This window comes from Veillonella sp. CHU110 (assembly GCF_003992255.1).
Lineage (GTDB): Bacteria > Bacillota > Negativicutes > Veillonellales > Veillonellaceae > F0422.
Window position 1 is genome coordinate 1 of sequence record NZ_RQVA01000013.1, and the last position, 56,675, is coordinate 56,675.

The following is a 56,675-nucleotide window of genomic DNA, read 5'->3' on the forward strand; positions in this document are numbered from 1 at the left end:
AAAGAGGCGCACAAAATCCACAGCCAGGAACAGGAAGTTGCAAATGACAAGGTACTAAGAGAGCCGTTTCCAGCCAATATGACTCAAGTAATATCTATGGAAGAATGCCATAGGCCTGGGACCTCCAGTGAACCACTTTCAAAGGAGCAAAGCACGCGCGTAAGCAGGACTCATGATTTGAAGGAGTGAAAAGACGAGCAAATCATAGAGAATCGCTTAGTTCCTAGCGTAAGATTTTGTAGCTCTATAGGAGCTAACGAAACCCACAGCTAGGAACAAAAAGGACAAGGGATATAAGTCCTTAACGTAAGATTTTCTACGACCGAAGGGAGTAAAGAAAATCCACAGGGCAGAACAGGAAGTTGCAAATGACAAGGTACTAAGAGAGCCGTTTCCAGCCAATATGTCTCAAGTAATATCTATGGAAGAATGCAATAGGCCTGGGATCCCCAGTGAATCACTTTCAAAGGAGCAAAGCACGCGCATAAGCAGGACTCATGATTTGAAGGAGTGAAACGACGCGCAAATCATAGAGCATCGCTTAGTTCCTAGCGTAAGATTTTGAAGCCCTAAAGGGGCGCACAAAATCCACAGCCAGGAACAAATAGGAAGTTGCAAATGATAAGGTTATATCTGCAAGCCGCTTACACACAATATAAGACTTAAAGTGATACATAAAATACCTATCCAACTCTCGAAACTACTTTCCATCGAATATACTTTACACTATAAACATGATACAATAAACACATAATGTTAACATCTTCTAGTATTAACGCTAAAGTCTACTAAGGAGCATATATGTTTGGAATCTATTTACTTCACGCTGCTTATGCGGTGTTAATGATTTCTTTCACATTTCGAATTATGATTATACCACATGCCATTGTAGTTGGGCTGATGGCCCTCTACTTTATTTTTGTAAAAGGCTTAATTATTGCGCCTATTCTTATGTTTTTATACGTGGTGATAGCTTTACTTATGGCCTTTAGTATGGACGAAGTATGGGAAGATGGCACAGGGAATGAGTGTATTTTTGGTTGGGTGATTCTAACTGGAAATTTGTGTTATGTCATCTACAAATGGCTACTATAATTGTAAATGCAAGACTTTAGTGCAACTTAACAAGGTAATATCATGACTAGACATAAACTTAATAATATCTTCAAAAGACCTAAAATAGAATTTTTTAATACCTTTGACCGAGGGGAATTTCTTCTTTTAATTCTTAAAGGTATTCTTATCGGAATTATAGCAGGCACTATAGGTTCTGCTTTTAGATATGTTATTCACTGGGGCAATGAGTATCGTCATGAATTTATGGCTATTGCAACGGTGGAGCAAATTGTGATTTGGACGATGATTATGATGCTTCTCGGGTGGGGTTGTCACCTATTGCTTAAGTGGGCTCCTTTATCCGGGGGATCTGGTATCCCTCAAATAGAAGGGGAGATGAAAGGGATTTTTAATATGAACCCTTTTCCCACATTAGTCTCTAAATTTTTTGGTGGCGCTTTTACTGGTATTGTTGGATTTTCAGTGGGGCGAGAGGGGCCTTCCGTACAATTAGGTGGAGCCACGGGAAAACTATTGTCTAAATGGTTTGGTAGCTCTCTTAGAGAAGCGCGTATTTTAACCTCTGCAGGCGCTGCAGCAGGATTAACCGCGGCTTTTAGTGCACCTGTGTCGGGCGCTATTTTTGTTTTTGAAGAGGTTCATAAAAGCTTTTATCCTAAATTAATTATTCCCACATTTTCGGCAACTATTGCTTCAAACTTAATTACTTCATTAGTATTTGGACTTACGCCTTCTCTTGGCTTTACCGTTATGGAAAGTATACCAATTGAATATTTCTCAACATTACTAATGTTAGGTGTATGTGTTGGATTCTTTGGCATTATATTTAATCGTATGATTGTAGGTGTTAAATCTTTGTACGATAGAATGAAGATCTCTCGAGGATGGAAAATATCTTTGACCTTTTTAGGAGTAACATTACTGGGATTGGATTCACAACTATTACTCGGTGGAGGTAATGATGTTGTGACGATGATGGTAGAACATCAACAAACATTACAGGTATTGCTATATATTGTAATAGGTAAGATTATATTAACATCGATTTGCTATGGTAATGGTGCACAGGGAGGTATATTCTTGCCGATGGTTGTTATTGGATCGGCAGTGGGTGCATTGATACATGGCATTCTTGTGGAAGTACATATGCTCCCCAATGCGTTTGGTAGCAGTTTCATCATTTGCGGTATGGCAGGTATGCTAGCAGCATCTATGCGCACCCCTTTATTATCTATACTATTAGTTCTAGAAATGACAGATAGCTTTCATAGTATATACCAAGTAGGAACGGTAGCTATCATTGCCTACTTGACGGCAGAATTTATGAAAGAGTTGCCAATTTATGATAATCTGTTATATCGTATGAGCCAAGGAATTGTAGGCGTAGAGGAGGAGCAAACATTTTTTCAAACTCGTCTAGCTGTGGTGTGCCCTTATGCAGGAAAAATGTTGAAAGATATTGAAATGCCGAGAGGGTCTATGATTGTCAGCATTGATCGAGGTGGACAAGCTATGGTACCAGTAGCGACAACAGTGCTAGAATGTGGGGATGAATTATATGTTTCTTGCACAAAAGGCAAGTTAAAAGAGGTGAAAGAATTTTTCAGTCAGTAACTTTTGCTATAGTGTAACAGCAGAAGATATGCTACCATACAGATAAGTAAGATACAGAGTGTTGATTACATGTATAATATAGAATCGTGTACAGAAGGGAATATAGATATGGCAATGATGGAATTTACTGATCGACCACTGACGGTGGCGGTCATTACAGTATCTGATACAAGAACGATAGAAACAGATAAAGGTGGTGCTAGTGTTGAAGAGTTAGCGCGTGAAGCTGGATTTGTGGTGGTATCTCGTCAAATTGTAACAGATACTATCGATGAAATTCAGGAAGCCATTCAAAAAGCTTTTACCGGTTCCTATGGAGAAACAGTTCAAGTGTTAGATGATTCTCACAATAAGGATGTACGTGCTTGGATATATGATACGCACGTAGGAGATGCGGATATTATTATTAGTACTGGTGGTACAGGTATTGCTAAACGTGATGTATCTATTGAGGCAGTACAGCCAATGCTGGATAAGGAAATTCCAGGATTTGGTGAACTATTCCGTTTTTTGAGTTATCGTGATGATATTGGAACAAAAGCATTGGCATCTCGTGCCATTGCAGGGGTAAAAGATCATACGATTTTATTTGCAATTCCAGGGTCAGTAGGTGCCGTTACACTGGCTATGAAAGAATTAATTTTGCCAGAAGTTAAGCATTTAAAACGGGAGTTAATTAAATAGTAGCCGAAATATAGCTATCTTTGCGATTAGTATCTATGTATAGTAATGCAACGATAGCTATTTTTAGATTATGGCTAGGGTAGGCTAAGTAATGTATGTATGGTAGTATTACAGATTGGTTTCAGTAATTTTGAGGAATCGATGAGTGGTAATACTAATAATGCTGTGAGTCTGATAGTCGCAGAGGTATTACATAATTACAAAAATGCATATAGTCTTTTGTAATTTTTGTGTAAAAGTATTTCGTAACGTGCTATAATAGAAACTGTATACACAACGTAGTTTGTTATTGGAGGATGTAATGGCTTTCAATTTAAAAGGAAAAGAAGAAAAATTTTTCAGTATGCTCAATGACCATGCTGAACTGTGCCATGAAGCGGCACAATTGATGCAGGAAGTATTTGAGGGAGAAGTGGAAAAACAAGAAGCACTTCATCAAATTGAACAAAAAGAGCAAGAAGCTGATGAATTAGTAGCGGCAACGATGGATCGTTTGCGTAAAACATTTATCACCCCTATGGACCGTGAAGATATTCAACTCCTTATTGACCAACTGGACAATACCATTGATAATATTAAAGAAATTATGGATAAAATGGTGATGTACCAAGTACAAAGCGAACCTACAGCAGGGGCTATCCGCATGGCGGAAATTGTTGCTAAATGCTGTAAACACGTGAAAAAATCTATTTCCTATATGGGTAGTTTAAAGAAAAACTATTTAAAAGTAGAAGGTCGTGCCTTAGAAGTATTGCGTCTAGAAGCAGAAGCTGATGATATTTATCATGTGGAAATGGCAAAACTCTTTACAGAGTGTAGCGATCCTATTGAAATTATTAAATGGAAGGAAATTCTTAGCTCCATGGAAGATGTAATCGATGGCTCTGAGACTTTGGTGGGGACATTCCGCCGGGTAGTATTGAAGTATGCTTGATGGTTGGGTAATATGGGCAGTCGTTTTACTAGCGATTGCCTTCGACTATATTAATGGTTTCCATGATACAGCCAATGCGATTGCTACTTCTGTATCTACGAGAGCCATTGCCCCTAAAACAGCTGTTATGATGGCTGCGACACTCAATTTTTTAGGTGCTATGATTAGTACGGGCGTAGCGAAGACCATAGGTGGAGACATTGTAACTTCTCCAGATATGATTAATGGAGAAATTATAGTTGCTGCTTTAGTAGGAGCCATATTCTGGAACCTGTTAACTTGGTGGTATGGAATACCTAGTTCCTCGTCCCATGCATTGATTGGTGGTATTATTGGGGCTGTTATGATTTCTGTAGGTTCTGATGCGCTTCATGTAGGTGGGATTGGTAAAATCTTTGTTTCTCTTGTGGCATCGCCGATTTTAGCCCTTATATTAGGCTATATAGTGATGAAAGTACTATTATTCCTCTTCGGTAGATTTTCACCAATTGTGTTAAATGATCGATTCCGTAATATGCAGTTGGTATCAGCAGCGTTGATGTCTTTTTCCCATGGGTCTAATGATGCACAAAAAGCCATGGGTATTATTACGTTAACACTTGTTGCTAGTGGTCATTTACCAACTCTAGATGTACCATTATGGGTAAAGCTTGCCTGTGCTACAGCAATGGCATTAGGTACAGCAGCAGGTGGTTGGAAAATCATTGCTACAGTAGGTAGTAAAATTTTCAAATTAGAAAGTATTAATGGCTTTGCGGCAGATTTAAACTCGGCCCTCACAATTTTTACGGCTACTTTATTGCATTTGCCTGTATCCACTACACATGTTGTGAGTGGCTCCATTATGGGGGTAGGTACAGCAATGCGTGTAAAAGCTGTTAACTGGAGTACTGCGCGATCCATGGTATTTGCTTGGTTTATCACGATTCCATTATCAGCAGGTGTATCTGCCTTGGCGTATGTCATTATTGATACATTAGCCCATATATAAAAAGATGAAGAAATTATGAAGAAATTATGAAGAAATCTATTGCATGATTCTCAATAATTTCTTATAATAGAGAGAGATGCTCGATAGCTTATGCACTCGGGCATTTTTTTCTACCTATAAAGTATACTCAATGAGTGTATTTTACGCCCATACATAGTAACAGAATGTAATCATTTGTGATAAGGGAGGTCCCATTGAAGTTTAATCAGGCAACAGACTATGCATTTCGTATTATCTTATTCATGTCTACACAGCCGTTTGGAACTCGCAAAGTTGGTGCAGAGCTTGCACGAACTAGTAAAATTCCAGAACGATTTTTGTTAAAGATTATGAGATACTTAGTGAATGCAAATTTACTAAACTCCTATCGAGGAGTAGACGGTGGATTTTCACTGGCAAAAAAACCAAAAGATATTAGTTTGTATGATGTGGTAACAGCTGTAGAAGGGGAAACCTACCTACAACATTGTCTATATGACTCTGAAAATTGTTCCCGTGGATGTCACGGTCAGTGTGCTGTACAAGAAGCTGTGGCTAAGATTCAGGCTCAATTAATAGAGGAATTAAAAAAGGTTGATTTCGAAACGTTAGCAAATCGTGAGCGTTCGATTCATATATCATTGCACCATGTGGTTTAATTTAGTGTTCAAGTGAGGAGGAATTAGCATGATGGATGCAGTCTTGTTAGCTCGTTTTCAATTTGCGTTGACTACGATCTATCACTGGCTCTTCGTACCGTTTACACTAGGTATGACAGTATTAGTAGCAATACTTGAAATTACTTACGCGCGAACAAAAAACGAAGTGTACAAAAAAATGGCAAAGTTTTGGGGGAAATTATTCCTAATTAACTTTGCAATGGGTGTTGTAACAGGTATCGTTCAAGAGTTCCATTTTGGAATGAACTGGGCAGAATACTCTCGTTTCATGGGAGATATCTTTGGAGCTCCTTTGGCGTTAGAAGCCTTAACAGCATTCTTCTTAGAGTCTACTTTTATGGGGGCTTGGATTTTTGGCTGGGATAAACTATCCCCTAAAGCACATGCGTTTGTCGCTGTATTGGTGGCTATTGGTAGTAACTTATCGGCATTTTGGATTTTAGTAGCGAACTCATTCATGCAACATCCAGTAGGGTATGCGCTTCGTAATGGTCGTGCAGAAATGGATTCTTTTGCAGCAATTTTACAAAATGGATATTTACCAGGCCAATATTTACACATCTTTACAGATGGAATCTTAACAGCAGGTGTGATTATTGCTTCTGTTAGTGCATGGCATTTATTGAAAAATAATCATGTAGAGTTTTATTCTAAATCTATTAAGTTTGGTTTAGGTGCTGCTGTGATCGGTGGTTTATTAGTAGGTGGTGCAGGTCACTTCCAAGGCCAAACAGTGGCAAAATTACAACCAATGAAAGTAGCTGCTTTTGAAGCCTTATGGGAAACTCATGATCCAGCTCCATTTGCTATCGTGGCTGGTATTGACCAAGATGCGAAAGAGAATAGCTTTGAAATCGGTGTGCCAGGGGCATTGTCCTTCGTAGTTCACGACTCTTTCAAAGGTGAAGTAAAAGGTATTAATGACCTTCAAAAAGAAGCTGAATTGAAACATGGTGCTGGTGATTATGTGCCACATGTGACATCTATGTTCTGGTCTTTCCGTATCATGATTCTAGCAGGTATCATCATGTTAGTGACATCTATTGTGGGATACTACTTACATGTGAAAGGAAAATTACTTGACAATAAAGTAGCTCTAAAAGGTATTTATCACTTATTAGCTCTTCCATTTATTGCCAATTCTACAGGATGGTATGTGGCGGAAGCTGGTCGTCAACCATGGCTTGTATATGGCTTGCAAAAAACAGCTGATGGTGCATCCAAAGTGGTAACAGCTCCAGAAATCTGGACAACAATTATTGGTTTTACAGCTGTCTATGTTGTGATGGCGATTGCTGCCATTTATCTAGCAGTGAAACATATTCAAGCGGGCCCTAATGGTAACCCAGCACATGATGTGGTTGAACAAGAGGAGGCTGCATTATGGAAATAATTACAAATAACTTAGAATTAATTTGGTTCATCCTAGTAGGTGTACTATTTACAGGCTTCTTTATTCTAGAAGGCCTTGATTACGGTGTAGGCATGTGGCTTCCATTCTTGGGTAAAACAGACCGTGAACGCCGTCAATTAATCAATACGATTGGACCTGTATGGGACGGTAACCAAGTATGGATGTTGACTGCAGGTGGTGCGATGTTCGCATCGTTCCCACAAGTGTATGCTACGTTATTTAGTGGTTTCTACTTAGCATTGTTCTTAATGTTAGCAGCTTTGATTGCTCGTGGTGTATCTTTTGACTTCCGCAGTAAAGACAAAAGTCCAGCATGGCGAGGAGCATTCGATAAATGTATTTTCTTTGGGTCTGCGATTCCAGCTCTACTATGGGGTGTGACAGTGGGCAATTTAATCCAAGGTACACCTATCGATAAACATATGAACTATGTAGGTGGGTTCTTAGATTTATTAAGCGTATACACAATTTTGTGTGGTATTGCTTTTGTGTGCGTATTCTTGTACCATGGTGCATTATATGCTTCCTTGAAAACAACAGGGGAAATCTCTGAACGAGCTCGTGCAGCAGCTTTAGTAGAAGGTGTAATTACAGCTATTGGTGCCTTGGTATTAGTAGGTGCTACTTATGTATATACTGATCTATTCAATAGCACATTAGCTACGGTGGCCTTTGCATTGGCTATTGTAAGTTTCTTAGTATCTTGGGGCTTTACACGTACTCGTCAAACTGGTAAAGGGTTTGTATTTAGTGCGTTAACAATTCTATTTGTTACCCTTGCATACTTTGCAGGATTGTTCCCTCGTATTATGGTATCCAGTATTGATCCAGCATACAGCTTAACAATCATGAATTCTGCATCATCCACGTATACATTAACATTGATGACAATTGTTGCTTGTATTTTTGTACCTATCGTATTAGTGTACCAAGGATGGGCATACTACTATTTCCGTCATCGTGTATCACAAGATGACTTACACTATTAATCATAGTGTGTTTGAAAGGGACGTGTATTCACGTCCCTTTTCTTACATGGTGTTAGAAGATATACTCTAGAGTTTCAGAAGGAGGCCCTATGTTTCATTCTTTTGCTTGGCAATTAGCCAAATTGCATCCCCGATCCTATGGGGCTGTATTACTACTTACCTTACTAGGAACAATAGCTACCTTAGGTCAGGCCTATGTATTCGCTCGTAGTATTGATGGATTCGTAGTACATGGTGAAAGTATATCTTTTGAGTATATGGTGCTTTTAGGTGTCATGATTGTACTTCGTATGGGTTGCTCTCATGGAGAACAATGGTTGCGAAATCGGATTGCCCATCAAGTTCATGAAGAGTTACGGAATCGTGTATTACATCATATGATATCACAAGGTGTTCGACAATCGGAGAGTGCAAGTTCTGTGACACATCTGATCACAGATGGATTAGATCATATCGATGCGTATATGAGTCAATATATTCCACAGGCTTTGTATGCTGTATTAATACCTCTAGTTATATCTATAGCTATCATTAACTCTGTGTCGTGGATAGGTTGGATTCTACTATTGACGTATCCTTTAATTCCGTTCTTTATGATTTTAATTGGTAAAGAAGCAGATAAGTTAAATAAACAACAGTGGGAGCGCATGCAGTTCTTAGGAGGGCACTTTCTTGATGTATTACAAGGGCTAACAACACTGAAAGTATTCGGACGAGCTAAAGAACAAGTACATGTCATAGGCCGTCTATCTGGAGAATTTCGTGATGCAACATTAAAAGTATTACGGGTCGCTTTTTTATCTGCTTTGGTATTAGAATTAATCGGTACTATTAGTACAGCGATGATCGCAGTCTATTTAGGGGTATCCTTAGTGTATGGGGAAGTAGAGTTTTTGCCAGCCTTTTTTATTTTGTTAATAGCACCCGATTTTTATGCACCATTGCGACAGTTGGGATCTGCTTTCCATACTGGATTATCTGGCAAAGTGAGCCTTACAGCAGTACAGGAGTATTTAGAATCAGGAGAGGAAGTAGCCCATACCGGCCATGAAAAACTAGTTGCACCCATTCAACAGGTTGATTTTCATACTGTATCTTATCAATATGAAGCGGATCATATGGGATTGGAATCTTTCACAGGAACATTACAACGGGGCCATTCGTATATGCTAGTTGGTGAAAGTGGAGCTGGTAAGACGACTATTGCCAATCTACTGATGCAATTGTTGACACCCACTGAGGGTAAGATTACCGTCAATGGTCAAGATTTACAATCCATACAGAGTGAATGGTATCATAGTCAAATAGCCTATCTCAGTCAAACTCCATATATTATGAGTGGTACCTTGCGAGATAACTTGCAGTTTGGTCTAGCGGTGACAGAAACAGAGCTGTGGCACGTATTGGACCAAGTACAATTAGCAGAGTTTGTGAAGACTTTGCCATTGGGATTAGACACTATGATAGGTGAGCAAGGGTATGGCTTATCTGGAGGACAGCGCCAGCGATTAGCTTTGGGGCGTACCTTGCTAAGAGATGCACAAATTTTAATTTTAGACGAAGTGACAGCTCATTTAGATGTGGAAACAGAACGCTTGATTATGCAAGTGTTGCACGAGTATGGGAAAGATAAAATCGTTCTGTATGTGGGGCATCGAGTACAAACGATGAAGTTTGTAGATACTCTCTTTGTCATGCGTCGTGGACAGTTAGTGGAATATGGCAGTTATAGTGATTTAGTGGCACAAAATGGATATTTTACATCCCTAGTGAATACTTATAGCAACCCTGTCATACAGAAACTAGAAGCAGCCACCGTAGATTCTGTAGTTGCAGATCAAGCATTGGAGATAGGGAATGACGCTATTGGTAAATCATCGTATACCTATAGTCAATATGAAGTAGAAGAACCTACTAATTCAGATAGATTAGAGCGGGCAGAATGTACTGACATAGTAAATGCTCAACAAGATAAAGAGATAGGTCCTGCGAGACAGCAGAATATCCGCAGAGGGTTATTGTCACTCTGGACATTGCTATCTCAGCATAGAGGGTTACTAGTGGGCAGTGTACTCTTTGCTATGGGCACGGTGCTCATGAATATAGGATTATTGACTACTTCCACATGGTTGATTACGAAAGCAGCAGAGCATCCTGTGTTAGTAGCGCTTAGTTTGGCAATTGTAGGGGTGCGATTCTTTGGGATTAGCCGTGCTGTCTGCCGCTATGGGGAGCGCTATGTATCGCATTCTATGGCATTTCAAGGATTATATGAATTGCGCGTTGCTTTCTTTAAACGGTTAGAGCCGTTGGTACCAAAGGTCTTTCAATCTATGAAAATGGGAGATTTGTTAGGCCGCATTATGGCGGATATAGAAACATTGCAATTCTTTTATTTGCGAACGTTAGTACCTAGCTTGTCATTTGTTGGTGTCACTATGTTAGGGTGTATCATAGGATATCAATTCCATCCTGTAGTATCCGTAGTGGTTCTGGTGTATAGTATTCTTGTAGGTGTCATTCTTCCTGTTACGCTTACCTATATGTTGCGACGAGTGCCACCTATGCGTTTGAAAACACGTGGACACATGAAAGAAGCGCTGATTGAATCCATTCATGGTGTAGTAGATATTATCATGAGCCATCAAGAACGGCGATTTATTCAGTCTATGAAAGCATCCTTCAGTGCATTTGATGAATGGCAAGGCCTGTGGAATCGGGGAATTCGTTGGAATCAGACGATTATTCTTGGTTTAGCTCAATTTGCTTTGTTGGTGGGCATTATCGTAGGCTTATGGGTGACAGAGACAATGGCCTATGCCCCGTTATGGATAGCTGTGGTTGCTATCGGCTTGCAATCTTACTTTGAAGTGTTACAACCGATGACAGAAGCTGCATTACACGGTTATGAAAGTGCATTGGCGATGGAACGCTTGGAACATATGGAAGAAGAGCCAGTACATAAAGATCTATTACGGTCGAATCATGCAGATACTATTAGTGACCAAGCAATACGCATGAAGAGCGAAGACGGTGAAAGAGGAACGATGCATAGTAAGCCTTTTATTAACGTACAATCTCTTTCCTTTGCTTACGATGTACTGCCTGTGTATGATGGCTTGGATCTATCTATCCAGCGAGGGGAGAAAGTAGCCATCGTAGGGCCCAGTGGCTCAGGTAAAAGTACATTGTTTTCCTTATTACAAGGCTGGTATGAGTATAGTGGGACTATTTGTATTGATGGTATAGATACAAAGACACTTTCAGAGGAACGATTGCAGTCCTACATGTCCTATGCTACACAAGATATCTATGTATTCCATGCTACTATTGGAGATAATATCCGATTGGCAAAACCAAGTGCTACGGATGAGGAACTATGGAAAGCATTGGAAGCGGTGCAACTAGCGGACTGGGTACGAACGTTGCCGAATGGATTACGCACTATGGTAGGACAAGGTGGTATGGGGCTTAGCGGAGGACAACGACAACGACTTGGCATGGCTCGTATATATTTGCGTGATGCAGACATTTTATTATTAGATGAACCACTAGAAGGCTTGGATCAAGTTACACGTCATCGAGTGCAGGGAGAATTGAGCCGCCTGTTTACTGGAAAAACAGTTTTATATATTACGCATCATATTGAACAACTCCATGAGATGGATCGGATTTTGTTTTTAGAACGAGGACGTATTGTAGAGAGTGGTACCTATGAAAGCTTATTAGCTATGCAAGGACGTTTCTATGATTATCATCGATTAAGTATGGAACGTATATAATACAGTGAATTTAGAAAAGCCTTACTGGCATATAGATGCTTAGAGTAGGGCTTTTCTTTTATTTACGGCCTGTCTATGGTATAATTTAAGAATCATAATGAAAGTTATAACTAACATAAAGATAACCTATTAGATAGGAGATATATATGGGACAATTAGTTACAAAGCTGTTAAAATTAGCGAATACTGTAACTACACAAACACATATAGAAATGCCACCTGTATTAGAAGAAGTGGATGAAGGGAATGCGTTGTATGATCATCGCATGTTATCGATAGAAGAAGAAGCGGTTAATCGCAAAATGCGATCTGTCGTGCGTAATCATTGGTTCTTTCATTCCATAATTTTTGAATTTGAACCGAATAATAAGGTGTTTATGAATGTCATCACTAAATTAGGGAATGTCATTAATGTGGAGTTTGATATTGATGATATTTGGTTTGATGACTATACCTCTACGATTCAGCTAAAGCTAGATGTGGCAAATGTGGATATGGGTGGATTATTCTTGAATATAATTACACATATCCTTGGTAATTGGAGTCTGCATGTATTAGGGATGTTTTTTAATCCTTTCAGCATCGGTGGAGATACTTCCTCTATGCGGTTTGAAAAGAAAGGGATTATTCGTTTTGATTTATCCCCAGATAGTCCGATTCGACAATTTATTCCATGGCCTCAGCGACGTAAGGAAAGTGTGGGGCCAGTGCTATTGACAGGGATTAAATCAGGACAATCTGTGTTGCAAGTAGAGTATTATGCATTTCATCAGAAGTTAGAGACCTACATAGCACCAGAGATGCCAGTGAAAACGAATTGGGTTCGATCCATCGATATGGCGGCGGCACTATTAATGCCAATTGGGGTGTGGGTTAGCTTTATCATTCTAAATCATTATTTGCCGCATGAGGAATTGAAAGACTTTTCATTTTCAACATATTTCTTTATTTCCCTGAGTATCTTGTTGTTCAGTTTCGTGGTTATGAATATTCCTCGATACATCTACATGTACTTTGAAACAAGAAAAAAATGGCAGTCTGTGTTTGTGAGTAATAATATTAAAATTCAGATGCGTCGATTACAACGTCGCATTGCGATGCAAAAACAGGCCTTAGAGAATGATAAGGATGTCATAAAACGGCAAGAACATATCGTAGAAATGTTAATGCAAATACGAGATAAACGATTCCTGGCACATCGTCTGAAAGTGGCGGATGAAGATCGAGATCGGAAACAAAAAGTGAAGTTTATTATTGCTTATGTATTGTGTACGTTTCTCGAATGGATGCTCCTTATACACTAAGTACTTATACTTGAAAGGGGGAGGAGGGATATGTGAGATATAAAAACAATTTGCGGCAGCATGTTTTTATATCTCACATATCCCTCCTTTTCAAATGTAGTAAGTGCTGAGGTAGGCGTCACATGGGAGTATGCTGTCGCAAATCGTTTTTTACAGACATATATCCCCTTTTTTGATTCAGCTATGCAATCAGTTCTTAGATATGCGTCGCAAGGAGAGCTATGCTGACGCAGATTATTTTTTACTTCCATATATCCTCCTCTTTTTATACAGTTAGTGCTGGGGTATGCGTCGATAGGTAGATGTCGTATGGAGGCGTGTTGAGTATACTACATACATATTGAGAGTAGAAAAGGACTGCATCTTGTGCTAGGCACGGGATGCAGTCCTTTGTTTATTGTTTCACGTCTGGGACGTTGGTTGGATTTGCTTTAAATGGTGTTTTTACTGGTGTTGCTTTGCTTGGTTCTGGAGCCTCTATATTAGGGTGTTCCCATTCGAGTTGCATGATACGGAACTGGTGTTGGTTGGCAAAGCGCTTGAGTTGCCAGCTGTCACGTTCTAGTTCTTTCAGGCGATCTCCGTGAGAGTTACTGATATTTTCTAGATTGCTTAAGCGATAGTGAAAGGTATCGCTATGTTCCATAGTATGCTCTGTCTCGAGTTGCTCTTTCAGAGTATCGATTTCTGCCTGCTGGGATGCTATCCAATAGGTAGTACCTAAGGCATAGAGAACGATCCAGAATAATGGCTTTCGTAGTAGTGTACCTACTTTCAACAACAGATTAATTATCTTCGTCATGATGTGTATCGCCAGGTACTAATGGAAGGCGAGCCATGACAAAGTCTAACCATAAACGAGAAGCGTGTGATAGGTAATGTCCTTTTTTCCAAATGACATGTAAGGTATGCATAATTTCAGGATCTACTAAAGGACGTACCACTACGCTAGAGCCTACTTTTGTATTTTCATCTTCTGTAGGACATAGACGGCTAGGTAATAAAGCAATTGCTAGATGGGCCGCTACAGTTTGTAACATCAAATCTCGTTGGCTAGTTTCAAAGACGATATGTGGTTGGAACCCTGCAGATTTACAGGATTTCACAATCTCGTCGTGCAGATTAAAGTCATCCTTATGTAGTACAAATGGTTGATCCGCTAATTGTTCCAAGGAAATAGACTCTTCGTTTGCTAGTGGATTGTCTTTTGGCAGAATTACACTAAGAGGATCACTTGTTAAATAGAAGGAGTCGAACTCTTTAGCATTTGGCTTTGTACAGATAATGCCAACGTCAATAAGACCTTCTTGAACAGAAATTTCTATTTTTTTAGAACCATGCTCATATAGCTCTAGCTCAATTTGTGGATAGGTTTGTTTAAACTCTCCTAATAATTGTGCAAAGATAGGAGCATCTGTTACAGGTGGTAAGCCAATTAGAACAGAACCTTGTTCTAGACGGAATTCATTTTCGAAATCAATTTTTAAATGTTCGAACATAAACACGACACGTTTGGCATGTGTTAAGAAGATGGTGCCACCGTCAGTCATTTCTACAGATTTTGCATTACGAATGAATAATACAACACCAAGCTCATCTTCTAGAGCTTTTATGGTACGGCTGATAGCAGATTGTGAAATGTGAAGATTTCTTGCGGCCTTGCTGAAACTTTTTTGATCCGCTACTTCTACGAAGTATTTTAAGTGATGAAAGTCCATAATGCACCTCTTAAATATGGTAATAACAAAAGCCCTCTTTTTAGTATGCTAATTAGGCATTAATATATGTGAAAATGTAAATTGATAATCGCATAATTAGCAATAGATATAGACTATATGGTATTGCGAAGTTCTTGTTCTCAATGTATAATGAAACCATAAGGCTATATCAATTTGTTGATGAAGTAGATAAACTACTTCACAAATTTGCAAAGAAGTACTATATAACTTATATATTATTACATTTTTGCAACATATGCAATCTTTTTAGAAATAAACGATTCATATTTCAAAAACATTTTGATACTAAAAAGGGGAAGGCTCATCCTGCGAGTGCACGGAGTAGAGCCTATATACATCCCCCTATTTTGTATGTAACTACAAGTGTTAATTTTTATTTGCTTTAAGGAGGCTATTTTAACATGCGTAAAATGAAAACTATGGACGGCAACCAAGCTGCAGCTCACGTAGCGTATGGTTTTTCTGAAGTGGCAGCGATTTATCCTATCACTCCATCTTCTCCAATGCCAGAACATGTGGATGAATGGGCAGGACAAGGCCGTAAAAACTTGTTCGGTCACACTGTACAGGTTGTTGAAATGCAATCCGAAGCCGGCGCTGCAGCAGCAGTTCACGGTTCTTTACAAGCGGGCGCATTGACAACTACGTTCACATCTTCTCAAGGTCTATTATTAATGTTACCTAACTTGTACAAAGTGTCTGGTGAGTTACTTCCAGGTGTATTCCATGTAGCAGCTCGTGCGATTGCAGCGCAAGCATTGTCTATCTTTGGTGACCATCAAGACGTTATGGCAGCTCGTGCTGCTGGTTGTGCTATGTTGGCAGAATCCTCTGTACAAGAAGTTATGGATCTTGCTCCAGTTGCGCATTTAACAGCGTTAAAAACTCGCGTTCCTTTCATCAACTTCTTCGACGGTTTCCGTACTTCTCACGAAATCCAAAAAATCGAAGTATTAGAATATGATGAATTAAAACCTTTAGTAGACCAAGACGCTTTAGAAGCATTCCGTCAACGTGCGTTGAACCCAGATGCTCCTGTAACTCGTGGTACTGCTGAAAACCCTGATATCTACTTCCAACATCGTGAAGCTTCTAACCCATTCTATTTACAAGTTCCAGATGTAGTAGAACATTATATGCATGAAATCAACAAAATCACTGGTCGTGATTACCAATTGTTCAATTACTATGGTGCAGCTGATGCAACAGATGTAATCGTAACAATGGGGTCCTCTGCACAAGTAGCTACTGAAACTGTAGATTACTTAAATGCACAAGGCCGTAAAGTTGGTTTCGTACAAGTACACTTATTCCGTCCATTCGCGACAGATCGTTTTGTAGCGGCTCTTCCTAAAACTGTAGAACGCGTAGCAGTATTAGACCGTACAAAAGAGCCAGGTGCATTAGCTGAACCTTTATTCTTAGACGTTCAAGCAGCACTTGTTCAACACAATATCAATGCTAAAGTATTCGGCGGTCGTTATGGTCTTTCTTCCAAAGACGTAATCCCAGCTGACCTTGTAGCAGTATTCGACAACATGTTAGCAGAAGCTGGCAAACGCTTCTTCACATTGGGTATCAATGACGATGTAACTAACTTGTCCTTGAGCCGTGCTGAAGGCGTGTCCGTAAAAACTGAAGGTTTAACTGGATGTAAATTCTGGGGCTTCGGTTCTGACGGAACTGTAGGTGCTAACAAATCTGCAATCAAAATCATTGGTGACCATACAGATATGTATGCGCAAGCATACTTCGACTATGACTCCAAAAAATCTGGTGGTGTGACAATGTCTCACTTACGTTTTGGTACAAACCCAATCAACAAACCATACTTGGTAACTGAACCAGAATTCATTGCTTGTCATCGTCAATCTTATGTTCATGAATATGACCTTCTCCGTGGTATTAAACATGGCGGTACATTCTTGTTGAACTGTACTTGGGGTCCAGAAGAATTAACAGAAAAATTACCTGCGAAACTTCGCCGTACGATTGCTGAAAAAGAATTGAACTTCTACATCATCAATGCAGCGAAAATTGCAGCTGAAATTGGTTTGGGTGGCCGTATCAACATGGTTACACAAGCTGCGTTCTTCAAATTAACTGAAGATACAATCATTCCTATCGACAAAGCAGTAGAGTACTTAAAAGACTCCATTGAAAAAACATATGGTAAAAAAGGTGCAGACGTTGTTGCCATGAACAACCAAGCAGTTGACCAAGGTGTTGGTGCTCTTGTAAAAGTTGAAGTTCCAGCAGCATGGAAAGATGCAAAAGATTCCGAAGATACTTTCGAAAAATCTTCTTGCACAACTTGCCCAAGCTATGTGGCTAACATTGCTAAACCTGTTAACGCACAAGCTGGTTATGATTTACCAGTATCTGCTTTCACAGGTTATGAAGATGGTACATTACCTTCTGGTACTGCTGCATTCGAAAAACGTGGTGCCGCATTATTCGTTCCTCACTGGATCAAAGAAAACTGTATCCAATGTAACCAATGTTCCTTCGTATGTCCACATGCGACTATTCGTCCTATCTTAGCGACAGCAGAAGAAGCAGCAGCAGGTCCAGAAAACTTTGAAACAATTCCAGAAATGATGACTAAAGGCGAATTGCAATTCCGTATTGCAGTATCTCCATTAGACTGCTTAGGTTGCGGTAACTGCGTAAACATCTGTCCAGCTCCTAAAGGAAAAGCAATCGAAATGCGCCCTATCGATGGCGAATTAGAATTTGCTCCAGCTTGGGATTATGGTGTAGCGTTGCCAACTAAATCTCACCCAATGAAACAAGAAACTGTAAAAGGTTCCCAATTCAAAACTCCATTGCTTGAGTTCTCCGGCGCTTGCGCAGGTTGTGGTGAAACTCCATATGCTAAATTGATTACTCAATTATTCGGTGACCGTATGATGATCGCCAATGCAACAGGTTGTTCCTCTATCTGGGGTGCATCTATGCCAGCATCTCCATACACTAAAAACCAACAAGGCCAAGGTCCTGCATGGGCTAACTCCTTATTCGAGGATAACGCTGAGTTCGGTTATGGTATGTTCATCGGTACTGAAAAAATCCGTACACAATTAGCTGAAACTGTAGCTTCCATCGCTGAAACTGCTGATGAAGCAACAAAACAAGTTCTTGACTTATGGTTAGAAAAACGTCTTCAAGGCGAAGGTACTCGTGACCGCGCTAAAGCTGTGATCGATGTTCTTTCCAAAGTAGAACAAACAGAAGCTGTAAAAGAAGTATTGGCTAAAAAACAATACCTTGTAAAACGTTCCCAATGGATCTTCGGTGGTGACGGTTGGGCATACGATATCGGTTTCGGTGGTCTTGACCATGTATTGGCTTCCGGCGAAGACGTTAACGTATTCGTATTCGATACAGAAGTGTACTCCAACACTGGCGGTCAAGCATCTAAATCTACTCGCGTAGGTGCGGTTGCTCAATTCGCGGCTCAAGGTAAACGTACAAACAAAAAAGACCTTGGCATGATCGCTATGACATATGGCAACATCTATGTGGCTCAAGTTGGTATGGGTGCTGACATGAATCAATTGATGAAAGCATTAGCAGAAGCTGAAGCATATCCAGGTCCATCCCTAATCATCGCTTACGCTCCATGTATCAACCATGGTATCAAAGGTGGTATGGGTAATGCACAAGCTGAAACTAAACAAGCTGTTGCATCCGGTTACTGGGATCTATACCGTTACAACCCAGCTTTAAAAGCGCAAGGCAAAAACCCATTCAGCCTTGACTCCAAAGCTCCTGATTACGAATTATTTGACTCCTTCTTAGGAAAAGAAGTTCGTTATACATCTTTGGGTAAAGCGGTTCCTGCAATGAGCAAAGAATTGTTAGAACTCAACAAACAATTAGCTAAAGAACGTCGTCAATCCTATGTTCGTTTACAAAAAGGTTTTGAAGAAGAATTGCAAGGCTAATTCATAGAGAATGTAATATCAAAAAGGCTCTCCTTCGGGAGAGCCTTTTACTATGATGTAGTTGACGTAGCTATACTATTCTTTGTATGATAGTAGTAGTTATTAAAGTAAGAGTGTAAAAGGGGGAGTTGTAATGAACAAAAGTAAACTAACAAAAGTCTTAATTGGGATTGCAGTTATTGTAATAGCTGTGATTGGATGGTATTTTTTGTACTTTACAAAGACGCCAGCGTATTCCTTGAATTTAGCAAAAGAAGCGTATACAAGTCATAATCTACAACAGTTTAAAAAGCATGTTGATGTAGATAGTATTATTGGTTCAGCGTTAGATGATGCCTTTGAGGTACAAATGGAGAAAGAAAAAAATAATCCATTTGCAGCATTAGGAAAAGGATTATTTGAGTCATTTAAGCCGGCCATTGTAAAACAACTTTCAGCTGAGGTATATAAGATAGTAGCCACAGAGGAAACTGATGCAGGAGATAAGAAAAGTGATGGCACGTCGGAAGCATTACAAGAAGCAAGTGGTGTGAAAGGCTTAGAGTTCAAAACGATTGGCAGTTCTGATATTGATGGTGATGTAGCTATTGTTCCATTGGTATTTACAGATCCTAAACAAGATGGGAAAGAAGTTATCATCAAGCTAGAAATGCAACGCTTAGAAGATAAAACGTGGAAAGTGACGAGAATTGCTAATTTGAAAGAAGTAGCTAATTTTGAAAAGTTATTAAACTAGTGAAAGTTAGTTACATCTATTATAAAAATTAATAATTATAATAAAATATTAATATTATTCAAAGTAACACCTTTACAAGAATCGTATAAAAAAGTAAAGGTATTGTCGGATAAATGGCCTTCTTATGAAGTGTTCATGTCTGTAAAACCTGACTTTGCTACAGGCTGGGAAGATTCTTTCAGTAAAGAAGGGATTCCGGCAGATAAAATGATCGCTCAAAATGTAAATATCTGGATTCCAGAATCTGCACTTTCTACACAAGCTGATCTAGAAACAAATTTCCAAGATATGATTAAATTAGGTGAAATCTTTGGCGTAAAAGACAAAGCAGAAGCGTGGGTGGTAAGTCAACGAGCAACTCTTAAAAAGTACAATCCAAACTGAAAGACCTACCGCATAAACGTGTATTTGTTTACGACTCTCAAGATGGACAACCATTTACAGTATTTGAAGGATGTACAACTAATGTATTGCGCTTAATTGGAGCAGATAATGTAATGAGTGGTTTAGGCGTTGATAAAACGTGGGCAAAAGGATCTTGGGAAACTGTAGTTCAACAAAATCCTGATTACATCATCATTCCTGATTATGGTAACTCTATCCGTAACGATGATGATTTCCAAGCAAAAGTAGCTAAAATTAAAGCTGACCCTCAATTGCAAACTATTAAAGCAGTACAAGAAAATCACTTTATTCGTGTAAAATTGTCTGAGATTACACCAGGCGTTCGTACAGTAGATGCGTTGAAACGTTTAGCTGAAGAAATTCATGGTATTAAGGTAGATTAATTGAGTGAACACAATTGTACATGAACACTATATTACAGTGAAAAAGGACCCGCAAGGGTCCTTTTGTATTAGTGATCTATTAGCTTATCTTTAAGCGTTAAAGGTAGACAGTGTAAGAAGCGGTTTGCTATTTTTGGGAATAAATTAGTAGATAGAGATAGAGTATATTGATAGAAAAGATTTGCGTTGACTAAAAGGTATAGCTTGTGTAGTAAAAAAGTATTGATGGTATCTTGATTTTTATATATGATTAATACAAATCATGATAATAAAGAGATTGAAGTTATCATGAACACATTTAAAGTAAGGCACAATAACATCCTAATAGACAAGGATACAAATGAAGACAAGAAAGGGGGAGACAGTATGTCGATTCATTCTTGAAGGAAGTTTGTAGGAGTATATTCATGTAGAGGGAAGATTCCATTAAGTGTGGAGAGGTACTAGTATGATACATCCAGTATATGCCTTAGACAGGTCAGAAATGTACAGAATCTTTTTTGCGGCGTCTTTAGTATTTGTAAAAGAACAACTGTTACCCATCATGGTTCCAGAGCGAGTCGAAGATACTTTGGAGTACTTGTGTATATTGAGCGCATCGATGCACACCGCCATATATGAGAAGCACGTAGAAAAGGAAAGTATTAGCCTAGCTTACATACAAGAATATGTCAGATTGATTGATACGGTTTTTTTGCATCATAGTATCATTACGTATGGTAAGATATTACAAATTAGTAAACTGTATAGTAAAGCTATAGAGTTAGTAAAGATTGTATCAGAGTCGCCTAACTGTGAACAGTTACTTATAAAGTTACATAGCTCGTATTATCATTGGTCAGTAAATCATAAAATGTTTTTTGCTAAAGTAGGTGTAATTCATTAAAGTAAACGATAGATAGGAAAGGGGCTGTAACAAGCTAGCCCACAAATAAAATAGAGGAAAGTAGATCAAAAAGCATCAACTTTTCTCTATTTTTTATATTTTTAAAGAGCAAAAGGACCCCGAAGAGCACATAAAAATGGAAAACTACCAAGATATTTTGTGATAGTACTGTCTCAAGAACCATGGTAGTTTTGCATGTAAAAAGAGCTGTAACGAAAATGTAAAAATATATACTATATTACCGTCTTTTTTGTACATTTATTCTACTTTATGTATTGCTTTGTGCCATCTTGTAAGGCCTTTAAGTATGCTTGTACTGGATTAAGGCTATTTTTACTACATTGTAAAAAATGAGCTAATATACATTCTAAAGTATTTTCTGAATATGACTGTAATTCTCCGGTCATATAGGTTTCCACAGATGTATGGGTCAGAGAGTTATCTTTTGCTTGGATAGGTCGATGGTGTGTGTCATAACCAGGCATTTCTACTTGGATATCTAATTCCCATTTCATATACAGGGCCATGATGGCAGTGACTAAAGACAATTTTGTGTTAGAAATAGATGGTAATTTATCTTTAATGGCCAAGAATTCATCAGGGTGAGTGAAAGCCATCATGTAGCCGTATTTGAAAGTTACCAAGTTGTGCCCTTTCATGCGTGCTACTTCTAAATCGTGCAAATATGATTGCAACACTGGTGTGGAGTACATAGACCAATAGGCATGGCGCGATACGATGAAGTTAGACATTTGATTCTGACAAGGAGATCGATGCCCCACATTTTGTGTGCTAGTGAAAAGAGGCCATTCTTGTTGAATGATAGAAATGATTAAATCGTCTTTCATGGTAAAACTCCTATTCTACCCAAGAATCTTCTCCACGGAGAAGTGGGTCTTGAATGCGTTGAACGACTTCTTTAGCTTGATAGGTTAAGAAATCAATGGGACTTGTACTTAGACCATTGCGTTGTAGTTCTTGGATAATGGCATTGCATAAGCGATCGATGTGGGGTTTTGTATCTCTAATCGGTGCGTCTAGTAATTCGGGAATTCCATGTTTCACAGTATTTCCTAAGATAGGAAGGCTGCAGCTGTGGCGATAGAGCCATTTGTAGAATGGAGCATAGGATTTGTTCAATAGATGCACGAGTAGCATGTAATGATGGACAAATTGATGCAACGCTAAGCTGGCGGCGATGGTGTCACCACGCTGTAACATCCGAGGTAAGTTATACTGACCAGACTGTGCTAGTTGGTTTAATTCATAGGCGATTTTACGGAGCCGAATGTCCTCTGGATAGTAGGCCAATAAGCGCTGACGAATATGTGTGAAAGAACCGAAATTGTCTAGAAATACTTCCCCATTGGTAGCGGTACAAAGTAAATCTTGAGGGATACGGCGAAATTCTTTTTCACATTGTGGTCCTTCAGGGTACAGTGTATATCGCTTGTAAAAATTGGAAATACTTTCAATTTGCACTGTGCCATAGGCATAGTTCTTGAAATAGGTCTGAAGACGATCTTTGTGAGCTGTATAGGTGTCAGCTGGTAAGAATAGCTGACATCGTTTTGTAAAGTCATGGTCTTCAGAGATGGCATCATCAAAGCCTAAGCATTCTGATCCAGTGCCCACAAGAGCCAAGCATATATGGGGTACTAGGTCAGGTAGATTAAGTTCTATATCCTGCGCTACTTGATGAGCTAGTTCTCTGCCTAGTTCTAGTCCTGTTTGGCGATGACAGGGTGTCTCTTGTTGCAGTGTTTTGATGAGGTCTTTTACATAGTCAAGATTGTGCAACACCGATTGATAGGCTTGACTTTCCACGCCGTAATTATGTTTCACAATGGGAAGGGCTTCTCGATATAAATTTAGTGCCACATCGTAATGATGCTGTTCCATTTCGTAATCGGCCCGATTATTTAGGACCGCAGCATACATAGGATGTTCCGTACCGACTTCCCGGCGCAAGATATAAGCGGCTTTATCTAAATAGATTTGTGGTGATAAAGAACGGCCTTCTTTCGTATGCTTGCTGATTTCATAGAGATTATTGTAACTAATCGCAAGGGGTACTTGGTACTCCGTAGGTTCTAATAATTGGACAGCCTCTAGCTGTAGCGCATAGGCGGTCTCATAATCGTTGGTATCTCGATAGAGTAGAGATAAATTATTGAGCAAGCCAATATAAGCATAGGATGTATCCCCAACAGATTGGAAGATCTCTTTGGCTTTTAACAGATGTGTTTCTGCCTCGAAATAGGACTTCTTTTCACGGTAGGTATTTCCTAAATTGATTAAAATCGTAGCATATGTTTGCGGCGTATAGGTATCGCTCTGTTCATAGATGCGTAAGGATTCATCAATGGCAGTAATAGCATCGTCATATCTACCTACATTGCGCAGGGACCCACTATATTCATTTAAGATTTCAATCAATTTTTTATGATTGTTTTGAACACGGCAGAGATGAATGGCCTTTTCTAGATAGTCGATCATGCCTTGCTCATTGCCTTGGCGCCATAATGTATGCGCTTGTTTCAGTAGAGATTGAATTGATTCCATAGAACCTCCTATAACAAGGTGAGTAATTCTGATGAAGGATCTGAAATATGGGCGTAACTGACAATTTCTTTTGGATACAATTGTGAAAGTTCCTCTTCAATGGCTTTTAAATCACTATAGGAAGCAGAGATGGTAAGAATACTTTTACCACATAAACCGATTCCAATTTGAAGACTCAGTAATTGCACCTGATGATGCCAAGCTATGTGATTAGCTAGATGAAAGACAGCTACTGATGTGTTACATTCATAGATGCCTAGGTGAGAGATACTAGGCATTTTTTGTTTGTGCTGAAATGTGGAGAGCACATCGGGGTGGAGTCCCGTAATAGTTTTATACTGAATCTGTTTTTCAGATCCTAAGATGAGTTCGATTTGTTGTATCACATCGGTATCTGCAATTAGTACAAAGAAAGCTTTGCCAGGACATATACGGTAATGTTTGACAAAAGAGATGGGATAGTCTTTTAATAACCGATCTAAAAGAGCAAATCCAGCTGCGATACGATTGGTTTCCCAAAGACATATAGCCGTGTGCGATGTCATGGTAATCACCTCCTGCATATAATTACTTTCAGTATAAAGAGAAATATAGGGGACCGCAATAGAGGAAAGTGAAGAGGTGTTTATAGTACCGTGGTTAAGTTTGAATATTACCAAGTCATGATGAAAACATATAGTAAATATGATAATTTTGAAAGGGTAGATGATAACAGCATGAATTTTACATAAAGCGGCAAAAAACTAGAGGTTTGTATTTTACAAAAATTTGGATTGTAAGTTCTTATCAGTTAGATTCTGAAATGTGGTACTATTTTCTTAACAAGCATGCACAGTATTCCATTTACGCATAACTTGGACAGATGCATGAGATATTTTTATACGTTGTAAGGAGGTTAACACATGCTAGAACGAGGATTTAGTAAACCAACAGAACGAATTGAAAAGTTAAGAAAGGTAATTATTGATGCTGTACCACAGGTCGAATCAGAACGTGCAGTTTTAATTACAGAATCTTACAAGGAAACCGAAGGTCAACCTACGATTATCCGTCGTGCCAAAGCTGTTGAAAAAATCTTTAACGAGTTGCCAGTTACAATCCGTGATAATGAACTTGTAGTTGGTTCTATCACAATCAACCCACGCTCCACAGAAATTTGCCCAGAGTTCTCCTACGATTGGGTAGAAAAAGAATTCCATACTATGCATAAACGTATGGCCGATCCATTCGAAATTTCTGAAAAAGTACAACATGAATTGCATGAAGCTTTCAAATATTGGGAAGGTAAAACAACTCACTCCTTAGCAGATTCCTATATGGAACCAGATACAAAAGATTGTATCGCTAATGGTGTATTCACAGTAGGTAACTACTTCTTCGGTGGTGTAGGCCACGTAAACGTAGACTACGGTAAAATTTTAGAAAAAGGTTTCCGCGGTGTATTAGAAGAAACTATTACAGCATTACATGCACTAGACGAAGATGATCCTAGCAGTATTAAGAAAAAACAATTCTACAATGCAGTTATTATCTCCTACAATGCAGCTATTCGATTCGCACATCGCTATGCTGAAAAAGCTCGTGAATTAGCAAGTCAAACATCTTGCCCAACTCGTAAAGCAGAATTACAACAAATTGCCGCTAACTGTGATCGTGTACCTGAATTCGGCGCTCGTAACTTCTGGGAAGCATGTCAATCTTTCTGGTTCTTACAAATCATGGTTCAAATTGAGTCCAATGGTCACTCCATCTCCCCAGGCCGTTTCGACCAATACATGTATCCATACTTAAAAGATGATCCAATTGATCGCGTAAAAGCTCAAGAATTAGTAGACTGCATCTGGGTTAAATTGAACGACATCAACAAAACTCGTGATGAAATCTCTGCACAAGCATTCGCTGGTTATGCAGTATTCCAAAACCTTTGCGTAGGTGGTCAAGATTCTGAAGGTAAAGATGCAACAAACGAAGTATCTTACATGTGTATGGAAGCAGTAGCGCATGTTCGCTTACCAGCTCCATCCTTCTCTGTACGTGTACATCAAAATGCTCCAATGGAATTCTTATATCGCGCTTGCGAAGTATCCCGTTTAGGCTATGGTGTTCCAGCATTCTACAATGACGAAGTAATCATCTTGGCTCTTGTATCTCGTGGCGTAGCATTAAAAGATGCTCGTGACTACTGTATCATCGGTTGTGTTGAACCACAAGCGGGCCATCGTACTGAAGGTTGGCATGATGCGGCGTTCTTCAATATCGCAAAAGTTCTTGAAATTACTCTTAACAACGGACGTTGTAAAGGCAAACAATTGGGACCTAAAACTGGCGAGTTAGAAGAATTAGATACTATGGATAAATTGTTGGCAGCATACCAACAACAAATGGAATACTTCGTTCGTCACTTAGCAAAAGCTGACAATGCTGTTGACTACGCTCACATGGAACGCGCTCCATTGCCATTCATGTCTGCCATGGTTGATGATTGTATTAAACGCGGTAAATCTTGCCAAGAAGGCGGCGCGATCTACAACTTCACAGGCCCTCAAGCATTCGGTGTTGCTGACGCAGGTGACTCCTTATATGCAATCCAAAAAAATATTTTCGAAGACAAACGCTTTACATTAGCTGAATTGCGTGAAGCATTAGAAGCTAACTTCGGTTATAGTGATGGCGCAGCTCCAATTTGCACTCCATCTATTCCAGAATCTACATTAGATGAAGCTCAAATCTATGAAGCAGTTAAGAAAATTTTATCCTCCACAGGATCTATCGACATTGCTACATTGGAATCTCATTTGAAACAAGGTACTGGCACAGGCACAAGCTGTGGATGTAAATCACAAGCTGATCCAAGCAAATATGCAACTATCCGCAATATCTTGAAAAACACTGATTCCTTCGGTAACGATATTGAAGAAGTAGACCAATTCGCATATCGTTGCGGTAAAATCTACTGTAATGAAGTGGATAAATACATGAACCCTCGTGGCGGTCAATTCCAAGCTGGTATCTATCCAGTATCCGCTAACGTATTGTTCGGTAAAGACGTAGCTGCATTACCAGATGGACGTTTAGCAACTGAACCATTGGCTGACGGTGTATCCCCTCGCCAAGGTAACGACGTAAACGGTCCTACAGCGGCTTCCAACTCCGTAGCAAAATTAGACCATGCGCAAGCATCTAATGGTACATTGTACAACCAAAAATTCACACCAGCTGCGGTAGGTGGCGAACAAGGTTTGAAAAACTTCGTATCTATCATTAAGAGCTTCTTCGATAAAAAAGGTAGCCATGTTCAATTCAACGTTGTAGATAAACAAACATTGTTAGATGCACAAGAACATCCAGAAGATAACCAAGACTTGATCGTTCGTGTAGCAGGTTACAGTGCTCACTTCGTAACATTGGCTAAAGAAGTACAAGACGATATCATTAATCGTACAGAACATGAAATGTAGGTACATAATATAAAGGATAAGTTCGTATGGAATCAGTAGATTATAGTGTACAAGGCACTGTATTTGATATTCAACGCTTTTCCATTCACGATGGACCAGGAATCCGGACAATCGTATTTTTGAAAGGCTGTCCATTACGATGTAAATGGTGTTCTAATCCAGAATCACAGCAGTATTATCCTGAAGTAGTGTATCGAAAACAACTCTGTATTGGTTGTAAAGCTTGTCAGGCAGTTTGCCCTAAACAGGCCATTGCCGATAGCAACCCGTACTGGATCGACCGTACACTCTGCGACAACTGTTCAGAGTGTACCATGGTCTGTCCGACTAGTGCCCTTTCTATGAAAGGTAAGTTGATGACCGTTGAACAAGTGGTGCGGGAATTGAAAAAAGATGCAACGCAGTATTTCCGCTCTAATGGCGGCATCACCTTATCTGGTGGAGAGGCATTGACACAACCAAAGTTTGCTAAAGAAATCTTTAAAGCTTGTAAAGCACAAGGATGGCATACCGCAATAGAAACAGAAGGGTATTATGACACAAAGATTGTAGAAGAGATTATGCCGTACATCGACTTAGTTCTACTAGATATCAAAAGCGTCAATCCAGAGCAACATAAAAAGTTCACTGGTGTGGATAACGCAAGGATTAGAGAGTCGGCTAAAGTCATACAGTCTATCACAAATACAACAGTGCGTGTTCCTACGATTCCTGGGTTTAATGCGAGCGAAGAAGATATTCGTGGCATAGCAGAGTTTGTGAAGGAAAATATGCCTAATGTTCATGATATTCACTTGTTGCCATATCACAATTATGGGCAAGGGAAATATGAATTATTGGGACGTGAATATGAATTAGAAAATACACCAAAGATTCCAGAAGAAGAAATGGAAACGTATAAAAAAATAGTAGAATCATATGGTTTAAACTGTATTATTGGTGGTTAGGAGGTACTATGGATACAGCATTATTAGAAAAAGTGATGGGTCAAGTATCAGAAGAACTTGGCATTAAAAAGCCGCAAGGCACAACAGCAGGATCCATCGGAGTTACTGAATTTGTAGGTACTGCAATGGGCGATACAATTGGTCTTGTGATTGCCAGCGTGGATCCATTATTAACAGAAACAATGGGATTGGGAAAATTCAAATCCATCGGTATTATCGGCGGTCGTGTAGGCGCAGGCCCACAAATTATGGCTGTGGATGATGCTATCAAAGCAACGAATACTGAAATTATTACAGTAGAATTGCCTCGCGATACTAAAGGTGGCGCAGGTCATGGATCCTTGATCTATATCGGTGCTCATGATGTATCCGATGCTCGTCGAGCTGTTGAAATTGCATTAGAAGCTGTTCCAAAATACTTTGGAGATGTATACGCTAATGATGCAGGTCACTTGGAATTCCAATACACAGCACGGGCAAGCTATTGTTTAGAAGCCGTATTCAACACTCCATTAGGTAGATCTTTTGGTATGGTATGTGCAGGTCCAGCAGCAATTGGTGCCGTACTTGCGGATACAGCAGTGAAATCTGCCAATGTAGAAGTTGTTTCCTACGCATCCCCTAAATCTGGTACAAGTTTCTCTAACGAAGTGATCTTAACATTCTCTGGAGATTCTGGTGCGGTTCGTCAAGCTGTGAAAGCGGCTCGAGAAGTGGGTATTAAATTGCTTGGTGCTTTAGGTGACACACCTACATCGAGTACAACACCATACATTTAATAGGTCAGTATAGAAACATAGGAGGATATTATGGTTTCAGATGCATTAGGAATGGTAGAAACAAAAGGTTTAGTAAGTGCGATTGAAGCAGCAGATGCTATGGTAAAAGCTGCTAACGTAAACTTAGTAGGCTATGAAAAAATCGGTTCTGGATTAGTAACAGTTATGGTTCGTGGTGATGTTGGTGCAGTAAAAGCAGCTGTTGAAGCTGGCGCAGTAGCAGCTCGTGCGGTAGGCGAAGTTGTATCCTTACACGTTATCCCTCGTCCTCACATCGATACAGAACGTATTATTCCAACTCTTAAAGCGTAATGTAGCGTGGCATATGAGGCACTGTCCTTATATGCCACTACTTTAGAGGAGGCACTATGAAAGATAGAGACCTATCTAGGCTCCTAGAAGACATGGTGGCACGTATTTTAGCAGAACAATCTCAAGAACAAAATGTAAGAAAATTATATGTGGTTTTTGATGAACAGTGGCATCACGAAAATTATGCACTGGCGAATCAACTGACTACCTGTAATTTTACACAAGTTCATGCCATTGTTCCTAAGAATGGTGATCCAGAAATGGAACGCCGAGTGAAAGAAATTCATCCTTTTCTTATGCGATATCCCTATGGAGAGGAACCAGCTTTCACAGAACACGATTGCATAGTATTACCTTATATAGGAAGAAATGATGTCATTCATATTGCGTTAGGCTATAGTCAATCGGATCTGTCGGAAGTGGTAAAGAAAGCTTTTACAGCAGGTGCTAGTATCTATGTACTACCAACATCCATAGAGCCTTTATCAGGAAAAGAACCAGGTCCCTACCAACAGATGGTGCAAGGGTACTATCAAAAAATATTTGAATTAGGGATACAATACATAGACCATATTCGTCACATGAATTGAGTCCTATGAGATAGGAGTAAGCATGTATTTAGCAAAAGTAATTGGTAATGTTGTAGCAACGAAAAAAAGTGATACCCTATTAGGATATAAGCTGATGATTGTACAGCCTGTCGATGCATCGCTTTCGCCAGCTCATAGAGAACAAGTAGCAGCTGATTTTGTAGGGGCTGGTGTAGGTGAATATGTGCTAGTTGGAACGGGGTCTTCAGTACGTGTGGAAGAAAACCGAAAAGGTGCTACCATAGATTTAGCGATCATTGGTATTGTAGACTCTGTTGTTATTTAGTAAGGAGGCAAAATATGGGAACCCAAGGGGGGATATTTTCCTCAGTAACACAGGTTGTGCATGCATCAAAACAAGCATTTCACATCTATCAAAAGTTGAGTCTACGGGAACGGAAGCAATTAATTCAAGCCATCCGTGAAGGATTACGAGGCTATTGTCTAGAATTTGCCACACTAGCTTGTGAAGAAACAGGTATGGGTAAAGCCGAAGATAAGGCGATTAAGATTAAACTTGCTTTGGAAGAGACGCCAGGCCCAGAAGACTTGATTACAGGAACTACGCAAGGGGAAAATGGAATTGTCTTAACAGAACCCTTTCCATATGGTGTTGTATGTGCGATACATCCAAGTACCAATCCTTGTGAAACGTTGATCAATAATACAATTAGTTTGTTATCAGCAGGAAACGTAGTGATTCATTGTCCACATCCAAGAGCCATGGAAGTATCTAAATATATTACGAAAGTAATGAACAAAATTATTTTAGATAAATTTGGCATATGTAACTTGATTACTACACCAGATACTTGTTCCTTATCATATCTTAATGAAATAATGAATCATCCTGATGTGGAATTAATTTTGTCTACCGGTGGGTCAGATGCAGCTAGAAGTGCATTAGCCTGTGGTAAGAAAGTCATTTCAGCAGGTCCAGCGAACCCTACATTTGTGGTAGATGAAACGGCTGATATCGATCGGGCAGCGTATTGCATTCACAAAGGTGCATCCTTCGATCACAATATTACTTGTACGTCGGAGAAAAATGTCATTATTGTAGGCTCTGTATTGCCAGCATTTCGAGAGGCCTTAGAAAGACTCAATGTGTATTATGTGGATTCAGTGGGAGAAATGTTGCAATTATCGAAAATTCTCTTGACTGAAGATATGGAAGTGAATCGTCAATATGGCGGTAAATCGGCAGATGAGATTTTAAAAGATGCAGGAATCCATACGGCTCGTTCCTATGATTTGATTGCTGTAGAAACTGTTAAAATCCATCCATTTGTGACACAGGAAATATTAGCTCCATTGATTACAGTGGTGAAAGCTAGTAACTTTGAAAGTGCTCTACAAATTGCTGTCGATGCAGAACAAGGGTATCACCATACAGCAGGCATTCATTCTCGGGACACGGAACGGTTGCGACAAGCAGCCAAAGCCTTCCGAACTACGATCTTTGTGAAAAATGGATGTTCCTTAGATGGGATTGGTATCTGTGGAGTAGGTGCTACGTCTTTCACAATTGCCAATGTCACTGGTGAAGGAGCTATCACAGCAAAAGATTTAGTTCGTCGCAGGCGATGCGTGTATGTAGAAACGCTATGTTCTTATACATAATATCTATGAGTAAATTTCATGATAAAAATCATATTTTTAAGCATGATTTTTGCAATTACTGTCGAATACTATAAGTAGAGATATTTTACATATTGTATAAGAAAGGTAATGAAAAGGAATGCCACGAAATACATTTGAAGACAATCGAAATGAAGAATCACGACTGGATATTATGACTGTCATAGGTCATGATTTATTGGAAGGGATCCAAGAAGCGGTTGCCAACGTGACAGGAATAGCTTTTGTGACAGTAGATTATAAAGGTGATGTATTAACAGAAGCAACGCGGTTTTGCAACTATTGTAAGAAAATAAGAGATAACCCTACATCGTCATTATTGTGTAAGTTATCCGATGCATCTGGTGCGATTATTGCAGCCACTAACAAAGAGGTGAGCATTTACATTTGTCCTTGCGGACTTTTAGAAATTGCTATACCAATTATCGTGGATGGTCATTATTTAGGCGGATTTATCGGCGGACAGATTCTATGTGATGATGTACCAGATACAATAGTCCGATTGAGTAAAAATATGGTGCCTGGTGGATCGCAATTGGTGAACCAAGACATCGAAACTACGAATCCGGAAGAGTTAGCAGATATAAAACGGTATAGCTATTGTGAAATGCTGTCCATTGCAAAACTAGTGGAGTTTATTATTAATCAACTCACGAATCATGAAATTGTATCGAATAGAAATAAACAAAAGAATTTAAATCGTATAGAAGCATTAGAAAAAGAAGTATTAGAAGCAGAAGATAAGATTTGCTGTTTACAAAGTGAGCTAGAAAAGTATAAGCGCTATGTAGATATGGTGCGTAACTGTAAATTACTTAGCGTAGTAGATAGCTTATCTGTAGTAGAAGAAGCAGAAAAAACGGAAGCAGCGATTCTCGATTATATTCATGTATTGGCACTTCATCATGATAATTTATTTGAAACAAGTATCAAAGAAGAGTGCTCGCGCATCGAATCTACAGTAGCTCTCTTAAACTATCGTGAAGATTGCCACATAGGCTGGCATATAGATGTTGGTGAGAGTCTATGGCCCTACATGTTACCATCCTATAGTATATGGCAATATGTATATCAAGTGGTTGAACGAGTACAACAAGAGGGGCATGCAAAGATTTCCATGAAATTACATGCAGAGCTTCAAGGTGATCAAGTCTGTATTGTTATAGAAGATGACACATTGCGGATTCATTCTGATGAAGTACTTGTATTACACAAATTACTACAAGATGTGACGAGATTAATACATGGAGATACGATAGAATCAAACTTATCTCCAATGAGTCAAGCTATTTTAAAATTACACCAGACGTTTATAGAATACCATGGCACTTCTGCTAAAGTACATTGTTATCCATTGCCAGAGGGTGGGATGCAGGTGATGTTATCCTATCCAGTAGAATAAGACAAGGAGGTATTTTGTGATGAAGATACTTTTGGTAGATACCGATAAGTTGCATATGAAAGCACTACAAAAGCGAATTGCACTCCATATGCAAGCGGAGGTTATCTGCATTAGTACATATCAAGAAGTACTTTCTTTACCGAAGGAAGAAATAATTTCTGTCGCTTATATAGCAATGGATATTAGTCATCAAAAAGCAGGTGATATAATTCGACATATGTATTATACCTATCCAACATGCCGGATTGTAATGATGTTGAATAAAGAAATGCAAGCTGTTAACCAAATGACTATGAAATATTCCGGAATTGGATATTTATATAAACCTTTTAGCTGGGATGAATTTTATAAATGGATTCCAGAAAAAGGAATACCCAAAGAAAAAGAGATCACAGGGGAATCCCTAGATCTGTTGGACGGAATTGTACAAGGCTTTCAGCAAGGTGATTTTGAGGTAGCCTATGACAGATTATACCAAGTATGTCAGTATACACAGAAACATAGTAATAGCCAGTCAATTGCCAATGAATTGTATGCACTAGTAGATCAGGTACAACAAAAGGTCTTAGACACCCACACATCGATGATACATACGATGGAGGGAAAGATACCGTTGGAACCTATGCATACAAAATATCCAGAAGGGCTAGGTACATGGACATTTAAAATGGTTGATTTCCTATTTATGAAACTATATCAAGGGAAACAAGACATTTTGCATAATGTTCTCTACTATATTCACACACATATACAAGAAGATATTTCCTTAAAAGATATAGTTGTTTCTTGTAATGTAAGCCAAGGCTACATTAGTCGTATATTCAAGCATAAGTTAAATATGACGATTATGCAGTATATACACAAGAAAAAAATTAATTTAGCGAAGGAATATATACTTGGGACGGAAAAGAGCGGATCCTATATTGCCAACATATTGGGATATAGTGATGTGAGCTATTTCTGTAAAATTTTCAAAAAACATGAACATAAAACAATCTCACAATATCGAGATCAAGTCATTAATGGATTGGTGGAAACCTATGAAACAATCTGAGTATTTACATTTAGTAACGGAACGCGTCATAGCAAAGTTACAAGAATTGAATAGATGTAGCGTACCAATTGGTGTTTCAAATCGTCATGTTCATGTATCAAAAGAAGCATATACCGTTTTATTTGGACAAGATGAACTGACAAAAAAAGTAGACTTGAAACAACCAGGACAATATGCTGCAAATGAAACAGTAACTCTAGTAGGACCAAAAGGTAGTATTGAAAAAGTGCGTATTTTGGGACCTTTTAGAAATGATACACAAGTGGAGATCTCTCTAACAGATTCATTTACGTTGGGAGTACCAGGCGTGATACGTGAATCTGGTGATTTACGGGAAACTCCAGGTATAACGTTACTAGGACCGAAAGGGAAATTAACGATTTCTCAAGGTGTCATCGTAGCGCATCGACATATCCATATGCATCCTGACGATGCAAGACGTATGGGCGTGGTCGATAAAGAACGGGTGACAGTGACTGTGCATGGAGAACGAGAACTGACATTTTCCAATGTGATTATTCGAGTATCGCCAAAATTTGCTTTAGAAATGCATATTGATGTAGATGAAGCGAATGCAGGACGCATAAAAAACAGTGATATTGGAATTGTATCGAAGTCATAGAGGAGATACAAATGAACTTAGAAATGATTGAAAGTATAGTAAAACAAGTAGTGAAAGATTTACAACAAGAAGGCGTAGGTATGGAAACAACTCGCTATGAATATGGCGTGTTCGATACTATGGAGGCCGCGATTGATGCTAGTGAAGTGGCACAAAGAGAGTTGTTAGCCTTTTCATTACAAGAACGCAATGCATTTGTGGATGCCATTCGTGAAACTGTGTTGCAAAAAGATCATTTAGAAATGATTTCACTCATGGCAGTAGAAGAAACAGGCATTGGTAGATATAGTGATAAATTGATTAAAAACCGAGTAGCTGCGGTGAAAACACCAGGTAAAGAGGTGCTGGAAACTCGTGCTATGACAGGTCACGATGGATTAACAATTGAAGAGTTTTGTCCATTTGGCGTGATTGGTGCCATAACACCAACAACGAACCCGACAGAAACAATTATCAATAATTCTATCTCCATGATCGTAGGCGGTAATACAGTAGTATTCAGCCCACATCCAAGAGCTAAAAAAGTATCTACCATTTTAGTGCAAATGATCAATAAAGCATTAGAAGCGGCAGGTGCTCCGAACAACTTGGTAACAATGGTGCGTGAACCATCAATTGAAAGCACACAATGCATGATGAACCATCCAAAAGTAAGACTTTTAGTAGCTACCGGTGGGCCTGGCATTGTGAACCAAGTCTTATCATCTGGTAAAAAAGCGATTGGTGCCGGCGCTGGTAACCCTCCAGTAGTTGTAGATGAAACAGCACATATTGAACAAGCAGCGAAAGATATCGTACGTGGTGCAAGTTTTGATAACAATGTACCATGTATTGCTGAAAAAGAAGTATTTGTTGTGGAATCTGTGGCAGATCAATTGGTATACCATATGAAAAAGAATGGTGCTTATGAAATTACTGATATGTCTATGTTAGATACATTAGTTGAAAAAGTAACTAAGAAAGATGGTAAACCAAATCCAGACTTTGTAGGTAAATCGGCTAAAGATTTATTAGCATTAGTAGGTATTGTGGTAGATGACAGCATTCGTTTAATCATTGCTCGTACATCAGAACATCATCACCTAGTAACAGAAGAAATGATGATGCCAATTTTACCAATCGTAGCAGTTCCAAATGTAGACATTGCTATCGAATGTGCGTACCACGCAGAATTGGGAAATCGTCATACAGCAATGATGCACTCTCAAAACTTAGAAAAATTATCTAAAATGGCACGGTTACTAGAAACTACAATTTTTGTTAAGAATGCTCCATCCTATGCAGGTATTGGTGTAGGTGGCGAAGGTCACACTACATTTACCATTGCAGGACCAACAGGAGAAGGCATTACTTGTGCAAGATCATTCTGTCGTATCCGTCGTTGTGTATTAAGCGAAGCATTTAGCTTGAGATAAGTGAGGCTTATATGAATCAATCGTTAGGACTATTAGAAGTAAAAGGCTTGTTAGGCGCCATTACCATGTCAGATGTCATGGTAAAAGCATCTAACGTGCACGTAGTAAATATTGATAGAGCTAATGGTTTTGGTTGGTTTACTGTGAAAGTAGTAGGCGATGTGGGAGCTGTACAATCAGCTGTTGAAGCAGGCGCTATGGTGGCAAAAAAGATGGGTTGTTTCGTAAGTTCTAAAGTGATTCCAAGAGTATCGCAAACCGTTATCGATGTATTCTTGCAAGAAGAAACGGCACCTGCGAAGGAAGAGCCGATAGCAGAAGTTGTGGAAGAAGCTACAGTAGAACCTGCGCCAGTGGAAGAAACACCTTCTGTTCCCGTGACAGGAGAGGTGGACCCAGCGGTAGAAACCGTAATAGTGGAACCAGCAGAAACAACAGAAGCAACTATAGCAGAAGCCATTTCTGAGCTAACAAACATTGTGATTGGTGAAGAATCTACACCATCTATAACAGAAGTAGCACCAAAAGCTACAGGATCTAAGAAATCAACAAAATCGACTAAAACTAAAAAGAAAAGTAGTTCTAAAAAATAAGGAGGTTTATCATGAATAACGCATTAGGCATGGTAGAAACAAAAGGTTTAGTAGCAGCTATTGAAGCAGCAGATGCAATGGTAAAAGCATCCAATGTAGAATTAACTGGTTATGAAAAAATCGGTTCTGGTTTAGTAACAGTTATGGTTCGTGGTGATGTTGGTGCTGTTAAAGCAGCCGTAGAAGCTGGTGCAGTAGCAGCTGGTAACGTAGGCCAAGTTGTATCTACTCACGTAATTCCTCGTCCACATCACGATGTAGAAACATTGTTGACTAAATAGTAGGATAGCCTTTAGTAAGGAGGATGGACATGGATATTTATGATTCAGTCCGAGACATTATTGCAAACATAGAGCGCGTACCATCCACTACACAAGAGGGGATTGCCCCCATTGGGCAAGCAGCACAGTGGTTGAGACATACGGGAATTACCGTTGAATCCGTGGTGGATACTGTCGTTGAAGCCTGTGAACAAGAGGCGAAACGATTGGGGATTCCTGTAGTGATTGCTATTGTGGATGCTAGCGGATCGTTAGTGTATCAACGGCGTATGGAACGAGCTTTAGGTGTGAGCATAGAACTAGCCCCTAACAAGGCCTATACAGCAGTCTCTTTTCGATGCGGAACAGAGAAGCTAGGACAGATAGTGCAACCAGGGACTCCTCTTTATGGTGTTGAGACGATGGTGAAAAGACCCATAGTCTTATTTGGCGGTGGTGAGCCACTAATGCTAGGAAATCATCTAATCGGTGGTCTAGGCATTAGTGGTGGCACTGTAGAAGAAGATGTGCTCATAGTGAACGCAGGACTACGAGCTTTTCAATCATATATACAAGGGGCGTAATTATGGAATCATGGTCTTTTAAAACTCAAATTTTTACGGGACAAACCGAAAATTCTACCAATGGTACCAAAACAGATGCCTTAGAGAGACTTCGAGTACTTGAAGGAGAACGCGTTTTTATTATCTGTGATCCTTTTCTAGAAGGAACACCAGCATTGCAAACTGTGATTAACTTTGTGAATACCAATAATACATATGTAGTGTATTCTGATGTTGTACCAGACCCTCCTATTGATTCTATTGTTAAAGGAGTTGAGGTTCTACATAAAGAACAAGCCACAGTTATGATTGTCATTGGTGGTGGCTCTGCTATTGATACAGCGAAAGGAATCAACTATTTCTGTAAAACTATTTATGGTGTAGGAGTTAAAAAATTTATTGCCATTCCTACAACAAGTGGTACAGGATCAGAAGTTACATCCTTTGCGGTTATCACAGACACAAAAACAGGAATAAAATATCCTTTGGTAGATGAAAGTTTATTACCAGATGAAGCGATTTTGACAACATTCTTTGTAAAATCTGCGCCGGCCAAGGTAACTGCTTATAGTGGAATGGACGTCTTGGTGCATGCTATGGAAGCATTAGTAGCTACAGAAGCTAACAATTTTACAGATGCATTAGCAGAAAAAGCGATAGAATTAGTCATTAAAAACTTACCAATATGTGTAGAGCGTGGAACAGATGAAGCAGCTCGAGCATCGATGCACGAAGCATCCTGCATGGCAGGTCTTGCATTTAACCAAGCGGGTCTTGGTATTACCCATGCCCTAGCACATCAATTAGGCGGGCAATTCCATGTGCCGCATGGCTTAGCTAACTCTATGCTATTGCCGTATGTCATTATGTATAATGCAGCCAACTCTAATACGGCTAAATTAAAATACATTTCGATTGCACAAAAACTCTCCTTAACCACCGAATCTGATGATGAAAGTGCACAAATTGCTGCTTTAGTACGATGTGCACAATCTTTAGCGCGTCGAGTGGGTTGCATTATAACAATGAAAGAGTTTGGTGTTGATGAAGTTTCCTTTAAGGAATCCTTCCCTACATTAGTGCAACAGGCAATGGTGGATCGTACCTACCCAGGTAACCCATATGCAGCCACAAAAGAAGATTTAACACGTATATTAACATGTATTATATGAGGTAACACATATGGATGCTACACAAGTGTATGTTAGTGAATTTATCGGTACAGCTATTTTAATGGCGTTCGGTAGTAGTTGTAACGCTGGATTATTACTTAAAAATACAATCACAAGCGCAATTAAAACAAACTGGATTGGTTTGATGTTTGGTTGGGGATTTGCAGTTACATTTGCAGTCTATGTGGCCGTTCACTTAGGTGGGGTAGGACACTTGAACCCAGCATTAACGATTGCTTTCGCAGCGGGTGGATTATTCCCTCCTGAGTTAGTATTGGGAGCTATTATTGCTCAATTATTAGGTGGCTTTGTTGGAGCAGGAATTACGATGCTACATTATTATCCTCACTTCAAGATTACTGGCCCAGATGAAGGAAACTGCGTAGGTATTTTTGCTACAGGTCCAGCTTGTGATGAACGCGCTTGGAATTTACTATCTGAAATTATTGCTACTTTCTTATTCATCTTTTGTGTACTTTTCTTGGGACCGATGGCTGATGGTTTAGCACCACTTATTATTGGTTTCCTTGTAGCAAGTATCGGTTTCTCCTTCGGTGGAACTACAGGCTTTGCTTTGAATCCTGCTCGTGACTTTACTCCACGTTTGGCATATGCAATTTTACCACTTCCTAATAAAGGAACTGCTAACATGGGTTATGCATGGGTACCGATTGTAGGACCAACTATTGGCGCACTGTTAGCAGTGGGTGCATTTAACTGGCTACATGCAGCTTTACATTTATAATTTGAAAGGGGGGTATATCTGATGCTAGATAAGCAACGTATCATTCAAGAGTCAGTGCCAGGGAAACAAGTCACATTGGCCCATGTGCTGGCGAATCCTAAACGGGACTTATACAGTAAACTAGGTTTGGATAGCGAAGGCCGTAGTGCTGTAGGTATTTTGACGATTACTCCAGGGGAAGCAGCTATCATAGCAGGAGATATGGCCTCTAAAGCAGCGAATGTACATATCGAATTTATTGATCGATTCTCAGGGGCTGTGCTGATATCAGGAGATGTTTCCAGCGTAGAGGTATCACTCTCTAGTGTATTACAGGGATTTTCGGAATTGCTACAGTTTAGCGTAGTTCCTCTTACAAGGAGCTAACCGTGGATACCTTGCGTAGTACTCTGTGGGTTGGTAGCACCTATAGTCATGTGGAAACCGTGGTACAACGTCTTTTGGGCGTAAAGAAGACCTTATCACGGCCAATGGCGGTGTATCGTGAAGGCAATTGTGTGCTAACTCCTGGAGAGTATATTGAAAATCCTTGGTATTTTTCTGCTCTTTTAGTGTCATCCTACGATGTGGATACAGTGGTATTGGGCTACCGCTTAGGAGAACCGTTTAATCCCTACCCACCAGCTACGGCAGGAGCCTTTAATCGCAACGTAGTAGGCGTTGTAGTTATGAATGATGCATTAGATACGTCTCAGATTGGTGAAAGTGTTCGCCTATTGCAACTTGCGGGTGCTAATGACATCTGTGTCGTAGTAGATCATGCAGAAGACATACAAGATATAAACTTCATACAAGGTATTCCTATGGTGATCTATGGATATGAAGCTCTTAGAGAGCTGTTATCTGTAAAGGAATAACATCACCATGGTGTGCGGATAGAAGAGCACCTTCCTTTGTGGAAGGTGCTTTTTGGTATACGGCGATAGTTGATAAATAAAATTCATTTTACTTAGGCCTATATATATAGTATGATGAAATAGAAAAACCTCTTTCAAATAATGGAATAGGTTGAAAGTAATACATATGTTAGAAGCCTTATAGGATATAAGGTGATAATTTGTGTTCTACAATGGGCATGTAGGCACAGTATGTTAAGTAGCAAGTGGCTACAGTAAGGAGAGTAATGATGAAAGGGAAGGCATTACGTTTGGCAATTTTTGCGGGGTTACTTGGCTCAACAGTGAGTGTATTGAGTGCACAAGCTATGACTGAAACAGAGTCAGTAACAGTTTTAAATCCAGTAGTTGTGACAGCACAGCGGTTTGAGACAAAAGATTTAGAAACACCAGCATCTGTTACGGTTATTGATCAAGCAGATCTGAAAAACTCTGGAGCAAAGAGTATTTTTGATGCAGTGGGTCAGGCTACAGGTATAACGACCTTCAGCTATGGACCATTAGGATTAGAGTTTGGCGGCATGGAAAGTCGTACAAATATCCGTGGTTTAGATAGAAGTTCTTTAGTCTTAGTGAATGGAGCACCAATCAATCTAGATGGTAAAAACAGTTTGAATGGGTTGATGATGGACAATGTGGAGCGTATTGAAATTGTTCGTGGTGCTGCGTCTGCACAATATGGTTCTGAAGCATTAGGTGGTGTTGTGAATGTAATTACAAAAACACCAACGAAAGCGCACGGCACTGTTGAGACTCGCATTGGTAACGAGGGCTATAAAAAATATGCGGCTACTGTAGGTACTGAGAAAATTGAAATCTCCACATCAAAAGAGTACTATGGGGCACAAGCGAGAACATCTCCAAATAGAACAGGGCGGGATTACTACAATACACGCGATAAGGGGTATGCTCATAATATAGCGGTGAATGTGAAACCACATGACTATGTAACAATTAACTATATGCGTCAACAAAGCGACTCTACATATGGACAAATTAGTACGATACCAAAGGCAAAATGGACGGCGAAAAAATCAGCTTTAACGGAAACTAAACAGTGGCATTATCGTGATATTAAAAATAATGGATCCATCGTCTATGATGATGCAACAACGAAAGCAAGCGTATTCTTTAATACTCGTCGATTAATAGGTGAAAGTAATAGTTTAGCTACACCTGTGTATGTACAAAGCCCATATAATTATGGTGCTTATAAAGTAGGTACAGAGGCACAACATACGTGGAAGTTACACAATGATACAGCAAAAGCTGTGTTAGGTGTACAAGGTGTACATGAGGCATATCAAGGTATTTCTGAAACGAATAAAACTGTTACAGCAGCTCGTAATACAGTGGCTATTTATGGGAACTATGAATTCCAAATTACACCATCTTTCAGTACTACTATTGGTGGACGTTATCAAGCAATCAACGACCCTATTAATAATCAAAATGTATTTACACCACAATGGCAAACACTGTATAAAATTGATGAATCCAAATCCATTTATACGAATGTAGGTAAAGCTTTTACCATGCCGAATATTCATGACGCTTTCAAATGGGTGACAGACCTTAAGGATAAAAATGTTGCCAACTACATTAAAATTCCAGGTGGCAATTTGAAACCTGAAGAAGGTTGGAACTATGAAATCGGTTATAAACAAGCAAATAAACGTGATTCTTGGAAAGTTAGCGTATATTATATGAGATTTAAGAACTTTTTTGATTGGGCGGAGAACCCTCTTGATGGAAATCGTAAAACCATTCGTATCAATGGTGGAGAATTCCGCAATACAGGGATTGAAGCCGAGTATAAATCGTATGTGACTAGTGATTTAATCATGACCGTAGGTGCATCCTATTCTAATCCTAAAAAACAAGATGTGAATAAAAAAGACTGGGTACAAACAGCGCCTAAATTAGAGTTAAATCTAGCGTTAGATTATGAAAAGGATAAATGGCAAGCCGGTTTAGCTGCTTCTTATTGGGGAATTCGTGCTTACAATCGAGATAAACAACGTAATCCTGATTACATCAATGTGAATGCCCATGTAAACTACAGCCCTAATGAATCGCAAACGATTGGATTCTATGTCAATAACGTATTGAATCGTCAAAATGTAATTTCTCAAGGTGATTGGGAATACTGGGATTTACCACGTAATTACTATGTAAACTATTCCTATCATTTCTAGTAGGTACAGTATGAAACATTCTATTTTACTTATCACATCCATGACGAAACATTGGCAGTGGGCTAAAGAAATAGAACAACAATACACAGATGAGACTATGTCCGTGGGCATAGTCTTTCTGTCATGTGAAGATGTATCATTGGAGGGTGTACAGAGAGACATCGATGCAGCTGATATTGTCTTGTTTACGCATGTAGGGAGTACCTTAGATACTCCGTTGGTAAAAGGGATTCACAAATATATTACACAGAAACAAATTCCTTATGTATTAATTTTTCATGACTCTTCGTCCGATGTGCAGAGATATGGTGTGGCAGACAGTGACATCGATCAAATCCAGGCCTATTTACACCAAGGTGGAACAGAAAACTTCTATGGATTATGCCAATATATGCTATCTTTACGAGGTTATACGGGGCAGGTACAACCGGTGAAAGAATTACCGTACCAAGGTATTTTAGGTAGGCAGGGCGAAGTGTATCCATCTTATGAGAAGTATCGTAAGGACTACCATCATAGTGGTCCCGTGGTAGGCATATTTTTCTATCGTGATGAATGGGTGCAAGGCCAATTAGACTACCCCTATGAACTGTATGATCGTGCATTAGAGCAGGGTCTATCTCCTGTATTAGTATTTGGTCAGTACAGCAGTAAATCAGGTGGACAATTACGGTGGTACGATTGTTGGGAAACTTTGTTTGCTCATCAGGTGAAAGAGACAATATCTCTTATTATTAATACATGTAAATTCTCCATTATTGGCTTACAAGGAGCGAGTCGTGATGAAATGGCTGAGTTAGGCATCCCTATCTTGCAGGGCTTCGTCACGTATACGAGCTTTGAAAGTTGGCAAAGGCGATCTCAAGGATTAGAGCCGATGGATATATCCTTTTCCCTATCATTGCCAGAAATGGATGGTATTTTAAATGGTCACATTGTTGGGACCAGAACCTATGCAGAGGAAAGAGGATATTATTTTAAACCTTACTCTATAGGCATTCAAAAGTTAGTAGACCAAGCCAAACGATGGGTTGCATTACAACGGAAAGACAGAGCAAATGTTAAGATTGCCCTATTTCTTCATAATTATCCTCCGAAAAATTCACATATTGGCAATGCTTGTGGCCTAGATACACCAGAATCTGTACTTCGATTGCTAGAAGAATTGCAGCGGACAGGATATACGGTGGAAGGGATTCCTCAAACGAGTGAAGAGCTAATGACGATACTGACCAAGCATGCTACCAATGATGTAGACTGTTTAACAGATAGGGCTATCAAGAAAGCCCCTAAACTTCCAAAAGTACTGTATGATACATGGTTTTCAAAATTGGATAGTAGTACCCAAGAATCTTTACTCCAGCATTGGGGACGGCCTATAGGTGAGATATTTGTAGAAGATGATGAACTCATCATTCCAGGCGTTGCTTTTGGTAATGTATGGGTTTTGGTACAGCCACCACGTGGATTTAGTGATAATCCTGATGCTCTGTACCATTCGCCAGATATTCCGCCAACCCATCATTATGAAGGGGTGTACCATTGGGTGCGTACAGTATTTCAAGCAGATGTGGCGATCCACATGGGCACACATGGCAATTTAGAATGGCTACCTGGTAAGGGCACCGCCTTAAGCGAATATTGTTATCCTCAATTAGGAATTGAAGATATCCCCAATCTCTATCCGTATTGGACAACTATTGTCGGTGAAGGAATTCAAGCCAAACGACGTAGCCATGGAGTCTTACTTAGCTACTTATCACCACCGATGAAGCGGTCTGGCTTATATGGTGACTACGAAACGTTGGAACGCTACTTAGATGAGTATGACCATATGAAAGTACAGGAAATGGGTCAGGAACAAGTAGTACTAGGATATATTTTATCCTCTATAAAAGATTGCCATTTAGAGCACTTGTGTGACCACTTCGACTGGTATCGAGAGGGTGGTCATGCACACTTTACAGCAGATAGAATAGTGACAGATGAGGAGTGGCGCCACTTAGCAGAGTTGATCGAAAGTGACGAAGCAGAAGAACTGTTAGGGAATATTCATAATTATTTGATGGATATTCAAAATCGCCATATTCGTTGTGGATTGCATATTTTGGGGCAAAACCCAACGACAGAGGAAGAGGATGGGTATATTGATGCTTTCATAGACATGCATGGTGTGCCAGATGATATACAGAAAGAAAACCTGTGTGAGACCTATCTTGCAGGGTTGCGCCAAACGACAGAAGAAATGAGCCAACTATTACGAGGCTTGGAAGGGAAGTATATCCCGCCTAATATTGGAGGTGCTGTTACTAATGGTGGTATCGATGTGCTACCGATGGGGCGCAATTTTTATGGCGTCGATGAACGGACATTACCGACCGTGCCTGCCTATGCCATCGGTTGTGAACTAGGGGATGCGTTACTCAGTGAATATATTCGAGAAGAACAGCGATATCCAGAGGAAATCGGTATTGTCTTGTGGGCGGACAACACGCAACGCACTCATGGACAATGTATTGGTGAAGTATTCTATTTATTGGGTGTACGACCAGTTTACACAGGGAGTCGTGTATCCGATTTAGAAGTCATACCTATCGAGGAATTAGGGCGACCACGTATCGATGTGACAAGTCGTATTAGTGGCTTATTCCGAGATATGATGCCTTCTGGTGTGATGTGGATTGCCAAAGCCGTACAAATGGTGGGATCTCTTGCTGAGGATCATAGCGTGAATTATGTGAAAAAACATATAGACCTAGATACAGCTGCGTTAGTAGAAGAAGGCATGGAGTATGAAGAAGCTATCAAAGCGACATCGATTCGTGTCTTTGGGGATGCACCAGGCGCTTATGGGGCGGGGGTAAATCAAATTTTAGAACAAAGCAACTGGTCTACTCGTGAAGACTTAGCCAACGCCTATGTCACATGGGGCGGTTATGGATATGATGAACAGGGGGACATTATCCCAAGCCATCAACAGTTTCGTAAACGGTTAGGTTCCATTGAAGTGACTGTGAAAAATGAAGATAATCGAGAGGTTAGCTTGTTAAGTACAGATGATTTCAACGCCTACCACGGAGGGATGATTGCAGCTGTAGAATCTATCAAAGGTGTACAACCGAAATCATTCATAGGCGATACAACGTATCGCAAGGACATTTTGGTGCGTTCGTTAGAAGATGAAATTCAGTGGCAATTCCGCAGTGAACCAATGAACCCTATTTTTATAGAGGGGATGATGAAACACGGCTACAAGGGGGCTGCTGATATGGCTTCCTATGTACAACATACCTATGAATGGGATGCTACCAGCGATATGGTGCAAGATTGGATGTATGATGCTTACACAGACGAGTATGTCATGAATCAGGACGTACAGGATTGGATGCGCCAAGTCAATCCTTGGGCCTTAGAGGCTATTTGTCATACTTTATTGGAAGCAGAACAACGAGGCCTCTGGGAGGCTAGTGATGATCGCCGAGAAGGATTACGAGAGGTAGCGATGTCTTTGGAAGAAGATCTAGAGGGGTATTATGATGAACCGTAGAATGCTGTATTTACTCATCAGTGTGTTCCTGTTAATTGCCATTTTAATAGGTATTTCTAGTTGGATTTCTGCGATTACCCATAGTGAACCACCTAATCTTATACAAGGAGAACAACGAACAATCATCGATGATTGGGGACGAGCGATTACTGTTCCTGTGGAAGCGAAGCGAATTGTCTCTTTAACCTCTGCCTATGAACCTATATTATTAGAGATGGTAGGGCCTAGTCGATTAGGGGCTGTTAGCTTTCTATCAAAAACAAAGGGATATGGGCCGAACTATGAACTGGCAAAATCTGTGAAAGTTTCTTTATACTCCTATGCGGTGGAGAAAATTGTATATTTACACCCTGACTTGGTGATTGCTCCAGAGTATACAAGCCGAGATGTACTAGATGGATTAGAGCATATGGGAATTCCTGTGGTCATCATCAGCAGTCCTAAAACAGTACAAGAAACCATAGAGTTAGTGGAACGATTAGGATATGTTGTAGGAGCAGAGGAGAAGGCTCACAGCATGACTGCTAAGATGCAACAAGATATAGAAGAGGTAAAAGCTCTATCTGCAGACACAAAAGGGCAAGTCGTGATTTCTATGTCATCCATGGAAGGCTTTTCAGGGACGGGAAGCTTGTTTGATGACATGACCCGTGTCATGGGGCTTGTGAATGGACCGAGCCACTTAGGATATGCACCGAGGACTGCTTTCACGGAAGAGCGCATTATTGAAATGAATCCTGATGTGATTCTCATACCAGTGTACGACAAAAGTGAAATGGCGTGGCAAACATTATACCGAGATAATCCTGGGTTGCAAACGGTAAAAGCTGTACAAGAGCATCGTGTGTTGCCCATGGACGCATCAAATTTATATGCAGGAAATCAATTTATCGGTGAATCCATGAAAGATATTTTGCGCATCGTTCGAGAGAGCGAGAAAGGAGAAGGCACACATGAATAGACCGTGGTTCTATATGGTTGGCATGATGATATTGCTATTGGTGCTTATAGTCGTGTCCTTGTGTATGGGTATTATTCCCATCAGTGCTGGTGATTTCTTGCATTTAACAGAGGAGCAAGAACGAATTTTATATTTTATACGGTTGCCTAGAATTTTAGTGGCTATTTCTATTGGTATGGCCTTGGCCATTGCAGGGGCAGTCATGCAGGGCGTATTTGGTAACCCGTTGGCAGATCCAGGCATAATGGGCGTTGTATCTGGGGCTTCCACGGGGGCTGTGATTGCGGTAGCATTAGGGTTGTCATCGGTGAGTGCCTATTACATGCCATCCTTTGCATTTATAGGCGCCTTGACAGCGTTGGGTATTACGATGCTCCTCAGTTGGTATAAAGGGCGAATGGACCCTCGCATTTTATTGTTAGCAGGGGTAGCGATCAGCATGCTGTTGGGGGCCTTGACATCTGGAGTTTTAACGTTGATGAATGAATATCGTTTGAAAGAGTTTCTATTCTGGATGGTTGGTAGTTTAGAGTATCGCCGATGGGATCATGTGGCCATTGCGTTACCTGCCATTGCGGTAGGAACAGCGATTATTATAGCATTGAGTAAACATTTAAATATTTTAGTGATGGGCGAAGTAGAAGCAAGAGCTGTAGGTATGAATACCAATCGGTATCGTATGATTTTCTTACTATTATCAGCTATGATGACGGCTATTTCTGTATGTGTAGGTGGTAGTATCGGCTTTGTGGGCCTTGTGGTACCGCACATGGTGCGCCTCTTAGTGGGGCCTGACCACCGCCTTGTGATACCTGCCTCTGCCTTAGGGGGTGCTTGTTTTGTGTTGTTGTGCGATACATTGGGACGAACCTTATTCCATCCTGTGGATATACGAGTGGGCATTATGACGGCTCTATTAGGAACGCCGTATTTCTTATTCCTCTTACATCGTTTGAAAGTGAAAGGAGGTTCTCTATGAATGACGTAGTATTGCGCTTAGAAGAGGTATCTGTATACCGTGATGGACAACCAATCGTTCAAGATGTAACCAAAGACTTTTACAAAGGAGAATGTATCGGTATTATAGGGGCGAATGGGAATGGTAAAACCACATTGCTAAAAGCGATCCGCCAGCTATTACCCTATGAGGGGCATATTTATGGAAATGGACAAGATTTGGCGAAACAGTCGGATATATTTATTGCTAAAACGATGAGTTATATGCAACAACAAGTGGAGATTCCTTACGCTTTCAGTGCTGAAGAAATCGTCATGACTGGTCGTTATGCGTACCAATCTTGGTGGGATAGTGAAAGCGACGAAGATCGCCGTATTGTGCAAGAGGTAATGGCGTATACGGGGGTATCACATTTAAAAGATCATCGCTTAGAACAGGTCAGCGGTGGAGAAAAGCAGCGTATTTTGTTAGCTAAATCACTAGCTCAAGAGACAGATATTATGCTCTTAGATGAGCCGACCTCTGCCCTCGATAAAGGCCATAGTGATGATATGTTCCGATTCTTTCAACATTTGTGCAAGCAAGGAAAAACTATCATTACCGTTGTACATGATTTAGAATTAGCCGCTAAATATTGCACACGATTATTGCTCATTGGGGAACATCGTGTCATTGCAGATGGTACGCCAGAAGAAGTATTGCAGCCAGATTATATTAAACGGGCCTTTGATATGGATACGGATGTATTTAGAGACGAACGGTATGGTCAGTTACGTATAGAAATAATTCCTAGTAAAGGAAGATGGCAAGGAGATTAAGATGAGTACTATATATCCTTTTACAGCCTTAGTTGGACAAGATCAAATGAAATTAGCATTGCTCCTCAATGCGGTAGACCCACGAGTAGGTGGTGTGTTGATACAAGGTGATAAGGGAACGGCAAAATCGACGGCGGTACGAGGCTTAGCCAAGGTGCTGCCTATGCATCGTGATGGAACGCCTATGAAAGTGGTGGACCTTCCTTTGCATTGTACGGAAGACAGATTGGTGGGTACCTTGGATATTGAGCGGATGCTACAAGAGGGAAAGCAAGAGTTTTCTCCAGGCATATTATTTGAGGCCCACGAAAATATTCTCTATGTAGATGAAGTTAATTTACTGGAGGATTATTTAGTGGATACATTGCTAGATGTGGCGGCCATGGGAGTGAATCGGGTCGAACGTGAGGGCATTAGCCATATTCATCCATCTCGATTTATTTTGGTGGGCACCATGAACCCAGAGGAGGGTGCTATTCGACCGCAATTACTAGATCGTTTTGGTCTATCTGTGACTGTGAAAGCAGAAACAGATGTAGCATTGCGGATGGAGGTATTGCGCCGCCGACTGGCCTTTGAAGATAATCCGCAAGCATTTATTGAGTCCTACAGCAATGACGATGAAGCGTTGCGTGAAACCATTGAAACAGCTCGTAAAGTATTGCCTACGATTGTGGTAGATACGAATCTATTAGAATTAATTGCCAATATATCGATTGCCCTAGGCGTAGAAGGACATCGTTCGGATATTACCTTGCTTAATGCTAGTCGTGCCTTAGCGGCCTTACAAGGGGAGCCCCATGTGACCATCGATCATCTGAAACAGTTGACACCTCTTGTGGTATCGCATCGGATGAAACGGAAGCCTTTTGAGCAACGTGAATTTGATGAAAGTATGTTAAAGAATCTATGGGCTACCCATGATACATCCTACAAACAGTAGATAATGTATTTCATAGATACCGTAGTTAGCGAATCTAATATAACTAGCGTAATAGTTTAACTAACAAAGATTTTGTTAAAGGAGGTGAATGGAATGAGTGTACAAATAAATACAGGCATTCACCTCTTTTTGCAAGAACCTTTGTTGCGCACATTGCTGCTCTCAGGTGAAGTGGGAACGGGAAAAACTTATGCCCTGTTACAAGCATTGTATGATAGGGGCCGAATTTATACGACGATTACGTCTCACACCGATGTGAGTGCTATGCATGCAGTAATGGATATACAAAGGACTTTAGAAACAGGTCAGATTGTGACACAAGCACATCCTTGGGATGGCTATGATTTACTTATCTGCGAAGGATTGGATCATTTTGATAGGTTGATGTGGTTACAGATTCTTCATGAGCAAAATCGGCGATACGAAGCGGGAAGACCGCTACAAATCATTGCAACGTATACAGGAACAGAAGGGCTATCGCAATGGGTCTATGATATGGACTTGTGGATTCCCATAGAGTCGCCAGATGCGGACACTAGAGTACAGGTCCTAGCAGATAGAGACCATGCAGATACATATGAGAACAGTGCGACTTGTGAAAGTTACTACATTGAGGGAACTCTTCGCACGGGAACCGCAATAGATGTATATGGATTCTACAGAGAAGAACAGATTTCTCCTGAGGGAAAAATAATGGTTGCATTTGAAAACCATAGAGAAGAGCCGATTCGTTCTAAGGGGAAATTAATAGATATACCTGGAATCCCAACTGTGCATGATAGCATATATACATATATTTCCAGTCTAGTAGAGAAATTCAACATTTCCTTTATGGGAATGGAATATATTCTACTAAAAGCGGCTATAGGTTTAGCTAGAGAAAAAGGTCATCAATTTGTGGAGCCTATCGATGTAGAAACAGTACTTCCTTGGACATTACCACAGAAAATGAAGAACCTAGTGACTCCTCCAATATCTCAAGATGGAGATGCACAGGATCCATCAGATCGAAGGACATCTGATAAGACAAGAACTGAACAAGAGAAACCGCAAGAGGCCAGTTCAAACCGAGAACAAGAGAACAATGGCTCACAAGGGATGGATAGGGAGAACGACCGTGATGAGCAAATAGGAAGAATGTCTCAGGGGATGACAACAGATAGCGATGAATCTCACGATGGACAATCAAAAGAGGAAACCACTCTGGAACTAGATCAGACAGAAGAGGAACTAGATGCTAGTCATGATGGAGGAGACAGAGAAAAAGATACTAACGGACAGGGCCAACGTAAGCCCAATATAGGTAAGATAGAGGAGTCCTTTACACTTTCAGAAGCGGTGGAAACACAGGTGTTACATCTATATGGGATATTGCAATCTGGATCCGAAAAGAAACAAATAGACATCAGTGCCGACGGTCGAGGCTCTAAGGTGCATCGTCAAGGAACTGCAGGGAGAACCATTGCTTGGATTCCAACGATAGTACAAGGGATTATACGCAGCCGCCAACTACCTATTCGGCTAACCATAGAAGATGTCAGATATGCTATGCATCAGGAAATGCCAAAAGAAGCAATCTATTTAGTAGTTGATACAAGCGGATCTATGGGGCAGAGACAACGTTTAAAGGGGACAGAGAAGTTGCTTTCACAATTGATACAAATGATGTATGTAAAACGACAGTATGTATCGCTCATCACTTTTCAAAAGCAGGGGGCGCATTGTGTGGTGCCATTGACGCAGCGAATCGAATCCATCCCCAAAGCACTGGGGGATGCTCGAATTGGGGGCAGAACGCCCTTTGTGAAAGGTCTTGAGGAAGCGGCAAAACAGATAAGAGTCGATATGTCTCAAATGGGGTATATACAGGCTAATGTAGTAGTCATAACGGATGGGAAGGTAACATCTCAAGCACTACAAGGGTTAGAACAAGTTGGCGACTGGCTTATCAGTCAGCGGATACAAACGATTGTAATTGATACCGATACTAGCTTTGTTCGTATGAATCGAGGGAAAGAGATTGCTCGTATGCTAGGGGCAGAGTATGTAAGGGTACAAGACATATAACCAAAGAGCATAGAATCTAACAGTTCCTTATTAAATGAGGGACATCCCCCATACAGGGGTCTCAGAGGCGATAACAACATGTACATTTTACATGTTTGTTACCGCCTCTTTTTGTATGTAAGGATAACAAAATATACTCTTAATGAAGAAAAGTATAGTAATGCAAGGTAAGACAATGTTAGATAATTATTATTATCTTATAGATGAAAATCGATATACACTTTATATGTAGTGATAGAATCTATAGGTAATTATAGCTACCATATGCTACAATAGAATATAGAATCCAAGTTTGGTTTGGTAAAAGGTAAGGTGTAATTATATATGGAAAAACGACAAGATTATTTGCAAATGATTGCAGGTGAGTCGGTGTCCCGTAGACCAGTTTGGTTTATGCGTCAAGCGGGGCGGAGTCAAGAGGCGTATCGCAAGATAAAAGAGCGATATAGCCTATTTGAGATTACTCATCAACCGGAATTATGTGCAAAAGTAACAGCGCTTCCCGTTCATGAGTATGATGTGGATGCGGCTATTTTGTACAAAGATATTATGACTCCTTTGGTACCTATGGGTGTAGATGTAACGATTAAGGCGGGTGTAGGACCTGTCATTGCAAATCCCATACGTTCTCAAGAAGATGTAGCAAATTTACGTGATATTGTAGTAGAAGAATCGCTGGATTTTATGGTAAAAACAATCCAGATTCTTACGAAGGAAATGCTCACAGTTCCCTTAATTGGCTTTGCAGGGGCTCCTTTCACATTGGCTAGTTATATGATTGAGGGTGGCCCTTCTAAGAATTACCAGAAAACTCGTCAATGTTTAGTGGCAACGCCTGAGATTTGGCATGCTTTGATGGAACGATTGACGACTATGTCCATTACATATATGGAAGGTCAAATTCAGGCGGGAGTGAATGCAATTCAAATTTTTGATTCATGGATTGGAGCCCTTTCAATAGAACAATATGAAAGTGGCGTATTCCCCTATATGAAACGTATTATTGGGACCATTAAGGAACGATATCCTCATATTCCTATCACTATGTTTGGCGTAGGCACTAAGCATTTATTTCCTGTGTGGAAAGAATTGCCATTAGATGTAATCGGTTGTGATTGGAGGTGCTCCATTGCAGAAGCAAGCGCGATGGGTATCAAGCAAACATTACAAGGAAATTTAGATCCGGCCTATTTATTCGCAGATTGGAAAACGATTCAAGGTGAAATTGACCGCATCTTAGAAGAAGGTGCTGCCCATGGAAAACATATCTTTAACTTAGGCCATGGTGTTGTGCCAGATGCGAATCCGAAAGTATTGCGAAACATTGTGGAGTATGTACATGACAGAGGATAAAACAACACAAGAAGTTTGTGTATTGGTATTAGATTATGGTTCTCCTCGCTCTTTAAATGATATAGAAGAGTATTATATTCGCATACGGAGAGGCCATAGACCAAGTGATGAAGAATTACAAGGATTACGTCATAAGTATGAACGTATCGGTGGTCAATCCCAATTGATGGAGTCCACAGCGTGGCAAGTTAAGAGATTACAAGAAGAAGTACGAAATCAATTGCCCTTAACAAAGGTGACGGCAGTACAGGGACATAAATACATAGAGCCCCTGATTGCAGACGTAGCTAAGGAATTGAAAGGCTATGATGCGGTAGTGGTGCTCATGATGAATCCTTATGGAACGGACATATTAAATGCATCCTATCTAGAGCCACTGAAACTATTTATGAATGACAGGTGGAAGATAGTGAAAAGTTGGGCGGACGCACCGACATTAGTGCAATCTTGGACAGAACGAGTACAGAAGGCTATGCGTACATTGCCTGTTACGGTGAAACCGTTTTATGTCTTTACGGCCCATAGTGTACCACTGATGCAAGGAATTTCTTATGATGGATATGTGCATAGCTTACAACGGGTGATGCAGACCATGGCAGATCAATTGGCGTTGCCGAACGCTACCCTAGCTTGGCAAAGTGCAGGGACTCGTGGGGAATGGTTAACACCTACGGTGGAAGCTGTCACAGAACAAGCGGGCGCAGAAGGCTATACCCATGTGGTATATATTCCTATCGGCTTTACTTGTACCCATATGGAAGTGTCCTATGATTTAGATATAGAACGACAGGAACAGTGTGAACAGTTGGGGATGACCTATGTGCGAGTACCTATGCCAGACCATGATACTCTCTTTGTGAAAGCCATGGCGCACGGTGTAGTAACAGCTCTCTGGAAGGAGGGATAATATGAAAATAGCAATTATTGGTGGCGGTTTAACTGGCTTGTCTTCCGCTTATTATATGGGTAAGGCATTTCCTCATTGGGAGATTCATGTGTTGGAATCCTCAAATCGTTGGGGTGGAAAGGTGCAAACAAAACGCCATGATGGCTATGTGGTGGAAGTGGGTCCTGATTCCTACTTAGCAAGAAAAACAGCTATGACAGATTTGGTGAAAGAATTGGGCTTAGGTGATACCTTGGTGCGCAATGCTACAGGAGAATCCTATATTTACCATCAAGGTCAAATGAAACCTATCCCTGGAGGTTCTATCATTGGGATTCCCACAGAATTTCTTCCCTTTGCTATGTCTAGCTTATTGAGCTGGTCTGGTAAATTACGAGCTGGATTAGATATGTTTAAGAAGCCATATCCTGGACACGAGGATATGAGTATCGATGCCTTTTTCCGGTATCATTTAGGGGATGAACTAGTCGATGTATTAATTGAACCTCTCTTAGCGGGTATCTACGGCGGAGACTTAAAACGCTTAAGCTTACTGGGAACCTTTCCAGAATTTCGTCAATTAGAACAAAAGCATGGAAACTTGGTTAAAGGTATGATGGCTATGCAAGGTATGCGCAAACAATCTGGGGCTACTACAGAAGGTCAATTTGCCCAGTTAACGGGAGGGTTAGAATCTTTAGTAGATGCGCTAGTGGAGCAAATGCCGAAGAACGTTTCTTTGCACACATCGACTGAGGTGCTAGGCGTATCTTACACAGATAAGCGCTATACAGTGCAAACACAAAACGGTACAGATTCCTACGACCGTCTTGTGATCACTACTCCACCTAAAGCCTATGAAAGATTTTTTGTGGGAGATGAAAATTTTGAAGACTTGCGGCATATGGAACAATCTTCTTGTGCCATTGTAATCATGAGTTTACCAAAGTCAGCGTTTACAAAACCATTGCAAGGCACAGGATTTGTCATCACTCGCAGTACAGAGACACCATTGACGGCATGTACTTACATTTTTAGTAAGTGGCCGCAAACGACACCACAAGACAAGGTGGTACTACGGGTCTTTTTAGGGAAACCTACAGATTCTACAGTAGATACGCACAGTGAAGAAGAATTATGTGAATTGGCCCTTTCAGAAATACGAAATATATTGAAGTTTACAGGAAATCCAGAATGGATGGAAGTAGTGCGGTTACAAAAAAGTATGCCTCAATATGAAGTGGGTCATAAAGATAGAATCGCAACAATCATGGACCATGTGGCACAAAACTATCCAGGACTGGCATTAATTGGAACGCCATTTAAAGGGGTAGGTATGCCAGATGGCATCAAACAAGCATATGAATTAGTAGAAGCATGGAAAGAAGAAACTAAGGAGGTAGTTCCTATGGATACGCATACAGAATCTAACCACGGACATCATGGAGCAGGTCCAGTGGAGGGACGTCCAGAATCTAAGAACGGTCATCATGGAGCAGTGTCTATGGAAGGACGTCCAGAAATAACAGGACTAGAAAAAGTACCTGAAACATACGAAGGTTGGTTTAGCTTGCACGCTAATTATTCCATTAATTTTGAAAAATGGAGAACTTGGTCCGCTGAGCAACAACGTGAAGCATTGCAATCTTTCAAGGATTTTATTGGGAATTTAGAAACAGCTCATGAAGCCAATGAAAGTAGCTATGCTATGTACCAAATTAATGGTCATAAGGGAGATATTATGTTTTGGTTCTTGCAACCAAGCTTACAAGAGTTAAACGAAGTGGAATTACAATTGAAAAAATTACCAATTTTCAGTGTATTACAACCGGAATCTTCCTTCGTGTCCGTTATCGAGGTGAGCAATTATGTAAAATCGCCGAAAGACCACCCAAAAGTACAAGCTCGGTTATACCCTAAAATTCCAAGATTAGCTTGTATGTGTTTTTACCCTATGGCGAAGCAACGTAATCTGACAGATAATTGGTATATGCTAGATCGTCAAAGTCGTGGTAGCATGATGCGTTCTCATGGTCAAATCGGCAAAAAATATGAAGACACTATCAAAGAATTTACGACGGGTGCGTTTGGCATGGATGATTGGGAATGGGGCATTACCTTGATGAGTGATGATCCAATTCAGTTCAAAAAAATCGTCAATGAAATGCGTTTTGATGAAGTGAGCGCTCGCTTTGGGATTTTTGGGCCATTTACAATTGGTACGATTCTTGATATAGATGGCATAGAGCATTTGTTTTCCTAATCCACTCATGAGATATTAAACAAATAAAGAAATAGAATTAAAGGGCTCTATAATAAATGTTGGGGCTACTCATATAAGAGTAGTCGCCAACATTCTTTTTTTGCAATAAAATAGACATAT

Annotated in this window: 45 protein-coding genes and 1 pseudogene; 41 read left to right on the top strand and 5 right to left on the bottom strand. The window is 40.1% G+C overall.

From position 1 onward, the window contains the following. Positions 1-801 precede the first annotated feature (801 nt). The 10 genes from EO122_RS06175 to EO122_RS06220 all read left to right on the top strand — a co-directional run bounded on the left by EO122_RS06175 (position 802) and on the right by EO122_RS06220 (position 13,448). Positions 802-1,095: a hypothetical protein gene (locus EO122_RS06175; protein ID WP_127009821.1), complete on the top strand. Its 294-nt coding sequence runs from the start codon at positions 802-804 to the stop codon at positions 1,093-1,095. 42 nt (positions 1,096-1,137) lie between these two features. Then, the gene (locus EO122_RS06180) at positions 1,138-2,691 is read left to right on the top strand and encodes a ClC family H(+)/Cl(-) exchange transporter (protein WP_127009822.1); all 1,554 of its coding nucleotides are present in this window, start codon (positions 1,138-1,140) and stop codon (positions 2,689-2,691) included. Positions 2,692-2,799: 108 nt separating this feature from the next. Beyond that, complete coding sequence (locus EO122_RS06185) at positions 2,800-3,375, top strand: molybdenum cofactor biosynthesis protein B (RefSeq protein ID WP_127009823.1); 576 nt, start codon at positions 2,800-2,802, stop codon at positions 3,373-3,375. A gap of 301 nt (positions 3,376-3,676) precedes the next feature. Continuing rightward, on the top strand, positions 3,677-4,309 hold the full coding sequence (locus EO122_RS06190; RefSeq protein WP_126937808.1) for a DUF47 domain-containing protein: 633 nt from the start codon (positions 3,677-3,679) through the stop codon (positions 4,307-4,309). Beyond that, the gene (locus EO122_RS06195; protein WP_127009824.1) at positions 4,302-5,300 is read left to right on the top strand and encodes an inorganic phosphate transporter; all 999 of its coding nucleotides are present in this window, start codon (positions 4,302-4,304) and stop codon (positions 5,298-5,300) included. The genes EO122_RS06190 and EO122_RS06195 overlap by 8 nt, the downstream gene beginning before the upstream one ends. A 194-nt stretch (positions 5,301-5,494) precedes the next feature. Beyond that, entirely contained in the window at positions 5,495-5,938 is a 444-nt protein-coding gene (locus EO122_RS06200) for an Rrf2 family transcriptional regulator (RefSeq protein ID WP_127009825.1), read from the top strand. Positions 5,939-5,966: 28 nt separating this feature from the next. Then, on the top strand, positions 5,967-7,352 hold the full coding sequence (locus tag EO122_RS06205; RefSeq protein ID WP_127009826.1) for a cytochrome ubiquinol oxidase subunit I: 1,386 nt from the start codon (positions 5,967-5,969) through the stop codon (positions 7,350-7,352). Beyond that, positions 7,343-8,362 carry a cytochrome d ubiquinol oxidase subunit II gene (gene cydB, locus EO122_RS06210; RefSeq protein ID WP_127009827.1) on the top strand — a complete coding sequence of 340 codons (1,020 nt, stop codon included), beginning with the start codon at positions 7,343-7,345 and terminating at the stop codon, positions 8,360-8,362. Before EO122_RS06205 ends, cydB begins: the two co-directional genes overlap by 10 nt. 89 nt (positions 8,363-8,451) lie before the next feature. Continuing rightward, entirely contained in the window at positions 8,452-12,144 is a 3,693-nt protein-coding gene (gene cydD, locus EO122_RS06215) for a thiol reductant ABC exporter subunit CydD (RefSeq protein ID WP_127009828.1), read from the top strand. A gap of 146 nt (positions 12,145-12,290) precedes the next feature. Beyond that, complete coding sequence (locus EO122_RS06220; RefSeq protein WP_127009829.1) at positions 12,291-13,448, top strand: hypothetical protein; 1,158 nt, start codon at positions 12,291-12,293, stop codon at positions 13,446-13,448. Positions 13,449-13,842: 394 nt separating this feature from the next. Here the strand turns inward: EO122_RS06220 and EO122_RS06225 are convergent, their stop codons facing one another. Together EO122_RS06225 and EO122_RS06230 are read right to left on the bottom strand one after the other, a co-directional pair. Then, on the bottom strand, positions 13,843-14,250 hold the full coding sequence (locus tag EO122_RS06225; protein ID WP_127009830.1) for a hypothetical protein: 408 nt from the start codon (positions 14,248-14,250) through the stop codon (positions 13,843-13,845). Then, complete coding sequence (locus tag EO122_RS06230; RefSeq protein ID WP_126937816.1) at positions 14,234-15,166, bottom strand: LysR family transcriptional regulator; 933 nt, start codon at positions 15,164-15,166, stop codon at positions 14,234-14,236. Before EO122_RS06230 ends, EO122_RS06225 begins: the two co-directional genes overlap by 17 nt. 422 nt (positions 15,167-15,588) lie before the next feature. Here EO122_RS06230 and nifJ point away from each other — a divergent pair, with 422 nt between their 5' ends. The 3 genes and pseudogenes from nifJ to EO122_RS08445 form a co-directional block, all read left to right on the top strand. Beyond that, a complete protein-coding gene (gene nifJ / locus EO122_RS06235) occupies positions 15,589-19,137 on the top strand; it encodes a pyruvate:ferredoxin (flavodoxin) oxidoreductase (protein ID WP_127009831.1) in 3,549 nt (1,182 codons plus the stop codon). Positions 19,138-19,270: 133 nt separating this feature from the next. Further along, positions 19,271-19,873, top strand: coding sequence for a hypothetical protein (locus tag EO122_RS06240; protein ID WP_127009832.1), 603 nt, complete (start codon positions 19,271-19,273; stop codon positions 19,871-19,873). Positions 19,874-19,942: 69 nt separating this feature from the next. Then, positions 19,943-20,661 (top strand): annotated as a pseudogene (locus EO122_RS08445) (ABC transporter substrate-binding protein); the annotation flags it as partial. Positions 20,662-21,810: 1,149 nt separating this feature from the next. Here EO122_RS08445 and EO122_RS06250 read toward each other — a convergent pair. The 3 genes from EO122_RS06250 to EO122_RS06260 are packed head-to-tail and all read right to left on the bottom strand — an operon-like array spanning position 21,811 to position 24,657. Continuing rightward, on the bottom strand, positions 21,811-22,395 hold the full coding sequence (locus EO122_RS06250) for a DUF4125 family protein (protein WP_127009833.1): 585 nt from the start codon (positions 22,393-22,395) through the stop codon (positions 21,811-21,813). Positions 22,396-22,405: 10 nt separating this feature from the next. Further along, the gene (locus EO122_RS06255) at positions 22,406-24,112 is read right to left on the bottom strand and encodes a DUF4037 domain-containing protein (RefSeq protein WP_127009834.1); all 1,707 of its coding nucleotides are present in this window, start codon (positions 24,110-24,112) and stop codon (positions 22,406-22,408) included. A gap of 8 nt (positions 24,113-24,120) precedes the next feature. Beyond that, on the bottom strand, positions 24,121-24,657 hold the full coding sequence (locus EO122_RS06260; RefSeq protein ID WP_127009835.1) for a hypothetical protein: 537 nt from the start codon (positions 24,655-24,657) through the stop codon (positions 24,121-24,123). A gap of 357 nt (positions 24,658-25,014) precedes the next feature. Here EO122_RS06260 and EO122_RS06265 point away from each other — a divergent pair, with 357 nt between their 5' ends. From EO122_RS06265 to hemG, 28 genes are all read left to right on the top strand, one after another. Further along, the gene (locus tag EO122_RS06265; RefSeq protein WP_127009836.1) at positions 25,015-27,570 is read left to right on the top strand and encodes a glycyl radical protein; all 2,556 of its coding nucleotides are present in this window, start codon (positions 25,015-25,017) and stop codon (positions 27,568-27,570) included. A gap of 26 nt (positions 27,571-27,596) precedes the next feature. Then, positions 27,597-28,517 (top strand): glycyl-radical enzyme activating protein, encoded by a 921-nt coding sequence (locus EO122_RS06270; protein ID WP_127009837.1) that lies wholly within the window; start codon positions 27,597-27,599, stop codon positions 28,515-28,517. Between the two features lie 8 nt (positions 28,518-28,525). After that, positions 28,526-29,296: a propanediol utilization microcompartment protein PduB gene (gene pduB / locus EO122_RS06275; RefSeq protein WP_009353719.1), complete on the top strand. Its 771-nt coding sequence runs from the start codon at positions 28,526-28,528 to the stop codon at positions 29,294-29,296. 30 nt (positions 29,297-29,326) lie between these two features. Further along, positions 29,327-29,608: a BMC domain-containing protein gene (locus tag EO122_RS06280; RefSeq protein ID WP_009353643.1), complete on the top strand. Its 282-nt coding sequence runs from the start codon at positions 29,327-29,329 to the stop codon at positions 29,606-29,608. Between the two features lie 56 nt (positions 29,609-29,664). Next, positions 29,665-30,198, top strand: a complete 534-nt coding sequence (locus EO122_RS06285) for a hypothetical protein (protein WP_127009838.1) — start codon at positions 29,665-29,667, stop codon at positions 30,196-30,198. A gap of 22 nt (positions 30,199-30,220) precedes the next feature. Continuing rightward, a complete protein-coding gene (locus EO122_RS06290; protein ID WP_126937825.1) occupies positions 30,221-30,484 on the top strand; it encodes a EutN/CcmL family microcompartment protein in 264 nt (87 codons plus the stop codon). Between the two features lie 14 nt (positions 30,485-30,498). Continuing rightward, positions 30,499-31,821, top strand: coding sequence for an aldehyde dehydrogenase (locus tag EO122_RS06295; protein ID WP_127009839.1), 1,323 nt, complete (start codon positions 30,499-30,501; stop codon positions 31,819-31,821). 118 nt (positions 31,822-31,939) lie between these two features. Then, positions 31,940-33,241: a PocR ligand-binding domain-containing protein gene (locus tag EO122_RS06300; RefSeq protein WP_127009840.1), complete on the top strand. Its 1,302-nt coding sequence runs from the start codon at positions 31,940-31,942 to the stop codon at positions 33,239-33,241. Between the two features lie 19 nt (positions 33,242-33,260). After that, entirely contained in the window at positions 33,261-34,295 is a 1,035-nt protein-coding gene (locus EO122_RS06305; protein WP_240632672.1) for an AraC family transcriptional regulator, read from the top strand. After that, entirely contained in the window at positions 34,282-34,917 is a 636-nt protein-coding gene (locus EO122_RS06310; protein WP_127009842.1) for a phosphate propanoyltransferase, read from the top strand. Before EO122_RS06305 ends, EO122_RS06310 begins: the two co-directional genes overlap by 14 nt. A gap of 11 nt (positions 34,918-34,928) precedes the next feature. After that, positions 34,929-36,332, top strand: coding sequence for an aldehyde dehydrogenase family protein (locus tag EO122_RS06315; protein WP_127009843.1), 1,404 nt, complete (start codon positions 34,929-34,931; stop codon positions 36,330-36,332). Positions 36,333-36,343: 11 nt separating this feature from the next. After that, a complete protein-coding gene (locus EO122_RS06320) occupies positions 36,344-36,925 on the top strand; it encodes a BMC domain-containing protein (protein WP_127009844.1) in 582 nt (193 codons plus the stop codon). 8 nt (positions 36,926-36,933) lie between these two features. Further along, entirely contained in the window at positions 36,934-37,206 is a 273-nt protein-coding gene (locus tag EO122_RS06325; protein ID WP_303733696.1) for a BMC domain-containing protein, read from the top strand. A 29-nt stretch (positions 37,207-37,235) separates the two neighbouring features. After that, positions 37,236-37,769 (top strand): heme-binding protein, encoded by a 534-nt coding sequence (locus EO122_RS06330; protein WP_126937832.1) that lies wholly within the window; start codon positions 37,236-37,238, stop codon positions 37,767-37,769. Positions 37,770-37,771: 2 nt separating this feature from the next. After that, positions 37,772-38,920 (top strand): 1-propanol dehydrogenase PduQ, encoded by a 1,149-nt coding sequence (locus EO122_RS06335; protein WP_127009845.1) that lies wholly within the window; start codon positions 37,772-37,774, stop codon positions 38,918-38,920. 10 nt (positions 38,921-38,930) lie between these two features. Then, entirely contained in the window at positions 38,931-39,665 is a 735-nt protein-coding gene (locus EO122_RS06340; protein ID WP_127009846.1) for an MIP/aquaporin family protein, read from the top strand. Between the two features lie 21 nt (positions 39,666-39,686). Beyond that, positions 39,687-40,031, top strand: coding sequence for an ethanolamine utilization microcompartment protein EutS (eutS, locus tag EO122_RS06345; RefSeq protein WP_009353658.1), 345 nt, complete (start codon positions 39,687-39,689; stop codon positions 40,029-40,031). Between the two features lie 2 nt (positions 40,032-40,033). Next, positions 40,034-40,522 (top strand): EutP/PduV family microcompartment system protein, encoded by a 489-nt coding sequence (locus EO122_RS06350; RefSeq protein WP_127009847.1) that lies wholly within the window; start codon positions 40,034-40,036, stop codon positions 40,520-40,522. A gap of 266 nt (positions 40,523-40,788) precedes the next feature. Further along, the gene (locus tag EO122_RS06355; RefSeq protein WP_127009848.1) at positions 40,789-42,759 is read left to right on the top strand and encodes a TonB-dependent siderophore receptor; all 1,971 of its coding nucleotides are present in this window, start codon (positions 40,789-40,791) and stop codon (positions 42,757-42,759) included. 10 nt (positions 42,760-42,769) lie between these two features. After that, positions 42,770-46,306, top strand: coding sequence for a cobaltochelatase subunit CobN (locus EO122_RS06360; protein ID WP_127009849.1), 3,537 nt, complete (start codon positions 42,770-42,772; stop codon positions 46,304-46,306). Further along, positions 46,293-47,267, top strand: a complete 975-nt coding sequence (locus EO122_RS06365; RefSeq protein WP_127009850.1) for an ABC transporter substrate-binding protein — start codon at positions 46,293-46,295, stop codon at positions 47,265-47,267. The genes EO122_RS06360 and EO122_RS06365 overlap by 14 nt, the downstream gene beginning before the upstream one ends. Further along, positions 47,260-48,246: an iron ABC transporter permease gene (locus EO122_RS06370; protein WP_127009851.1), complete on the top strand. Its 987-nt coding sequence runs from the start codon at positions 47,260-47,262 to the stop codon at positions 48,244-48,246. Before EO122_RS06365 ends, EO122_RS06370 begins: the two co-directional genes overlap by 8 nt. Further along, the gene (locus EO122_RS06375; RefSeq protein ID WP_127009852.1) at positions 48,243-49,043 is read left to right on the top strand and encodes an ABC transporter ATP-binding protein; all 801 of its coding nucleotides are present in this window, start codon (positions 48,243-48,245) and stop codon (positions 49,041-49,043) included. The genes EO122_RS06370 and EO122_RS06375 overlap by 4 nt, the downstream gene beginning before the upstream one ends. 1 nt (position 49,044) lies before the next feature. Next, a complete protein-coding gene (locus EO122_RS06380; protein ID WP_127009853.1) occupies positions 49,045-49,986 on the top strand; it encodes an ATP-binding protein in 942 nt (313 codons plus the stop codon). A 93-nt stretch (positions 49,987-50,079) separates the two neighbouring features. After that, complete coding sequence (locus EO122_RS06385; RefSeq protein ID WP_127009854.1) at positions 50,080-52,053, top strand: VWA domain-containing protein; 1,974 nt, start codon at positions 50,080-50,082, stop codon at positions 52,051-52,053. Between the two features lie 324 nt (positions 52,054-52,377). Next, positions 52,378-53,406: a uroporphyrinogen decarboxylase gene (gene hemE, locus EO122_RS06390; RefSeq protein WP_127009855.1), complete on the top strand. Its 1,029-nt coding sequence runs from the start codon at positions 52,378-52,380 to the stop codon at positions 53,404-53,406. Then, positions 53,393-54,313: a ferrochelatase gene (gene hemH / locus EO122_RS06395; protein WP_164725977.1), complete on the top strand. Its 921-nt coding sequence runs from the start codon at positions 53,393-53,395 to the stop codon at positions 54,311-54,313. Before hemE ends, hemH begins: the two co-directional genes overlap by 14 nt. Position 54,314: 1 nt before the next feature. Further along, on the top strand, positions 54,315-56,555 hold the full coding sequence (gene hemG, locus EO122_RS08345; protein WP_240632670.1) for a protoporphyrinogen oxidase: 2,241 nt from the start codon (positions 54,315-54,317) through the stop codon (positions 56,553-56,555). Positions 56,556-56,675 lie beyond the last annotated feature (120 nt).

Excerpts from the sequence above, each read along its gene's own strand:
- EO122_RS06190 (WP_126937808.1), top strand. The coding sequence starts at position 3,677 with ATGGCTTTCAATTTAAAAGGAAAAGAAGAAAAATTTTTCAGTATGCTC.
- EO122_RS06335 (WP_127009845.1), top strand. The coding sequence starts at position 37,772 with ATGGAATCATGGTCTTTTAAAACTCAAATTTTTACGGGACAAACCGAA.
- EO122_RS06180 (WP_127009822.1), top strand. The coding sequence starts at position 1,138 with ATGACTAGACATAAACTTAATAATATCTTCAAAAGACCTAAAATAGAA.
- EO122_RS06330 (WP_126937832.1), top strand. The coding sequence starts at position 37,236 with ATGGATATTTATGATTCAGTCCGAGACATTATTGCAAACATAGAGCGC.
- hemG (WP_240632670.1), top strand. The coding sequence starts at position 54,315 with ATGAAAATAGCAATTATTGGTGGCGGTTTAACTGGCTTGTCTTCCGCT.
- EO122_RS06320 (WP_127009844.1), top strand. The coding sequence starts at position 36,344 with ATGAATCAATCGTTAGGACTATTAGAAGTAAAAGGCTTGTTAGGCGCC.
- EO122_RS06310 (WP_127009842.1), top strand. The coding sequence starts at position 34,282 with ATGAAACAATCTGAGTATTTACATTTAGTAACGGAACGCGTCATAGCA.
- EO122_RS06290 (WP_126937825.1), top strand. The coding sequence starts at position 30,221 with ATGTATTTAGCAAAAGTAATTGGTAATGTTGTAGCAACGAAAAAAAGT.
- EO122_RS06265 (WP_127009836.1), top strand. The coding sequence starts at position 25,015 with ATGCTAGAACGAGGATTTAGTAAACCAACAGAACGAATTGAAAAGTTA.
- EO122_RS06360 (WP_127009849.1), top strand. The coding sequence starts at position 42,770 with ATGAAACATTCTATTTTACTTATCACATCCATGACGAAACATTGGCAG.
- EO122_RS06195 (WP_127009824.1), top strand. The coding sequence starts at position 4,302 with ATGCTTGATGGTTGGGTAATATGGGCAGTCGTTTTACTAGCGATTGCC.
- cydB (WP_127009827.1), top strand. The coding sequence starts at position 7,343 with ATGGAAATAATTACAAATAACTTAGAATTAATTTGGTTCATCCTAGTA.
- EO122_RS06175 (WP_127009821.1), top strand. The coding sequence starts at position 802 with ATGTTTGGAATCTATTTACTTCACGCTGCTTATGCGGTGTTAATGATT.
- EO122_RS06230 (WP_126937816.1), bottom strand. The coding sequence starts at position 15,166 with ATGGACTTTCATCACTTAAAATACTTCGTAGAAGTAGCGGATCAAAAA.
- pduB (WP_009353719.1), top strand. The coding sequence starts at position 28,526 with ATGGATACAGCATTATTAGAAAAAGTGATGGGTCAAGTATCAGAAGAA.
- EO122_RS06250 (WP_127009833.1), bottom strand. The coding sequence starts at position 22,395 with ATGAAAGACGATTTAATCATTTCTATCATTCAACAAGAATGGCCTCTT.
- EO122_RS06385 (WP_127009854.1), top strand. The coding sequence starts at position 50,080 with ATGAGTGTACAAATAAATACAGGCATTCACCTCTTTTTGCAAGAACCT.
- EO122_RS06285 (WP_127009838.1), top strand. The coding sequence starts at position 29,665 with ATGAAAGATAGAGACCTATCTAGGCTCCTAGAAGACATGGTGGCACGT.
- EO122_RS06315 (WP_127009843.1), top strand. The coding sequence starts at position 34,929 with ATGAACTTAGAAATGATTGAAAGTATAGTAAAACAAGTAGTGAAAGAT.
- EO122_RS06380 (WP_127009853.1), top strand. The coding sequence starts at position 49,045 with ATGAGTACTATATATCCTTTTACAGCCTTAGTTGGACAAGATCAAATG.
- EO122_RS06205 (WP_127009826.1), top strand. The coding sequence starts at position 5,967 with ATGATGGATGCAGTCTTGTTAGCTCGTTTTCAATTTGCGTTGACTACG.
- cydD (WP_127009828.1), top strand. The coding sequence starts at position 8,452 with ATGTTTCATTCTTTTGCTTGGCAATTAGCCAAATTGCATCCCCGATCC.
- EO122_RS06375 (WP_127009852.1), top strand. The coding sequence starts at position 48,243 with ATGAATGACGTAGTATTGCGCTTAGAAGAGGTATCTGTATACCGTGAT.
- EO122_RS06270 (WP_127009837.1), top strand. The coding sequence starts at position 27,597 with ATGGAATCAGTAGATTATAGTGTACAAGGCACTGTATTTGATATTCAA.
- hemE (WP_127009855.1), top strand. The coding sequence starts at position 52,378 with ATGGAAAAACGACAAGATTATTTGCAAATGATTGCAGGTGAGTCGGTG.
- EO122_RS06295 (WP_127009839.1), top strand. The coding sequence starts at position 30,499 with ATGGGAACCCAAGGGGGGATATTTTCCTCAGTAACACAGGTTGTGCAT.
- EO122_RS06185 (WP_127009823.1), top strand. The coding sequence starts at position 2,800 with ATGGCAATGATGGAATTTACTGATCGACCACTGACGGTGGCGGTCATT.
- nifJ (WP_127009831.1), top strand. The coding sequence starts at position 15,589 with ATGCGTAAAATGAAAACTATGGACGGCAACCAAGCTGCAGCTCACGTA.
- EO122_RS06300 (WP_127009840.1), top strand. The coding sequence starts at position 31,940 with ATGCCACGAAATACATTTGAAGACAATCGAAATGAAGAATCACGACTG.
- EO122_RS06365 (WP_127009850.1), top strand. The coding sequence starts at position 46,293 with ATGATGAACCGTAGAATGCTGTATTTACTCATCAGTGTGTTCCTGTTA.
- EO122_RS06225 (WP_127009830.1), bottom strand. The coding sequence starts at position 14,250 with ATGACGAAGATAATTAATCTGTTGTTGAAAGTAGGTACACTACTACGA.
- eutS (WP_009353658.1), top strand. The coding sequence starts at position 39,687 with ATGCTAGATAAGCAACGTATCATTCAAGAGTCAGTGCCAGGGAAACAA.
- EO122_RS06280 (WP_009353643.1), top strand. The coding sequence starts at position 29,327 with ATGGTTTCAGATGCATTAGGAATGGTAGAAACAAAAGGTTTAGTAAGT.
- EO122_RS06305 (WP_240632672.1), top strand. The coding sequence starts at position 33,261 with ATGAAGATACTTTTGGTAGATACCGATAAGTTGCATATGAAAGCACTA.
- EO122_RS06255 (WP_127009834.1), bottom strand. The coding sequence starts at position 24,112 with ATGGAATCAATTCAATCTCTACTGAAACAAGCGCATACATTATGGCGC.
- EO122_RS06370 (WP_127009851.1), top strand. The coding sequence starts at position 47,260 with ATGAATAGACCGTGGTTCTATATGGTTGGCATGATGATATTGCTATTG.
- EO122_RS06220 (WP_127009829.1), top strand. The coding sequence starts at position 12,291 with ATGGGACAATTAGTTACAAAGCTGTTAAAATTAGCGAATACTGTAACT.
- EO122_RS06240 (WP_127009832.1), top strand. The coding sequence starts at position 19,271 with ATGAACAAAAGTAAACTAACAAAAGTCTTAATTGGGATTGCAGTTATT.
- EO122_RS06355 (WP_127009848.1), top strand. The coding sequence starts at position 40,789 with ATGATGAAAGGGAAGGCATTACGTTTGGCAATTTTTGCGGGGTTACTT.
- EO122_RS06260 (WP_127009835.1), bottom strand. The coding sequence starts at position 24,657 with ATGACATCGCACACGGCTATATGTCTTTGGGAAACCAATCGTATCGCA.
- hemH (WP_164725977.1), top strand. The coding sequence starts at position 53,393 with ATGACAGAGGATAAAACAACACAAGAAGTTTGTGTATTGGTATTAGAT.
- EO122_RS06340 (WP_127009846.1), top strand. The coding sequence starts at position 38,931 with ATGGATGCTACACAAGTGTATGTTAGTGAATTTATCGGTACAGCTATT.